The organism is Candidatus Tisiphia endosymbiont of Micropterix aruncella (genome assembly GCF_965178575.1).
Taxonomy (GTDB): Bacteria; Pseudomonadota; Alphaproteobacteria; order Rickettsiales; family Rickettsiaceae; genus Tisiphia.
This window is the reverse complement of record NZ_OZ238268.1, coordinates 57,672-115,342: the sequence shown is the minus strand read 5'-3', so window position 1 is coordinate 115,342 and position 57,671 is coordinate 57,672. Positions and strand designations below refer to the sequence as shown.

The following is a 57,671-nucleotide window of genomic DNA, read 5'->3' as shown; positions in this document are numbered from 1 at the left end:
TTTATGATCTTGCAATGCACCAGCTACGATTTCTGCAGCTGAAGCAGATCCAACATTAATAAGAGCAACAATCGGGACAGATGGTGCTTTTTCTACAAATTTATTGCTAGTCAATACCGAGTTACTATTTTTGCTTCTGCCTTTGGTAGTAACGATTACCCCAGAATCAATAAAATATTCGCTAACCGCAACAGCCTGATCTAACAGACCACCACCATTATTACGTAGGTCTAAGATAATGCCTTTTAGGCCATTTTTACTTTCATTTTTTAGAGTTTTTATAGATTTTTTTAATTCTGCAATGGTATGTTCATTAAAACTCCCTATTCTTACGTAAGCGATATTATTTCTTTCTAAATGGGCTTTTACTGGTGTAATTGTGACTATTTCTCTAGTAAGTTCAATTTCCTTTGGCTTGCTTTCACCTTCCGTGATCACCAATAATTTTACCTTTGCCCCTGGTTCTCCACGCATCTCTCTGACCGCTTTATTAAATCCCAAATTTGATACAAACTCATCATTAACCCCCACAATATAGTCTCCAGCTTTTATACCTGCCTTATAAGCTGGTAGATCATCAATAGGGGAAATGACTTTGATAGCACCATTGTCATACTGCACTTCAACACCAATACCTCCAAATTCTCCTTTAGTGTGGTCAAGAAAATATTCTAGATCCTCATCAGTAATGTAGTTAGAATGAGGATCTAGCGAAGTTAACATGCCATCTATAGCTGCATCAGTCATTTTTTGTTTTTCAGGTTCTTGGACATAGTCTCTATTAACACGTTCAAATATCTCTTGGAATTGTTTTAAATAAGCTGAATCTGGTAATTCTTTCTTCTTTACTTCTTCAGCAAATGTTATATTAGAAAAAATGATAGAACTTGATAATAATATTGTAATTAAACGTAAGAACATAGTACTCCTGTAATTTAAAGTAGTTGGTATACTCAAATCATTTGAGTATAGATGATACAATTTTAAATATCTAGATTGTTTATAATAGTATCCATTTTAATTAAAGCTTGATCATAAATAAACTGGAAACGTTTTTCTGGTTTCTTGCCCATAAGATTGTCTACCATCTTAGCAATATTATCAAAATCATCTATAGTAACTTTTAAAAGTGACCTATTTTTTGGATTCATTGTTGTTTCTTTTAACTGAGCTGGCATCATTTCCCCCAGTCCCTTAAACCTACCAATGTCTATTTTAGCTTTACTATTTTTTAATAATTTAGCAGTTAAATCAGTTTTTTGTTGATCATTTACTGCATAGTAAGTTTTATTAGACTGTGTTAGTCGATAAAGTGGTGGTTTGGCAATATATAAATGACCCGATGATACTAGCTTTGGCATACGAAGGTAAAAAAATGTCATTAACAGTGAGGCGATGTGAGCTCCGTCAACATCAGCATCTGTCATAATTATTATTTTTTCATAACGTAAATTTTCTTCTCGGTAATTTTTAAGGCTGCCGCATGCTAGTGCCACTTCTAGATCTTGAATTTCTTGATTATTAGTAATCTTTTCTAGAGTCGCATTGGCAACATTTAGGATTTTGCCCCGAAGAGGCAAAATAGCTTGTGTTTCTCGATCTCTTGCCTGCTTAGCTGATCCTCCAGCTGAATCTCCCTCAACCAAAAATAACTCCGTTCCATTAGGAGACGTTCTTGTACAATCGGCTAATTTACCTGGTAGTCGCAATTTTTGTGTAGCAGTTTTACGTAAGGTATTTTTTTCATTACGCTTATTTATTCGGAATTCAGCAATATTGACTATATGGTCAAGTAGTTGGTTTGCCGCTACTTTATTACTGCTCAACCAATGATCAAAATGGTCCTTAATAATGTTTTCTACTATCTTATTAACCCCTAGTGAAACCAATTTTTCTTTTGTTTGTCCTTGAAATATTGGATCTTGGATAAATATAGAGAGAACAATAGAAGAAGTTTCAAGAATATCTTCAATAATAAGTAGAGTTGTTTTTTTATTGCCTATCATTTCTCCGTATATTTTCAAGCCGCGAAGTAATGCATTACGCAAACCTTGTTCATGAGTGCCACCAAGGGGGGTGGGAATAGTGTTACAATATGATTGTATGAAGGGTTGGTATTCATTTTTATGCCAAGCAATTGCCCATTCCACTTTTACGTGATCTTGGTCCCAGTCAATATTACCACAAAAAATCTCTCCACTAACTAAATCGTCATGATTTATTTTTGATATTAAATAATCCTTCAAACCATCTGGAAAATGGATCAGGGCTGTTGTCGGTACATCACTTTTAGTCTCAATCTCACATTGCCACTCTATCGTTACTCCCCTGTACAAATAGGCTTTTGATTTAGCTAATTCATATATTTTTTTAGGAGAAAAACATGATTTTTCACCAAAAATTTCTGGGTCAGGATGAAAATTTATAGATGTTCCCTTTAATTTTTTTACAACATCTTCACTTTCTAAATCATTCAATTTATGCCCTCTAGAATAAGATTGCTTGAATAATTTACCCTGCTTGTACACTTTAACTTCTAAATAGTCTGATAAAGCATTAACAACAGAAATACCAACTCCGTGTAATCCGCCTGCTGTTTGGTATACATTATTCGAAAATTTACCTCCCGAGTGGAGCTGAGTTAGAATCACCTCCAAAGCAGATTTTTCAGGGAATTTGGGGTGATTATCGACAGGAATTCCTCTACCATTATCAGAAATAGTGATACTGTTATTCACATGCATTTTTATGGTTATAATGTTAGCAAAACCAGCAACAGCTTCATCCATAGCATTATCCAGTACTTCCGAAACAAGATGATGCATAGCATTTTCGTCTGTTCCGCCAATATACATACCAGGACGTTTGCGTACAGGTTCAAGCCCTTCTAATACTTCAATATCTTTTGCAGTATATGAATTATTAATTTTAGGCTTTTTATCATTAAAACTAAATAGATCAGACATATTATGGTATTAACTTACAAGTTTTTCCAAGTTTTTGGGTAAAAAAATAATTTCCTATTTCAAGAGTTGTAAAAACAACTCTTGAAATAGGAGAAGTATACTAACCTCAACTATTGATGTAAGACATCGGTTTAATAGCCTAGGATGTCACCCCTGCGTAGGCAGGGGTCTAAAAAATAGCATAGAAGGTATGTTATATAGTTTTAGATCCCAGCTTTCGCTGGGATGACATAATGGCGGTGACATCACCCCTAATGGCGATGATTACTTGAGCCTACTATTAATTTATTACATCAATATTTGAGGTTATACTATTTTGAAAGATAGAGAAAAGCAAGCAAACATACAGCAACTGCCTGAAATATAACCCGCAGCGACATTAATTTTGAGCTAAATTTTTTATCAAATTTCCCACCAATAGCCATAGAGACAATCCCTATCACTAAGACTAATGTAGTCAAGCTTAAAGCAATTAATGTATATATCATTAAAATTCCTCGAAAGAGTTATTATAACCTATTAACAAATAATATAAAATCCGAAAATTAATTATCTTTTGTTCAAGAGATTTATTGCATCTATACAGGCAAATGTGGCAATTTTTGTTATCTCACTTGCCGATGCTCCCATTTGTACTATTTGTACTGGATATTCAAAACCATTAATTATTGGTCCTATAAAAACACCTCCAGCTAATTCTTGCAATAGTTGCGTTGAGATTGAGGCCGAATGTAGACCGGGCATAATTAATACATTAGCAGGGCTTGATAGCCTGCAAAACTTATATGAATTACGATTAGGGTTCAGAGCAACATTAGCTGACATTTCGCCATCATATTCAAAATCTAAACTCATACTATCTAAAATTCTAACAGCTTCCCGTACTCTATTTGCCTTTTCTCTCATTGGATTACCAAAAGTCGAGAAGGAAAGCAGTGCAACCTTTGGGATCATTCCCATATTTTTTGCTATATTAGCAGTCTGCAAGGTTATTTCTACAAGATCTTGCTCATTTGGCAGTTCAGCCAGACTATTATCAGCAATAATTATATTATGCTCCTTGGCAATCAGAATGGAATAGCCTAAAATTCTGTTATTTTCTTTGGCTTCCATTACCTTCATAATATCCTCTAAGCTACTATAATAGCTCTTTGTTACACCAGTAACCATACAATCAGCATCGCCACAAGCTACCATGATAGCTGAGAATATATTTCTATCACTTTTAACTAATCTAGCACAGTCACGGTATAAGTAACCTTTACGCTGTAACCGGCTATAAAGAGTATCTATATATTTATCAAGATTTTGGTTAATAGCAGCATTCATTATGGTAATACCATTTAAATCATAATTCATACCTATTCTATTTAAAACAGCAGATATTTTATCAGATCTACCAACTAGGATAGGATGAGCATGTGAAGCATCCCGCATGCTCATAGCAGCTATAATTACCTCTTCCTCCTCACCTTCGGCAAAAACTATCCTTTGAGGTGTTGACTGTTGAATTCTCTCAAATAATAGATTCATGTAATGAGAGGTAGGATTTAACCTACTTTCCAGCTCCTTTGCATAATTCTTAACATCAAATTCGGTAATTTTAGCAACCCCACTATCTATGGCAGCTTTAGCTACCGCTACCGGAACAGTGGTAATTAATCTTGGATCAAATGGTACAGGAATTATGTAATCTGGACCAAAAACCATTTTTTTACCAGGATATGCTTTATAAACTTCATTCGGGACAGCTTGTCTTGCTAATTCAGCTAAAGAAGTTGCTGCAGCTATTTTCATTTCCTGATTAATAGTAGTAGCTCTAACATCTAAAGCTCCACGGAAAATATACGGAAATCCCATAACATTATTAATCTGATTATTATAATCAGAGCGTCCGGTAGCAATAATCGCATCGCTTCTAACTAGCTGTATATCCTCTGGAGTAATCTCTGGGTCTGGATTAGCCATGGCAAAAATGATAGGATTTGCAGCCATGCTAGCTACCATGTCTTTCGATACTGTTCCTTTTACAGATAAACCAAGGAATACATCGGCTGACTTCATAGCATCACTCAGAGTCCTGAGATCGGTCTCGACTGCATATAATTCTTTCCATTTATTCATGCCTTCTTGCCGACCTTGGTAAACTACCCCCATTTTATCACATAGTATAACATTTTTTTTGTCTACACTAAGCGCAATTAGTAATTCAATGCAAGCAATTGCCGCTGCCCCTGCGCCACTTACGACAATTTTTAGACTATCAAATGAACGATTGGTAAGATAAGCTGCATTAATTAAACCTGCAGCAGCAATAATAGCCGTACCATGCTGATCATCATGAAAAACCGGTATCTGCATACAGCTTTTTAATTTTTCTTCAATTATAAAACATTCAGGAGATTTAATATCTTCTAAATTAATACCTCCAAAACTGTAATTAAGATATTTTACTGCATTAACAAACTCATCAGGGTCAGTCGTATCTATTTCAAGATCAATAGAATCAATATCAGCAAAGTTCTTGAATAAAACGGCTTTTCCTTCCATTACGGGTTTCGACGCAGCTGCACCTATACTACCAAGACCAAGAACTGCCGTACCGTTAGTTATTACAGCAACTAAGTTACCTCTAGCAGTATATTTATAAATATCATCTATATTTTTCGCAATTTCAAGACACGGAGCTGCTACCCCTGGCGAATAAGCCAAAGCCAAATCATGTGCAGTGTCCAAAGGCTTAGTTGCCACAATAGCAATTTTACCTGGCTTACCTTTTCGATGATATTCTAAGGCTTTGAGATAATTTATTTTATTCATTTCACCCATGATGTTATTCCTTCTTAATTACTTCAAGTGTTTATTAGTTATATCATCCACATAAGAACTGACAATGATACTATTGAAAAAAGTGTTGTGAAAGTAATAATTGATGCCATAGATTCTGGATCACCACCAAGCTGACGTGATAAAACATAAGCCGTGCTAGCACACGGCAGACAGCTGTACAGAACACCAACTGATTTAGCAGTACCAGTTATTGACATTAGTGATAATACAATTATTGTGACAATAGGAAAAGCCACTAACTTAACAAAACTAGTAAGCAACACATTTTGTAAAATAGCACCACGCATAGAAAATTTGAGACCTGCCCCAACATTTAGCATACCTATAGCTAAAGCAGAGTTGGACAGGCTAGACAAGGTTTTTTTTATACCAAGATGTAATTCTAAACCAGAATAATTAAAAATAAATCCAATTATACTAGCTATAATCAAGGGATTTTGTACTATCAATTTAAGTATCAATATAAAGCTAGCTTTAGGCGACTTAGCTACTGAACTATCAGGAATATAACGTGCAAAAATCATTACTGATATGATGTTAGTAAAAATGATCATATAGGATGAAATCACAGATACTATAGCAAGTCCCTCCTGACCCAAAAGAGGACTACTAACACCAAAAAAGATATAACTATTAAAACGTATTGCACCTTGAAAAGTTGAAGTAAACTGAACCTTGTCAAAATTGGTTTTCTTCTGATAAATAATTAAAGCCAAAGAAATAATAGAGGTGGAGATGATTAATGCAAATACCAGTTTTATTATAGACGATACATTTAAATCGGCTGCAGATATATTATTAAAAAGCATAGTAGGGAAAAGAAAAAAATATGATAATTTCTCTAATCCTCGCCAAAATTCTTCAGAAGTCAACCATTTCCTTCTGATAATACTACCAAACAAGGGAATCAGCAAAACAGGTAATGTACTAGAGAAGATTTCGTTCATCAGTTTACAATTATCCCAATTACCAATTGCTAGACAATTAGCAATTGGCTGTAAATAACCTCAAATATCGATGTAAGACATCGGTACTTGAGGTTAAATATGTGTTACGATTAAAATTTTACCTCGCATAATATCAGAGTTTGATTGCAAATCAAGACGTATACTCAAATGACCCTGATTTGAGTATAAATCAAATTTCTTGATTATTTTGCTTAAATCTTATAGAACTCATAGGGTATGTCTAATGAATATCCTAAGATTAGGGAGTTATTTTTATTTTATGTACCTAAATTAACCTCAAGTATTGATGTAAGATATCGGTTTAATAGCCTAGGGTGTCCCTGCCTCTCCTTTTATGTCACCCCTGCGTAGGCAGGGGTCTAAAAAAATAGCATAGAAGGTATGTTATATTTAGATCCCAGCTTTCGCTGGGATGACATAATGGCGGTAACATCACCCCTAATGGCGATGATTACTTGAGCCTACTATTAATTTATTACATCAATAGTTGAGGTTAAATTAATTATATATAAAAGACTTAGTGGAATCAAATATTCTGATATATTCTAGTAAACTTAAATTATTTTTAGACCGTGATGAATCATAACATAGTTAACTTGGTAGCTGCCATTGTCTTGTCCCTTGGTATTATTTTTGGATGGCAATATTTTTACGATAAACCAAGATTACAAAAATTAGAACAGCAAAATAAAATATATAATAAGCAAGTTCAAGAGTTAAAGAAAAAGAATGTTCAAGTAGAAGCCTCTAAAGAAGCTGAATCCTTTATTGCTACCAAGAGAATTCAGATAAACTCAGAATTACTTTCCGGATCGATTGCTTTAAAAGGATTAAGGTTTGATGATTTGGTTTTATTGAAGTATAAGCAAGATCTATCAAAAGACAGTAAGCCTGTTGTATTATTTGCTCATTCTCAGTCAGAAGAAGCCTATTTTGCAGAAATAGGTTGGTTTGATAAAACTGGTAGTAATATTCTTCCTGACAGTGAAACTCTTTGGCAAGCTGATAGTGATGAGCTTACTCCTACAAAACCTGTGAATTTATCATGGATCAACAAAGATGGGGTTAAATTCTTGGTTACTATCAGCATGGATAGTAATTACTTGTTCACCATAGATCAAACTACGGTGAATGATAGTAAGCAGCCAATATCAGTTCAGTATTATGGACTAATTAACCGTAAATATACTGGCAAAGAGAAAGTTGCTAATATCCTGCATCAAGGACCAATTGGTGCTATTGATGGTAGGCTTAAAGAACATTCCTTTGATGACTTAAAAGATAAAAAGATCGAAAAGTTTCCGCAAGGCGTTGTTGATTGGATTGGCATAACAGATAAATATTGGCTAGCTTCCTTAATTCCTGATAAAATTAGTAAGTATAGTTCTAATTTCAATTGTGTAATAAAAAACGGTATTGAAAAATATCAGGTTGACTTCATCTCACCAACTCAAACTATAGAAGTAGGAAACAAATTTACTATATCACAAAGATTATTTGCTGGAGCAAAGAAAGTTGATTTATTGGATAAATACGAAAAACAATATAACATTAAGTTATTTGATCGGGCAATTGATTTTGGTTGGTTTTATATAATCACTAAACCACTCTTTAATGTTATGAACTTTTTTTATCACTATGTTGGTAACTTCGGTATTAGTATCTTGATTGTAACTGTTATCATAAAACTGCTAATGTTTACTCTAGCTAATAAATCATATCGCTCGATGAAAAAGACAAAAAAGCTTCAGCCTGAAGTCGAGAGAATCAGGGCTTTATATGCTGATGATAAAATGAGGCTTAACCAAGAAGTTATGGCGTTGTACAAAAGAGAAAAGGTTAATCCCCTAGCTGGTTGTCTCCCCCTTATTGTACAAATCCCAGTATTTTTCTCGATTTATAAAGTGTTAAATGTAACTATTGAGATGCGTCAAGCACCATTTTTTGGTTGGATAAAAGATTTATCTACTCCCGATCCAACAACAATTTTCAACTTGTTTGGATTACTGCCATTTGCTTGCCCAAGTTTTCTGATGATTGGTGTATGGCCTATTCTCATGGCTCTGACTATGTTCTTACTGCAAAGGATGGGTTCAGAGCCAGCTGATCCAATTCAAGCTCAAGTAATGAAGTTTATGCCACTGGTTTTTTTAGTAATGTGTAGTAGTTTTCCAGCTGGAGTAGTGATTTATTGGTCCTGGAGTAATATTTTATCAATAATTCAGCAATATTACATCAATAAGTTAGACAATAATGTCGGTTGATAAGGTTACAAAACTTTTCCGTCAAGAAGCAAAATTCATCGCTGGTGTGGCAAAAATAAGTCAGTTTCCTAGCATATTTTTACCAGAAATTGCATTTGTCGGCAAATCAAATGTTGGCAAGTCAAGTTTGATTAATAGTATATGCAATAATTCAAGTCTTGCTAGGGTGTCTAATACTCCTGGTCGTACTAGGCAAATAAATTTTTTCTCCCTTGCCGATAAACTTATGTTAGTTGATCTTCCTGGATATGGCTTTGCAGAAGTACCAATATATATAAAGCAGCAGTGGGAAACCTTAATAGCATATTATCTCAGAACGAGTTTAAACCTCAAATTAGTAAATTTATTGATTGATGCTAGAAGAGGAATAAAGCAAAATGACATAGAGATTGCTAAATTATTACTTTCTTGTAATAAAGATTTTCAAATTGTTTTTACAAAGTCGGATAAGGTAACACATAGAGAAAACCTAACGACGGTAACACAGAATTTTCTTGCAACTTTAGGCTACTCCTGTAATGTAATTTATACAAGTAGCAGGAGTAAAGAAGGTGCAAAAGAATTGCAGTTTAATTTGGCAAAATGCATTAAATTATAAAGAAAAGGAAGGTAAAGGTTTTGCCCATGTCAAAGATACTAGCCTAATTAAAGACATAATAAGACGTAGTAGTGAAGTTAGAGATCAAGTCATGGTATTTAAGCTACCGTCATTAATTATTGATGATGACAAATTGCTAACGAATTTTGCAGAGGTAATACAGTTACTTGACAGTTGTGGCATTAAAATCTTTATAGTTCATGATCATACTAATTTGGTAAATGATACGCTAAAATTGTTTGGCTGTGATGAGAAATTTATCAATAATATTAAGGTAGCCGATTATAAAAGCTCGCAGATTATGGAAATGGTTCTGTCTGGCTATATTAATAAGCGTATAGTTTCAAAGCTCTGTAGTTTAGGTTGTTATGCTATTGGTATTTCCTGCAAAGATGCTAATCTTATTCAAGCTAAGAAATCAAAATTATCACATAGGAGAGACAGTAATCAAGCTGTAATAGATATTGGGTTTGTCAGTGAACCAGTTATAATAAACCCTGAGATTTTAATAAATTTTGAAGATAGCAATATTATTCCTGTTATAACACCAGTAGCTAGCGATGAAAAAGGTAATACTCATCTACTGGATGTAAATCTGACGGCCTCGATAATTGCTTCCTCATTAGATGCAGATCATTTAGTATTATTATGTGATGGGCTAGAATTTGCCGGAGAGAAGTATATACGAATACAAGATGTTAATGTATTGAAAGAGATGTTGAATAATACTGTTGATCCTGAGAAAGTTGGCTTGCTTGAAGCAGCTTTAAGTGCTATTCAAAACAGTACCAATTATGTACATTTTCTTAATTCGGCTTTCCCTGATTCAATATTGTTAAGTATGTTTATAAGTAAAGAATATGAGTGAGTTATAGATTTAATTTTTGGTAAAAAAGCAAAAGAGGGCTAATTTATGTCAGGCAGTTTAGTATCAGACCCGTTATTTGTCGGTTTAACAAGACCCGCAATGATATTTGGTGTGAGTATAAAATTTGCAGCACTTAATATGATTATATCTATGTCATTATTTATTCAAAGTAATAGTATTATGAATTTGCTTGTTGCTTTTGTGATTCATATGATAGGGTATGTAATATGTTTTAAAGAACCAAGATTTATAGAGTTGCTTTTAAATAAATCTTCTAGATGTAGTCAGTGTCCTAATAAATCATTCTATGGAGCGAATTCATACGGTATTTAGTACTACAGTTGTAGTTACTCACAATATTGTCACCCCTGCTTTCGTAGGGGGACATCGTTTTTACTACTGATAATCTAGTGATACTACAACTGTAGTATTAGAACAAAGTATAAAATGACAAAATGATAAAATTATCTGTAACAAAAACAGCCAAAGAGTCGAGATCTAGGAAAGAAAAACCTACTTCTCATTTTATTCCTTATAAATGCCATTGGGATAGTAATACTATTTTAACTAAAAATAATGAATTATTACAAGTAGTAAAAATAGGTGGTTTTTCCTTTGAAACAGCTGATGATGAAGATTTAGATATTAAAAAAAATATCAGAAATGCGTTACTTAAAAATATGTCATCAGGCAATATTGTGATGTATTTCCACACGATCAGGAGACGCAAACCAGTGGTTTTTGATGGGCTTGAATATACCTCTGACCCTACCATAAAAATACCTAATGATTTCACAACTTATTTATCAAATGAATGGCGTAAGAAACATGCAGGTTCTAGGTCGTTTTTTAATGAATTATATGTGAGTATTCTTTATAGACCAGATAAAGCTGGGGTTGCTATAATCGAATATTTCATTAAAAAGCTGATGCAAAAGTCTGATAAATCAGCTTGGGAAAATGACATGCGAGATATGCAGGATAGTTTGCGAGAAATGTCCTCAAGAGTAGTTAATACATTCCATAGTTATTCGGCGAGGTTACTTGGCGTACGCAAATCGAATAGTGGCTATTGTTGTGATATTATGGAATTCTTAGGTACTTTGGTGAATTGTGGATCTTCAATGCAAATGGCCGTTCCAAGAAATTCAATAGACCAATATCTTCCAACCCATAGATTGTTTTTTGGTTCTAGATCTATAGAAGCACGTGGTCCAAAGGGTAGAAGATATGCCGGTATATTAAGTATTTTAGAGTATGGACCATCTACGTCAGCTGGAATCTTTGACGGATTTTTACAAATGCCTTTTGAGTTTGTAATGACCCAAAGTTTTGTTTTTGCTAATAGGACAGTGGCGATTAGCAAAATGCAACTACAACAAAATAGAATGATTCAAGCAGAGGATAAAGCTGTATCACAAGTTGCTGAAATTTCTCGAGCACTTGATATGGCTACCAGTGGTGATATTGGTTTTGGAGAACATCATTTTTCGCTTCTATGCTCTGATAGTAATTTAAAATCCCTTGAGGATACCTTATCTATGGCTTCTGTTGAACTCTCCAATTCTGGAATTCAACCTGTTAGAGAAAGAATTAATATGGAGCCAAGTTATTGGGGGCAGCTTCCTGGAAATATGGATTATATAGTAAGGGGTTCGACTATAAATACTTTAAACATGGCTAGTTTTGCATCTATGCATAATTATCCATTAGGTAAGGTTTTTAATAATCACTGGGGAGAATATGTAACTGTACTCGATACTACCTCGGGAACTCCTTTTTATTTCAGTTTTCATGTTAGAGATGTTGGACATACTCTGATCATTGGTCCAACTGGTGCTGGTAAAACAGTATTAATGAATTTTTTATGTGCACAAGCACAAAAATTTAAACCTAGAATGTTTTTCTTTGATAAAGATCACGGTGCTGAAATATTTATTAGATCACTTAATGGGATTTATACCACAATTGATCCAGGAGGAGAATGTAACTTTAATCCTTTGCAACTTGATGATACTGGGGAGAATAGAACATTTATATTAGAATGGCTTAAAGTATTGGTTACTTCTAATGGAGAGTTGTTATCATCAGAAGATAATAAGATTTTATCACAAGCAGTAAGTGGTAATTTTAAACTAGAGAAAAAAGATAGAAGATTAAAAAATGTTGTAGCATTTTTGGGCATAGATGGTCCTAATAGCTTAGCAGGCAGGATTGCTATGTGGGTTGGTAAAGGCTCTCATGCTAGAATATTTGATAATGAGGCAGATAATATTGATTTGCAGCAAGCTCGAGTATTTGGCTTTGATATGACTGAACTGTTAAAAGATCCAGTTAGTCTTGCTCCTGTGCTACTATATATTTTCCATAGAATTAGTATTTCTTTAGATGGTCAAAGAACTATGATAGTGCTTGATGAGGCGTGGGCTTTGATTGATAATCCAGTATTTGCTCCCAAAATTAAGGACTGGCTAAAGGTTTTACGTAAGTTAAATACTTTTGTAATTTTTGCTACCCAAAGTGTTGAAGATGCAGCTAAAAGCAGGATTAGTGATACCTTGATCCAACAAACTGCGACACAAATATTCTTACCAAACCTTAAGGCAACTGATATTTATCGTAGTGCTTTTATGCTTAGTCAACGTGAATATATTTTGATAAAAACTACAGATCCAACATCGCGTTATTTCTTAATAAAACAGGGGGTAGATGCAGTTGTTGCAAAAATAAGTTTAGATGGTATGACTGATATTATCAATGTTCTTTCTGGTAGGGTTGAAACAGTGTTATTGTTAGATCGGATTAGAAAGAAACATGGTGATGATCCTGAAAAATGGTTACCGGTATTTTATGAGGAAGTAAAATCACTTTAGTTAATTTATGCATTATAATTTTATAAAAAATTTACTTAGTGGAGCAAAAATATTTGCTAGAATAGTAGTGCTATGCAGTCTACTAAATTTTACTGTTGTCCATAATAGTTATGCAGAAGAACCAAAACCAAAAGGTACTTTAGATACTATAATTGATATTCTTTCAGGTTTGACCTGTGAAACTCAAGGTATCGGTGATTTATTACGTACGGAATTTTCTCACACTTGTATACCGGCATCATTTTTCACCTTTGCTGTTGCTAATATAATCTCGCCAGGATTATATGCAAATACCATGCTACGTCTTAAAATAAATGACCATGAATTATTTGATGGAGATTACCCTGGAGGACAATGTGCAAGAAATAATAAAATTGATCCAAATGACCCTAAATTAACCTTTGCATTGTGTAATAATGTTAATCTAGTAGGTGTTAGAGCGAAGGCGATAGCCCTTTCTGCTATTGCTATTGCTAAGGCCGTATTAACCGGTTCTGATCCGTGGAAAGATATTCTAAAAGCATGGAAGAGCAATAAAGCATCATTTCATACTATTTATAAGGACACAAAAGATGGTTATTCTAGTGTAATGTTGGACGTACCTATACCAGTTGTTTTTAAAGTAGTAAAAATAAAAGATACCATGTGTGTGGCTGCTCCTACTATATTAGCAGATTGGGTATCAGTTGGTTGTAAGTATATTAGAGAACCTTACCCTGAATCGATTTATGCGACTTTTATGAGCCTTGATGATGCGACTGCAAAAGGTCCTAATACCGCTACTGACCCAATGGCAATAGTTGATTGTGGTTTATCATCTTCTAGTTGTTACCAAAGAGCTTATAATAATTCTAAGGCAGCCATCGTTATCTCTTCACCATTAATAGAATGTATTAAAGAAATGACGGCAAGATTACTGATTAGTAAAGATGTTTGTACATTTGATGATATTAATGAAGTAATTAATTCAAGTAAAAGAGAAAGTAGCATATTATTTCAATTTCAACGTAATATGCACCGAACTGTTACCGCTTTATTGACTATATATGTAATTTTCTTTGGTTTTAAAATCATACTTTCTGGTGACGTTCCTCCTAAAAATGAAATAATTAATTTTGTATTAAAGATGTTGTTTGTGACCTATTTTTCTGTAGGTATAAACATTACTCCTGGTAGTAATTCTGACTATAATCGACTAGATGGTATGGTGCAATGGGCTTTTCCTTTATTATTAGGAGGAATAGATACACTTGCTGGTTGGGTTATGAATGCTTCACCATCAGAGTTGTGTAAATTTGATGGAGAAGTTTACGATAAAAATCTTTCTTATATGGCATTATGGGATTCATTAGACTGTCATGTAAGCCATTATTTAGGATTAGATATGCTATCAACCTTACTGGTAGAAAATCAATATAAAAATCATGATTTCAAGAATTTTGACTTTTTTAGTTTCTCAGCCCCACCTTATGTATATTTACTGATTCCTGCTATTATTTCAGGTAATATGACTCTAGTATCTTTGGCACTGTCCTATCCTTTATTAGTGATTTCTGTTGGAGCGTTTATGGTGAATGCTACAGTGATGTGCATGATATCTATAGTAATATTAGGTGTGTTAGCTCCTCTTTTTGTGCCAATGTTTTTATTTGAATATACTCGTGGTTACTTTGAATCGTGGGTAAAGTTATTAATATCATTTTTACTACAACCTATGGTAGTGGTAACCTTTATGATTATGATGTTTTCAGTTTATGATTTTGGTTTTTATGGTCACTGTAAATATAAAAGTAACCTTATACAAAGTAGTATAGAAAGTGGGGGAGATGGAAAAAGAAAGGTAAAAATATTTTATGTTGATAATAATTGGGATGGATATATTGATCAAAACGATGTTAAAAGCTGTAAAAATAGCCTAGGTTATATGCTTAATAATCCAATAGAAACAGTTTTTGATTTTGCTAAAGATAACCTCAATGAGATTGTCAAAAAAAAACCAGGTAGTGGTAGTACAAGCGATCATTTATCTAAATACCCGTTTTTGCAGGGTATTATTATGGGACCCGGTATGTTCTTTGTATCACCCAAATTAGTTTTTGAGAAAATTAAGGATATTGCTCTAGCTTTAATTACTGCCTGCTTTACTTTGTATTTAATGTATCACTTTAGTAGCCAATTAGCAGAGTTTGCAGCTGATATGACTGAAGGTGTACCTCTTAGTGGTGTTGCCATACATCCACAAGCAATATACAAAGCCGGTATGGCTGCTCTTGGAGCTGCTGGTAAAATGCAGGCGGCTGATAAAGTAGCTAGAGGTGCTAGTACTAAGGATCTAGGTGGTGGAGGTGGATCAGCTGGAGATACTAAAGCTACTGGTGGTGAATCAGCAGGAGATACCTTAGACACCAGCGGTTCATCTGGAGATACTGTATCAACAGCAGGAGGAGGTGGTGGTAAGTCTCTAGGTGGTGGTGGACTTCCTCTTTCTCCAGCCCGTCATATAGCAGAATCTACTGCAGCTGGTGTATCTGAATCGAGTTCTTCAAATGCAGGAGGTTCTTCAAAGGAATCAAGGGTTAATTTGCAGACTATTGACGAACTTATTCTACCTCCAACTAGTAAAATAGTAGAAACAGAGGATTTTGTTAATAGATCACCACAGATAGCTACAAATACGCAAGAATTAGGAAGGACAGTAGAGAAAGCAAGTCCTGCTAAGGAATTACCAAAAGAGCAAAAGACCCATGAGTTACTTTCTAAAACTTTGGGAGGACTTGAGGATTCTACTATACAAGCTGGAAAGGCTGGTGACATTAAACAAGAAATAAAAAATCGTGAGGAAAAAGCTAGGAAGGAGAGCTATCTTAAAACTAGACCAGCTAAGAAAACTACAACTGCTAGAACTAATGTAAAAAAAGATGGCTCTAATGAAAATTCATAAAGTCACCAAATGTACAAGTTTAAGTAGGTATAATAGTCCTCATTCCCACGTAGGTGGGAGTGACATTAAGGGAAACAGGAATGGAACGATGTCATTCGAGCTGTGGCGGGAATCTAAAGAAATAGACAAGAAAGGTGCTTTAGATATTCTAGATCCCTGCCTTCGCAGGGATGACATAAAGGGAAGCAGGGATGACATTAAAGGAAGCGGGAATGGAACGATGTCATTCGAGCTGCGGCGGGAATCTAAAGAAATAGACAGGAAGGGTGCTTTAGATATTCTAGATCCCTGCCTTCGCAGGGATGACATAAAGGGAAGCGGGAATGACACCTTAGGGCTGTTATACCTACTTAAAACTTGCCCACTTGGTAAAGTCATAAGAATTTTTATACAATGTTGTTTGGTACTTTTTTCAAGCAAAGTTTTTGCTGGTTTTGGAGATCCGTGTCCATCAGTTTCATTTGCAGTAGATGCTTATTTAAGACAAAACACAGCTTACGGGCATCTTCTATATAGTATTGATATGACCGGTACTCCTAATGGGTGTGATGCAACTGACCCACAATTTAAATTCTGTCTAAAAAATAAAGATGGTAGTCCTCTAGAGTGTAAAGTTATTACTCTTAATTTAAATGATTCTAAGCGTCTTAGTGAGTTAAGCACTGATAATAATCCTGATTTAGGTGGAAATACTTTATTAAAAGATATTATTTTAACAGTAAAAATTGTCGATACAAGATTGTGCCTAGTCATGTCTACCTCAAAAGGACAACTTCCACTAGCTTGTAAAAGTACTACCACACCAGCTCCGATACCACCACCAAACGAACAATGCCGGAATATAGGTAAAACTTGTTATATGGGTACTACAAGGAGTCAGTCATTACTTAATTTTTCTGGCTTAGCTGTAGATTGCGTAAAGGAAACTCTTGATAAAGTTTTTTTTCGTTATAGTAGCTGTGATCCAAAAAATGATAAGATTAGTTTGACTGCCCTTAATCCTTTCTCAACCTTCCAAGAATCTTTGAAAATATCTATTAGGGCGGCGTTAATATTATATGTTATGTTTTTTGCTGTTAATATGATTTTAAGCAAAGAATATGGTAATTTAGATAAAATAGCATCTTTTGTTATGAAGCTAATAGTTGTCACTTATTTTGCTACAGGTCTTGGACCAGCGTATTTTAAGGATGGAAAGGAAACTACTGAAAATGGTATGCTTCAGTATGGTTTACCATTACTCACGCAGCTTACTCCACAATTTGCCCAAATAGTTTTTAATGCTGGTGGCTCTCGAGGATTATGTGAGTACGATACTAGTAAGTATAAAGATGGTTATAAGTTTTATGCACTTTGGGATGCTGTTGATTGTAGGATAGGTTATTATTTGGGTATGGGGCTATATTATAATACAGAATCCGTTTTAAACGGTATTCCTAGTGACGTGCCGGGTGAAATTAAAGGTATTGCTGTAGACTTTAAAAAACCTGGAGAGGAAGCACCAAAGGCATTGAGTAAGGTTGGCGGATTCAGATTTTTTACTGTGATGTTTGGTTTATTATTATCTGGACAAATAATAATAGTAGCATCTGGAATAATATTTTCTGTAATATTTGTTTCAATAATTTTATATTTTATAACACACTATTTAGTATGTCTAGTTACCATATATGTCATGACCTATATTTCTCCTATATTTATTCCTATGGTTTTATTTACTAGAACCAAAGCATATTTTGATGCATGGCTAAAAATTTGTATATCTTGTGCAGTGCAGCCTGCAGTGGTAGCTGGTTTTATTGCCTTGTTACTTACTATGTATGATTCGGCAATATACAAGAATTGTGAGTTTATGAGGCATGACTATACGTATAGCAGTGATGTTCAGTTTAGTACTTTTGAGCTTAGATTACCAAAAGATAATACTGAGGATTGTAAAAATAGTGCTGGATATAAATTATTGCGGTATTATTCAGGGGAAGGTTGGGAGAAGCATCTTTTAATTCTTTTTCCAATTAAATCAATTGTTATAGATGTCGTATCACTGTTAGTAGAGTTACTTTATGTATTAATTTTTTCAATTATTTTTTATTATTTTTCAAAATCAATTAGTCAGTTTGCTGCCGAGCTTACTGGTGGTCCTATCATGGATTCTGTAACAGCTAGTCCTACTAAGATAGTTGATATGGTTAAGAAAGGGGCAGAGTTTATTGCCGATGCTTCAAAAAGCTCCGGTGGAAAACCACCGCAGAAAAATCCTTTAGAAAAACCAAGGAAAGGAGGAGAAGAAGCAAAAGATTCAGGTGGTGGTGATGGTGGTGGCAAAGCTGATGAAGGTACGGCGGGTTCTAGTGGTGGTGGTAGCGGCGGTGGTATGGGTTCTGGAGGCGGTGGTGGTATGAGTGGTGGTGGCGGTGGTACAGGGTAACAAAAAACGATGTCATTCCCGCTTCGGTGAGGAATCTATAACTCGATAATCAAGTTTTTGAGTTATATAATTCATGGCAGTTTAAAAGTCATGAAAAGAAGTCGAGAAGATGTCATTCCCGCGTAGGCGGGAATCTAAAAATACAAAAACACCTTAGACGTAAAGGTTTTTGAGATCCCAGCCTACGCTGGGATGACATACTAGTGATTCACGCGGGCAATGCCTATGCTGGGATGACATCGTTTTGACTATATATGACAGGAAGCGGGAATCACATTGAAGCTGCTTAAGTGGCAGTAATTAACTTGGATATTATTGTATAAAAATTGTATGAAAGGAAATTTATCAAAACTTATAATAGTATTAGGCATAGCGGCTCTAGTGGTTAGCGTTGTTATGGTATTACTTGCGATGATAGGGTCAGTAAAAATTACCAACGGTTGCCTCCTTAGATATGATCAAGACGCAAAGGGAGGTAGTACTGATCGTATTACTAATACAATCATGCTTAACGCAACAGCAAACTATACTGTTATTACCAAAACAAAATCAGATGATTCAATTGAGACTGAGTATGATCCTGATCACTATGGAGAATGGTTAAATACTAATTTAGCTGTTACAGATAAAGATAAGCAGGATATTAAGTTTAAAATAGAGGGTAACATAAGTCTTTGTAGGGCTTATATCCCCAAAAATAATATTCAACAATCTTTAGATCTAGATACCAATAATAACATGGTTGCCATCCCTAGGATTGAAGAAACTAATGCAGAACCACTATCTTTAATTTTTGATGCTAAAACTGATGAATGGCGAAATATAGCTGAATTGTTTATTAACGATAAGATCATAGTATCAATTTTACCGGATCACAAAAAATTGCCGGCTTTGCCTAATAATGTGGCTAGTGTAAAAAATGTCTTTAAGCTTGTTAAGCAAGATGGTGAATTTAAAAATTTTATAGAGACAGCAGATTGTTCAGAAGGACAAAAAACATATAGTCCATTATGTGGTAGATATTCAATATATTCTGGGCAGTATGTTGATAATTGTAAGTGGCAGGATAATTATTATAATAAACAAACCAAATTTTGTCCCCGAGCATGTATTTCGTCACTGTGGGGATGCGATGCGGCAAGTTGCTTTTTTGATAGTGGTTGTTGTCCAAAAGAATGTTCTAAAGTGGGTGCATATGTTAGCACATATAAAACTGCTCCGGAAGTTTATAAAGAAGATAATAGTTATAGTTTTCCTTGGTCGGATGACTTCAATAAGTTATATTTTAATACAGGGTTACGTTGTACTTATACGGATGATGTTCCAACAGGTGACTGTCCTGACCCAGGTAATTATAATACCAAAGATGCCGCTATAATAATTAGTGATACCTACCAAAAAAGTCAAAAACGTTTTTGGTATTCTGCTGATCAAGCAACAGGTCTGTTATATAGAATGGATAACAGTGAGACTCCAACTAATGCCAAATCTTTAGGAGGAAACTATAAATTTGCCAAAGTAATTGAGGGAGACAAAACGTATGATCCAATAAATAATAGTAGAGCTGCTAAAATCATTTATAATGGGACTCTAGCCGGTACAGCAAAAACATATTTACAATATCGTTTATGGTCAAAAGATAACAAATATACCAATAATACTGGTGGCTATGTCTTAAATATTAAGCAGACCAAATGTCGAAGAACTAATGGCGAGAGTTTTGATGATGTTGAGGCTAATCGTGGTAAAGTACAATATTTAGTAGTACCATATGACAAAAATCCTAACACATCTAGTAAACCTTATACCGCTAATAATATTAATATGGATGATGCAGAAGGTAATGCGAAGATTACTACAAGTGGCAATGGGTATCTATGGATGAGAATTTGCAATAAAAAAGAGGATTATAAAGAAAGTTATGGTAGGTATAAAGTACAATTCTTTACCTCAGAAAAAGTTGGTAGTTTTACTTTAAATATTTTAACCCCTTTATTTGAGTCATTAAAAGGAAAAATTAAAGGTATAGCTATAATGATTTTCGAGAATATGACCTGCTATGGTGGGGGAGTTACTACTTGTACTAACTTTTTTAACTATATAAAAGCTGTATTAATTCTCTACGTTATGTCATACGGAGCAATGTTTTTATTAGGTATGGTCAAAATCAACCAACAGGATTTGGTAATTAGGATAGCAAAAATTGCTATAGTTAGTGGGTTAATGAATGAAAGTACTTTTGGATTTTTCAATAATTATATATTTGCTTTTGTAACTAACTTTTCAGATGGAATCATCTCGAATATGAGTGGCTATAGCATGTTTTCATCGACGAATAAGATAACAAATCCTTTCATGTTCCTAGATGCATTAATGAGTAAAATATTGTTCAGTAAAACTTTTGCTGGTCAAGTGCTTTCTTTAATCTCTATGGGTCTTAGTGGATTGATTTATTTTGTTATAGTATTTATTGCTACAATGATAGTAATCATCACCGCTCTTCGAGCCGTGGCAGTTTATATTATGGCATTTATGGCAATCGCTATATTAATTGGTATAGCTCCATTGTTTCTTACGTTTATGCTATTTGATTTCACTAGATATTTATTTGATAATTGGGTGAGGTTTACTTTTAGATATATGATAGAGCCAGTAATTTTAATGGCAGGAATTATTATACTTACTCAGTTATTTACAATTTACTTGGATTTTGCAACTGGTTATAGTGTGTGTTGGAAATGTGCTTTACCTATAAAAGTTCCATTTCCCGCTATCCCAGGTCTTCCTGCGATTTTCTCTAATTTAGAGATTTTTTGTATCAATTGGTTTGTACCTTGGGGAATGGATTCTCGTTCTGGTATGATGGGTTTGAATATGCAACATTATATTGCATTAATTATGATTGCTTATGGAATGTATGGTTATGTTGAATTTTCTGGAAAAATGGTGGCAAAATTGACTAGTACCGCTGGACCTTCTGCTACATCTATGGGGCATGCAATGTCATCGGCAATGGAACAAGGAGCTTTAAAAAAGGTTGGTTTAGATAAGACATCTAGAGATACAATTAAGAAAGAAGCTGCTGGTAGATTAAAAAATAGGAATAAAGCAATTGATAAAGGGAATAAAGCTAGGTCAAAAGGTGATACCAAGGATAGTGATGGTAACAATAAGGATCATAATCCAAGAAGTGGTGTTGAGAGTGGTAGTGGTAATGAAAGTGGTTCTAATGCGAATCCAAAGTAATAACTGAAAATGAAGTGAATAATAGGATGAGAAATTTCAGGCATCTAATTTTGTTGGTAGATTTTCTACTTAAGGGGCAAGTTTTTATTGCCTTAGTAGTTCTGTTAGCCTGTCATCCTGCCAAAGCTAATGATGATGACAGTAAACTTGATTGGATGAATTCAAGTTTAGATGGGCTTAAAACCTTATTTGCATCATGTCTAGAAGTACCAAAATTCAATAGTTTTCAAGAAGGTAGCATTTCTTTAGACCTTGTAAAACCAAATGAATGGAATTCTACTGGTAACTATGTCAAAAAAGATAAAGCAATTAAGTTTGACTGGAGTACTAGGGGAGCTGTAAGTAGTCCAAGAAGATACCGAGTGATGTACCGTATAGATCCAAGATTCAATAGACCACAAATATTTATTAAAACTTTTAATCATTTAACTAAAAAGTATGAAGCTACTAATTTTCCTAAATTTAAGGCAACTGATCCTACTAAAGATTATACAAGTTTGGCATTTAGCAAAATGCAGAATTATGTAGACTATTTTAATTTTGCTAACAATAGACAGAAAATTCGAGTAGAAAAAGGTGATGTCATAAATATAACTCTCGCAGGAGCAGGAGATTTTTTTAGTGTAGCTACTGACGAAGATTTTTTAAAGTCAGAGCTTGACAATAATATGTTAGGAGTTCCGTCACTTTATACAAATAGCAACCTTGATAATAAAATACTATATTCAACTGCAGAAAAATTATGTGATTCTATTGATCCTTCAAGGGATAAAGTGTGCCAGGGTACTGGAGCAAATACAAAATACAAGGTGTTAGATAAATTAGCATTAGTTGGCAAACCGTTGAATCCGGCGATTATACAAGATATGAACCGTTTAGCTATTACGACTTGTCCTAATTTTGCTAATGATAAAAATAACTCTCCCGTATGCTTCTATGATCAAGGGAGAGGAATGAGGATATTGGTAAATAATCAGATTATAAAGAGAGAAGCAGAGAACTTTGTATATTCTAAATTTTTAAAAAAGAGTTTCTTATATTATAAATCTGATATTGCTGGAGATTTAGATTTTTTAACTGATTGGTCAATCCAAGGAATGTTTACTTCCCTAGATAAACCTTTAATGAGTGATTGGACTACATTTTCTGATCTTGATAAACTTAATTTTTATATTAATAGTCCTGCTGTAGATTTAAGTAGCAGTTTTCTACATTTTGGACGCTACATTATGATGGTAGAAGTAGGTAATGGTGATAAGACTGTTAGTGATGCACAGCAGAAAGACATAGAAGTTGAATATATAATAATGAAAGATGGTTGGACACCACTTGCATCGCTAGTGGGTACACAAATCAACCAAGATTTTTCAACTGATGCTGACAAAGATGGTTATTTATGGATTAGGGTAAAGAATCCTAATAAAGAGGTAATGGGATTAATTAAGGTAAATTATGCTAATTACACTGGAAGTACTTGGTTTTCAGATATTGTATATAAAGGGGCAGTTAAACCTATTACCGATGAGTTTCATAAATTTACTATGAATTTTTATACTAAACTAACTAAAAATGTAACATTACACCGAATCATAAAAGCCGCATTGATTCTTTACGTAATAATATATGCTTTAACCTTTTTAGCGGGTGCTATTCAAATAACTGCCAAAGACTTATTAACAAGAATTATAAAAATCACTTTGATAGTAATACTGATAGGAGATGATAGTTGGCACTTTTTCAATAATTACTTATTTAACGCCTTTATTAAGGGTACTGACTATCTAATGACCAATGTAGTAGGGCTTACTAGTTCTAAAGCTAACATTTTTGGTTTTATTGATCCAATATTTGATAAATATACCAATGGCAGATTTTGGGGGCTTTTATTTATACAATTACTCCAAATTCATAATGGTCTTGCTCTTGTTGCTATCATGACTATTTATTCTCTGACGCTTTATTTTAGAGCCATTTTGGAAGTTATCATAGGTTACGTTATAGCCTATATTGGTCTTGCGATTATGATATCTTTAGCACCATTATTCATAATTTTGGTACTATTTGAGAAGACAAAAAGCATTTTCGATAACTGGTTATCTACTTTATTTAGTTACATGATGCAACCAACCATATTATTAATATTTTTTCTATTAATAGATCAGGTGATGTCTGAACAACTTTTAAAAATTGTGGTAAGAGCATGCTGGAACTCTGAATTTATCCCAATAGCTATAGGATTAGATCTAACGCATATGGACATACCGATTAATTTTTCTTTCAAAATACCATTTTTACCTGGGATACCTTTCTTTACGCCGTATGTTACGGAAATTAATGATGCAAAGGATTTATTAAATTCTACCGGGACATTCTTGGTAATATTTACCAGTAGCTTATTATTCTATGCTTATTGCCTAATGTGTTATGGACTTGTCGATTATGTGACTATAGTAGTTGCTCAATTGACCAACGTAACACCTGCAAGACAAGAGGGTGATTTCCAAAGGCCTTCTAATCCTACGCAATCTATTATACAGGATATGGAATCTGTGGCAAAACCAGTCAAGGATTTAGCTTTTGCTCCAGCTAGGATATTTAAGGATAAGGTGATAGATCAAAATTATAAAGCTAGGAAAAGTGATCCTGACGGCAAGAAAGAATATACTGGCAAAATATTTGCCTCGAGAAATGATTCAGACACTGGTGGTGAAGCGGGTGGTGGATCTAATAAAAAGGAATAATTACTATTTAAGCCTAGGTTTTTATAAATGAAGAATATTTTTGTTATTTTATTAATTTCTATGTTGTGCCTTTCAGGGTGTACTGGTGATAGGTGCATTGATGCAGATGATTTTGGCTTTATAAAATTTGTAATTTCTTCAAGATATAAAAAAGAAAAGTTAAGCGGGCAACAACAAGATAATCAAACAGCTCCTTGGATCGATACTGGATATAATGTAAATGGTCAACCACTTACTATGTTGGTAAAAACTTGGGATTATTCTAAAGGAGATAAAAACAACTCTACAGAATTATCAGCTTGGAGTGCGTGGTATGGTCAGGAAAATAATACCAATACTTTATCTGAATTTTGTAAGAGACTACAAGTATGCCAATTTATAGATGGCGTCATGTGTACTAAAAGTAAGGATGCTAAAATTAGTAATGCACCATGTTTATTTAAAAATGGTGTAGGGCTATACATGTTAATTGCTGAGCGTGATACAAATCCTAATCTCTCTTTGGATACACAACGTACACCAAAAGGCATTACCGCCCACCTTGGTACACCTCTTGTTGGTTATGCACTTTATGATCTTAATAAAAGAGGGGAATTAGTAAAAGCTGGAGGAATAAGTTATCAATATGCAGATGAGGATAAAGTTAAATACGTTCAATGCCCATTATATTTTAAGATTTTAGATAAATTTTACGATGATAATAATGGTCAGTACCGTGTAGTTATTAAATCTGGGGTCACTGACACTAGACCTGACCCTATTGAATTTTTAACGAATTTAATAAAAGCTGAGTTATTTGGTGATGGCAAGAATAAAGGACTAGTTAGGTCAATTTATGAGGGTATTATTAAAACACCGGGGTATCGTGTATCTGTTTCGGCTCTGTTAACTTTGTATATTATATTTACAGGATTTTCTTTCCTGATTGGTAATGTTAATCTCACACATACTGAATTAATAATTAGAGTAGTAAAAGTTAGTATAGTATCTACGTTACTTAGTTCAACTAGTAGCTGGCAATTTTTCCATGATTACTTATTCGTGTTTTTTATGGAAGGGGTAGCAGAAATATTACAAATAATTAAAGAAACAGCAGCTACCGGACCTGGATCTTGGAGTATTATAGGTTTAATGATAGCCCCGCAAACTATGGCAAAATTATTTTCATTACTATTTGTCGATCCGTTAGGATTTATATATATAATTTTATTCTTGATAGCCCTTTATTTTATCTTCATGATGGTATTTAAGGCTACTATTATATATCTTACAGTACTGATAACCGTTGGGATGATTATCATAATGGCTCCAATATTCATTTGCTTTATGTTATTTGGTATCACGCGTTCATTGTTTGAAAACTGGTTAAGACAGCTGATTTCCTATGCACTGCAACCAATTATATTATTTACTGGTATTGCTTTTATTTCAATGATTATCAGAACAGAAATATATTCTTCACTTGGTTTTGGGGTATGTAAGTATGACTTCCCAAATTTAGGACCGATAAATGACCTATTTGGTAGTATGAATGAAGATCTAGACACTAGTCTTGGAGACTCAATATTTTATTGGTGGTTTCCATCTCCAATGAAAGCTGGCAAATTTTCTAAAACAAAGGCTAATATATTAGTGCCTGTCGATCATCGCAGCTATGATGGATCAGAAGATGGCAAACTATGTTTAGCTTATCAATGTATTGAGGAAAGATATGTTGAATTACCATTTTTAGATCCAGTCCAAGATTCAACAAGAATTGATAAATTTTTCAGTGGTAAGTTTGTTCAGCTGGATGGATTATTGTTAATTTTTGTATGTGTTTATTTACTAAGTAAATTTAATGATATAGCTGTTTCAAGTGCTAAATTCTTATCTAGCACCTCAGGTAATCTAACAAATTTACAAGCGATTGGACAAGCTGCTTATGCCCCTATTCAACAGCAAATAGAGAGACCTGCAAATTATGTTCTAAAGGCTGCTAAACAAAGGGCAAATCAAGCAATCGAAATAGCAACCATGCCCATTGCCAATGCCTATGAGAACATGATGATTGAGGGCAAGTGGTTGATAGAAGGGGTAAGAAAAGAAGCTCTGAATCCAAGGACAGTAAAATCTAGTGTTTTAGATGAAGTAAAAAGAACTTATGGTATAGATTATGAAGATGTTAATGTTCATGCTCAAGCTGATTACCAAAAGGGTATTAGTGAGGTTATTAAAGCAATTAAACCGGAGGGAACGGATAAAGAATTTGAGGGTAATAGTTACTCCGAACTTCGTGATTATTTAGCGGGTCTTAAATTTGGAGAAGGTAAAAAACTTGACAAAGATCAGCAGAAAGAGCTTGATGATTTAATGAAAACTAAAGATGGTAAAACTTTACGAGAATTAGCGAGTGATGCAAAGTTTACCAAAGATTTCCAGCAAGCTTACGTAGATGCATATCAAGCAATGTCAGCAAGGGGAATAGGGTTATTTGGTAAAAATATAGCACCACTCAAAAGTTGGCAAGAGATGAATAGGCGTATTGATGAAAAGAGAGAGCTACGTGATAAGAAGCGTAAAAATATAGGAGAGAGAATATATGCTGGTTATGAAGGATTAAAACGAGAGGCACTTACTGCTATTGTTGGTAAAGATTTACGGGATGCTTTTGAGGGTAACTTAACTGGAGCAGAATGGGAAGATTTTAATTATAATGATCCAAGACTTAGAACCCATAGTGAATCACTTAAGGATCAGCAACGATCTTTGGAACATCAAGAACTTTTAACTAAAATCAATAAAGAAACCATTGCTGTTCAAGGAGATATTTCATCTCCTGAATATCTAGCCAAGCTTGAATTACAGGATAGAACAGCAGATAGTGCATATTATGCAGAACTATCTAACAAAAAACTTGCCTTTGAGATATATGATGCTTTAGCTAAAGGTGAAGGTGATGAGGGAGAGAATCCCGTGTTGATGGGCGAGCGATTCATGCGAGAAAAAGCAACGGATACTCAAACTCGTAATATGATTGACAGTGCTTATAAGATTGAGCAGAAAATAATAGATGACGATAGATATGCACGCAGACAAGAACATTATGAAATTATGCGTGAGAAAGCTGAAGCTAATGCGGACAATCAATCTTTAGAGTATAGTAAAGCAGTACTAAAGAAAATAGAAGAAAGAAAAGAACTTATTAAAAAAGAAGTTAGATCTCACATTGATGGAATTAATCAATATCGCTTAGATGCTAGAATGCCTAAATATGAAAAAAAAGATTAGCTTTTTCAAAGCAAAAGATATATCGAACTGAGGTTAGTATTAACTTGTTACATCGAATTAAGGTTAATATTAAACCTTAACTGGCATAATCACAAAAACATCTTTAGGATTCTGAAGGGTTTTCAATAACATTGGTGATGATGCATTTAAAAAGTATAGCTCAACTTGGTTTGCTTTAGTAGCACTTAACACAGCACTTAGTGCGTCAGTAAGATATTTAGGATTAAAACCTATAGACAGATTATCTTCATAATCAAAAATGCATAAATTACTTTCATCTAGAGAACATGGTATGCATTCTTTAGCCACGCCTCTTGCTTCTCCAGAAGCGGTAATTTCAAGCAAGTCTTTTGATAAAATCAATTTTATTGCTTGAAATTTGTCTATAGTTATTGTCGCTACTCTATCTATAGCATCAGCTAGCAACTTGGTATTAATAGTAAGTTTATAGTTGTTCTCTACTGGGATAAAAGCTTGATAATCCGGAAAAGTTCCATCAATTAGTTTTGATACCATCATAATATCATTGCAAACAAATTTAATCCTATTAACACTTAGAAAAATTTCAATTTCCAGTTGAATATTCTTGGGGTCTTTCAGTATCTTAACAATTTCCTCGAGAGTCTTTTTAGGTAAAATAACTCCAAACTCGCTAGCATTATTGGCTATTTTTACTACTGACACTGATAATCTATGCCCATCGGTGCTAGCCATACAACATTCTTCATCTTTTACGTAGAAATAAACACCATTAAGATTATAACGAGTTTCATCAACGGATACCGAAAACAAAGTACCGTCGATCATTTTAACAAAATCACTACAAGATATTTTTAAAGTAGTTTCAACATTAATATCATCTAACGCAGGGAACTGGTTAGCATGTAGGGTTAGTAGGTTAAAAGCACAATTCTTTCCTAAAATTTCAAGCTGATCTGTTTCATTTGAGACACTGAGCGTTACATCATTATCAGATATCTTTCTTATTATGTCATTTAATGTTTTAGTAGATACCATTATTTCGCCTTCACTTATTACTTGAGCTGCTACTTTTTGGCTTAAATATATTTCCATGTTAGTAGTTATTAGCTCTAGCTTACCATCCTTAGATGATAATTTAACATGACTAAGCTCAGCAATTACGTTACGTTTTTCTACTACAGAATTGGCAAAAGCCAAAGCCTGAGTTAATGTTTTTGTTTCAACTATTATTTTTAAGTTATTATTATTCATATTATTTAGTATTTATAATAGCTGCAAGATACATAAAACCACCATTAGTTCTAATGTAAGTTATATTGTCACTCTATACCTCATTGACATTAGGTACATAGATCGTTTTCGTTTTTCCTGATTTGATCCAGTATTGATCAAGCAAGTAACTATGAATTTTATGCTGATTATCCTTCACAGAAACAGCTTTCTTCTTATGCAGATAAATAGCTTCTATGCCCATTATCTCCATATATTTGTGTATTCTATCCCTACCTAACATTAGACTTCTTTCGAAACTAGATATGAGATAAGGGTTTTTAGAAAAAATTAATCGAAAAACCGTAAGCAGTACGACAAACGTACGTGAGGATTTTGAGATTAATTCTGACGACAAAACCACCTCTCAGATGAAGTCTCGAAAGAAGTCTATTAAAACCATTTTCTAATAATTGCCTATGTATACAACAATATCCAAATTCAGGATTATCGGTATATATTTCGTCTATCCTAAAATATTCAAGTTGTATGGCTACTAACAAACTGCTTCTAATAGTTTGTTTATGTTTTTACATAATGTATAGCATTTTGTTTGGTGCTACTTTGTTTCTTTGCCATTCGTTTATCCTAAGTATAATTTTTATTATATCTTATTACAAAACAAAACTACCTGCTTTTTTGTCTAAATTTTTCAGTCCATTATACTATCATTTCGCGTACTTTTTGTAAACTAGTCTTAATAGGAATTGTCGATAACAAGGTGTATGACCGTATTTGGTAACAAGGTAATTGTCCGTAAATAGAGTATAAGTCTCTCTCAATAACAATAGAAGAGAGAGGTTATGCCAAGTAAGACAAAAATATTACAAGAGGTTATAAAAATGCGATTTGAAGAAATATACGACAGATACGATAGAGGAGAAATTAGCAACGAAGTTGCAGCAGATTTATTAGGATGTAGAGAGAGAACATTTAGACGAAAGAAAGTGAGGTATGAAGAAAGTGGATTTTTTGGTCTGTTAGATAGAAGGATAGGTCATATGCCACCTAACAAAGTAGCAGTAGATGAAGTAGAGCAAATGCTAAAATTATACGAAGAAACATACTATGATTTTACATCTAAGCATTTTCATGAACAGCTAGTAAAGAAACATAAATTTAAGCATAGTTATAATTTTGTTAGGATATCGCTGCAAGGATGTGGATTAGTAAGTAAACTTATTAATAAGAAGCCTCACCATCGTCTTAAAAGAGCTAGGAAGTCCATGGTTGGCATGATGCTGCATCAGGATGGTTCTACCCATGAGTGGATTTATGGACTAGGGTATCATCCGGACTTGATAGTGACAATGGACGATGCTAGCAATGAAATATATTCAGCATTTTTAATAGAGGAAGAAGGAACAGCAAGTTGTTTTATAGCCCTGACAGAAGTCATAGAAGCTAAAGGGTTATTTAGTTCTCTGTATGTGGATAGAGGTAGCCATTATGCTTACACGGCAATAGCCGGTGGTAAGGTAGATAAGAATAACCCGACACAAGTAACGTCAATTCGGGATAAGGGATAAGAAAGAATAGTGTAGATATAAGAGTTGCAAGGAGTTAATGCCTGTGATAAATGTTTTTGTGGAAAAAGAAATAAACACAGGCATGAAAAAAGATATCACAGAATTATATAGTTTTATAGACGATTTTTGTAAAATTTACTATGAATACGAAAAAAAGAAATTATTACCAACAGAAAAACAAAGGAATCGCCGTTGTGATATGAGTTTAAGCGAGATTATGACAATTATGGTAATGTATCATACTTCTTATGCTAAAAACTTTAAATATTTTTATAAGACTTGTATAGAATATATCCACAAAGGTGATTTCCCAAAAGCATTGAGCTATAACCGTTTTGTCGAGTTAATGCCTAGATTGTTTGTCCCACTTAATATTCTTATGCATTTGTTATTTGGCGAGGAAACAGGTAGTTATTTTATTGATGCAACGACAATCAAGGCTTGCCATAATAAAAGGCGATATAGTAATAAAATATTTAAGGGGCTAGCAAAACATAGCAAATCATCAATGGGTTATTTTTATGGGTTCAAGTTACACTTAATTATTAATGAAAAAGGACAATTTATAGCATTAAAAATGACTAAAGGAAACGTTGATGATAGGATTCCAGTACCTGAGTTAACAGATGGTTTAACTGGAGTTATGTATGCAGATAAAGGATATATTAAGCAAAACTTATTCGTCAGTTTATATGAAAGAGGATTAAAAATGGTGCATGGGATTAAGAAAAATATGCCAAATAAATTAATGGATTTAAAGGAGAAGATTATGCTAAGAAAACGTAATTTAATTGAAACAGTTTTTGATTATTTAAAGAACAAAATGAACCTTGAGCATACTAGACACAGATCACCTATAAATGCTTTTGTTCATATACTTTCTACACTAGTTGCCTATTCTCTTAAGAAAAATAAACCTATCCATAAATTGCAATTTCAACTTCCCTCTAAATTACGTCAATTCGGGATAAGGATATTGAGAACATGTAGATTAAAATCAAATTTTGTTGAAGGTTTATTTTTCTTTAATGAATAAGCAACAAGAGTAGATAATATATGGACAAAGGCATTTATTGGTGATCTATGTCTAGTATGTTCAAGGTTCATTTTATTTTTTAGATAATCAAAAACTGTTTCAATTAAGTTACGCTTTCGAAGTAAGATTTTTTCTTTCAAATCCATTAATTTATTTTCCATATTCTTCTTAATTCCATGAATCATTTTTAAGCCTCTTTCATATAAATTTAAGAACAAATTTTGCTTAATATAACCTTTATCAGCTGCTATAATTCCAGTTAATCTTTTTGTTAACTCCGGTACTGGAACCCTATCATCTACATTGCCTTTGGTCACTTTTAATGCCATAAACTCCCCTTTATTATTGATTATTACATGTAATTTAAAACCATAAAAATACCCCATAGAGGATTTACTATGTTTGGCTAATCCTTTAAAAACTTTATTGCTATAACGCCTTTTATTGTGACAAGCTTTAATCGTTGTAGAGTCAATAAAATAAATACCTGTTTCTTCACCAAACAACAAATGAATCAACATATTTAGCGGTATGAATAATCGTGCCATTAATTCAACAAATCTATTATAACTCAAGGCTTTAGGGAAATCATCCTTATGCATGCACTCTATATAACTTTTATAGAAAAATTTAAAATTCTTAGCATAGGATGTATGAAACATAATTATTATTGTTAACATTTCACTTAAACTCATGCTACAACAGCGATTTCTCTGCTTATTTGATGGTAATAACTTTCTCTGTTCATACTCCAAATAAATTTTACAAAAATCATCTATAAAACTATATAATTCTGTGATATCTTTTTTCATGCCTGTAGTTTGTTTTTTTGTTTAAAAATATAAATACTGCAGGCACTCCTTTTTGACAATCCTTTTATCTATTACTATTTCATCTATATCTTATCCCGAACTGACGTATATTATAACATCTGAAATATTAACAATAATGATAATTAATCGAAATGCAAAAGCCAAAAGTAGCGACCTTAAGTGCTGAAGAACGAGAAGAACTAATACAACATATTAAGGCAAATTCATTAACAGGAAATGATCAGCAAGCGATAATAGAACTTGTGAAATTTTGTAACGAACTAATAGACAAGCTAGCATCATCAAATATCAGTATAAATAAGCTTAAGGAAATGCTGATTGGTTTTAAGGCAGATAACAAAAAAAAGATAGTTCAGATTCATTAAAAGAACCGCCAAGTGAATCTGATAACGGGAATGGTGGTAATGAAGAAGAGTGCGATAAGCCCAAAAAGATAGATCGTAGTAATTGGCAAGGTAAATATGGGTTTGATGATTATAAGGATGCGAATACCAGCTATTTAGCTCCTGAGAATTTTTGTAGTGGTGATAGCTGTCCTCACTGCTATAATGGCAAACTATATAATAGTGAAGCTAGAAAATTGCTACAATTCACAGGTAACGCTCCAATTACAGTCAACAGATATGTAAAGAAAACGCTACGCTGTAATGCTTGCGACTATAAAGTTATGAACAATAAAAATATCAACAAATGGACAAATAGTAGCAGAAGTGCAATAGTGTTACAAAAGACCTATGGTACTCCTTTCTACCGTTTATCTAGGTTGCAAAGTTTAAGTGGGTTTCCTGTAGCATATAGTTCGTTGTGGCAACAATATTTAGATGTTTGGCAAGAAGGTGGTGGAGCTGAGATTTACGGGGTATTATTGGAAATGGCTGCCGAATGTAATTCACTGAATCTTGATGATACTAGAGCCAGGATTTTAGAAATTACTATAGCCAATAAAAAATTACGTACTCAAAATAAGAAAGGACGCAGCTGTTATACTACTACTATATGTGCTAAGACTACAAATAATGAGGTGATAGTTTTATATTTTACAGGTAATAAGCATGGCGGGGAGAATATTGGTAACGTACTAAAGAATCGTAAGAATAGAACAGATTCTATCCAATTAATGACTGACGCAAGTAACAATAATAACCCGGTATTATCAGAAGCAGATAAAGAATTACTAGCAATAATAGTGATGATCAATTGTTTGTCACATGGTCAGAGAAAATTTACAGAGAATGAACTATATTACCCTGAAGAATGCGGATATTTTCTCAAACAAACACGTGGTATTTACCACAATGAACATCAATGTAAAGAGATGAGCCCTGAAGAAAAACTGGGGTATCATCAGGAACATAGCAGTAAATATATAGAAAACATATATAACAAAATAGACGAATTATTTAACGACAAGAAAGTTGAGCCTAATAGTAGGCTTGGACAAGTTATGAGATATTGGTTAAATAATAAAGAAGGTTTGACCCAATTTTTAAAAATTCCAGTTAGCAGTCTTGATAATAATTGGGCTGAGAGATCACTGCGTACCATTATTTTACAAAGGAAGAATTCATTATTCTTTAAAACAATCAATAGTGCTGAGATACATAGTGGTCTATATAGTATAGTAAAGACTTGTAGTGAGAACGAGATCAATGCCTTTAAATATTTAAATTGGCTACAAGAGCAGAGTAGCAAAGCAAAGAAGCATCCTGCGAATTATAGCCCTTTTGCCTATGCAAGATATATGAATAATACGGAATTAATCAAGACAGCAGCTTAAATGACAGAACGCCAATCATTAGAGAGTTTGGCAGAACTAGGATCGCCATTATGAATAAGAATGTATAAGGTTCTATGGCAAATCTGATAAGATAAATTATCAGAAGGGAAGAGTTTTGCCGTAAATTTACCTTTGGATAGGCGTTTAGAGCATAGCCAAAAGCCTTGACCGTCAAAGGACAAAATTTTAATGGCAGTTCTGTTTTTATTATAGAATAAAAACAAGGAACCATTAAGAGGGTCAGAAGAAAGTTTTTGTCTACAAACAGCGATTAAGCCATCTATACCCTTGCGAAAATCGATGGCAATAGTGGCAACAAAAATAACTGACGCCGGGGTTAGTTGCAGCATAGAAATGTCTGAATTATGGTTTTTGGCTCTAGTGTTTGGATAATAAGCTTGGTACCATTTGGTTTAATAATGTGACAAGTATAGTGATTTTGTTTGGGGTTCGCTACAGGATCAGTAGCTATAGAATTTACTAGTTGAAATGGGACAAAATTAATATTTTGTTGTAGAGCTTGATTTGAAGCTGAGACAGGAGAAGTTTTGAGGGTAGGTTCATGGGCTTTTTTAATTGAACTAATTGTTGCTTTATTAATATTAATATTAAGATGTTTAGCTATCTCTTGGTAAGAATAATGATGGAGTAATTGGTGAACTAATTCCTTTAGATGGTTTGGTATGGGATCAAACTTGTTAGTTTTAGTTTGACGCCAAGCTTTAAATTGCTGAGCTACTTGCTCAATAGTAATTGATGGTATTTGCATAGTAGGAACCCAAATGTATAAAAAATTCATACTAGCAAAAAAATTAGATAAAGTTATGCAGTTTTGCTGCAAGTATACGAAGTAGCAAGGATTAAGTGCTTAAACATTTTTAGATCCCTGCCTTCGCAGGGACATCGAGCGTGCAGAGAATAATAATTATTCTTACATCGATACTCGAGGTTAATTATTAAAATCACATATTGAATGATGAAAAAAGTTAAAATGCACTCGCGTCAGCCACTTCAAGAGTGTATTTTTCCTTATAACAAAGCCAATTCGATGTAAGACATTGGTTTAATAGCCTAGGGTGTCATCAACTATGATTTTTAAAAAATTAAAAAAAAGTTTAAAATAAAAAAATCAAGTTGGTTAGAGAGTTAACAAATAAATCTCTAGGCTTAACATTCGCAATAAAGCACGACTTGATAAAAATTTAAATAAATATAGGTTTAAATTTTTATCAAGTCTTTGCCGATTTTAAATAATAATCTCTAACCCTTGCATTAGCAATGACAATAATTTTACGCATTAAAGCAGTAATGGCAACTATAGGCTTTTTACCTCTAGCAATTAGGTCTCTATAATATTCACCTAACTTGCTCTTTGATTTAGCTGCTGCCATTGCTGCAGTAAATAATTTGCTTCGTACATTTTGTCTACCACCACTAACTGAACGATACCCTTTATATTGTCCACTATCCTTAGGATGTGGGGCTACTCCGACTAAACTAGCTATTTGCCTCCGATCAACCTTACCAATCTCTGGTAAAAATGCTAATAAAACTTTACTAACAACCTTACCAATACCGGGTACTGTCTCCAATACCTCAAGCTGTTCTACAGTCTTTTCATCGGTTGTTAACTCGGCTATCTCTTCTTCTAATTTCTTTATAGCTTTGGATAAACATAACAATAAATCTTCTATACTATCTTTATCATCTCATTATTAGGTCCTGCCATCCTATTTTTCTCTTGAGTCTGCAATTTTACTAAATCATCACGACGAGATAAAAATATTTTTAGCTTGCTCATTTTTTGATCAGGTTTTTGTTGTAAAGATAATTCCTTATGCCTTTCTTGTCCATATTTTACTAAAGCTTGAGCATCTACAGAATCAGTTTTAGCACGAGTACCAAGTGATCTTATAAAGTACTTTATTTTTTGGGCATGTGCTCTATGAACAGCACATTTTTTGCTTAATAAAAAATTTACTAATTACGTCAATTCGGGATAAGGATTAGTAAAAATGCTTTAGCTATAACTAATACAAGATTTTGGATATGTATAAATTGCATTTCTGTGAATTCATACATTAATTGCTCTTCGTAGTGTATATATGTCTGCTATTTTTACTAATCCTTATCCCGAATTAACGTGTTTTACGTCCAATATTATCCCCAATCCAGCCAAAAATCAAAGCACCTATGGGACGTAAGACAAATGTCGAACAAACGGCAGTAGCTGCAAGAAGATTTGTCGTATGAGGATCAGTTTTTGGAAAAAACAACTCATTCATCAATATTGCCATATGTACATAAAGCATCAAGTCAAAATATTCAAAGAAACTACCGATTGATAGTAGTCCTACAGCTTCTTTCTGTTCTTTTGTTAAGCTTATTTGTTCTTTATAATTTACGTCAGTTCGGGATAAGATATAGATGAAATAGTAATAGATAAAAGGATTGTCAAAAAGGAGTGCCTGCAGTATTTATATTTTTAAACAAAAAAACAAACTACAGGCATGAAAAAAGATATCACAGAATTATATAGTTTTATAGATGATTTTTGTAAAATTTATTTGGAGTATGAACAGAGAAAGTTATTACCATCAAATAAGCAGAGAAATCGCTGTTGTAGCATGAGTTTAAGTGAAATGTTAACAATAATAATTATGTTTCATACATCCTATGCTAAGAATTTTAAATTTTTCTATAAAAGTTATATAGAGTGCATGCATAAGGATGATTTCCCTAAAGCCTTGAGTTATAATAGATTTGTTGAATTAATGGCACGATTATTCATACCGCTAAATATGTTGATTCATTTGTTGTTTGGTGAAGAAACAGGTATTTATTTTATTGACTCTACAACGATTAAAGCTTGTCACAATAAAAGGCGTTATAGCAATAAAGTTTTTAAAGGATTAGCCAAACATAGTAAATCCTCTATGGGGTATTTTTATGGTTTTAAATTACATGTAATAATCAATAATAAAGGGGAGTTTATGGCATTAAAAGTGACCAAAGGCAATGTAGATGATAGGGTTCCAGTACCGGAGTTAACAAAAAGATTAACTGGAATTATAGCAGCTGATAAAGGTTATATTAAGCAAAATTTGTTCTTAAATTTATATGAAAGAGGCTTAAAAATGATTCATGGAATTAAGAAGAATATGGAAAATAAATTAATGGATTTGAAAGAAAAAATCTTACTTCAAAAGCGTAACTTAATTGAAACAGTTTTTGATTATCTAAAAAATAAAATGAACCTTGAACATACTAGACATAGATCACCAATAAATGCCTTTGTCCATATATTATCTACTCTTGTTGCTTATTCATTAAAGAAAAATAAACCTTCAACAAAATTTGATTTTAATCTACATGTTCTCAATATCCTTATCCCGAATTGACGTAATTTCCTAGCATTTATCACCTTATATATTTATTAGTTTATAGATACTGATGATTTGGTTGAACGATAGCAAGATAAAATAATACAGAAAATTGAAATAATAAATCTTGGTTGTAACAATATCACGGTTCTATAAACAAATTAAAAGGGGAAACAGAGATATTTGGTAAAAATATAGGCTTAAGATCAAAGAGATGTTGACTATCAAAACTGCATCGCATCCTAATAAATTATTAAAAATAATCTTTGCAGAGAAAATAGTTAAAAAATAATAATATTTATAATTAAAAAATACTTGACTATTATTTTAGAATTGATTCTAATTAAAATTATGGCAACGTAAATCAACCTATTAGCATGGCAAAATATAAAATGGCTGATGATTTTGATGACGGGGATAAAGGTAAGGGGAAGGAAAAAGACAAGGTAAGTCTTGATCTGTTTAAGAGTGTAATTGAGTATATGATTAGTGATATCAGCTCGCAACTTTACTCTACTAACCCGGCTGAATTAGCAAGAATCAATAATATCATCAATAGCTTGTTAAGTAGCGATCTTCCACCGGAGATACAAACAAGACTGAAAAAATTACAAGAGCTTGTTGTTGAAAAAGAGGAGAATGCTGAGCAAGTTCGTAATTCAGGAATATTGGAAAGAAATAGAGAAGAAGCAACTAAATGGGAAGAACATGTAGCTATTTTAGAAAAGGAGGCTGAGAGGTTAGAAGCTGAGCGGTTATTAGCACAGTTTCATCAAGAAGGCTCTATGTTAACAAAACAACATGAAAAATTTAAAGTAGATATAGTTGAGCGTATAAAGGAAACTAAGGAAGAAACTATAAAACACAATGAGTTGTTTGATTATCTTAGTGATGAAAATCTGAAAGGTAAAGATATTGATGAAAGTAAATTAAGACCTTTCATCAAAAATAAAGAACAAATAGAGAGAGAATTATATAGGCATCAGAAAGCAGCACATAAACATTACGATGAATTATGTGCTTATGATGCAAAATTAAAAGCAGAGAAAGAAGAATTAAAAGAGGCTGTTAAAAAACAGCCAAAACCGAAAGAGCTGCAATCGTCAATTTTGCTTGAAACAGCAAATTATATAGACTCAGAAAAAAAGTTATTGAAGACAGCTAATAATTTGTATGATTATGCTGTAATCCAAATTGGTAAAACGGAGATTGTACAAGAGAAGTATGGGTTACCAAGAGCTGCAGAATTTTATAAAACGATAAGTAGTGATCTACACGAGGCTTTGTTATTTGGCAAGGCAGAGGCTGCTGCTGCTCTTGCTTATTTTCATCGTGATGGGTTGGGATAGAAAAGAATGAATATAAGTATAAATTATTAGTAGCTGTAGGGGCTAAGCTAGGTAATCCTACTTGTTTAAACATATTTAAGACGGATGCTACACGAGTCTATACCGATGTTTTTTCAGAGGCAGGGCAATGGGTTAATGCTATTAAGACAATCACCGCAAAATATCCTAATAAGGATGCAGAAATTGTTGTGTCTGCTTCAGTTTGGGCTGATAAACAATTAGAATCGCATTGTCAACAATTTCACTCACATCAGGGAGCATCTTCTTCTCAGCTTAATGATTCGTACGAAACTCCTGATACGTCGTTTGACTCGGAAAAAGATACCTCACTAATTGGAAGTACTAAGCTTCATGTCTGTTGTGAAATTATGTAGTATCAATTCCATAAATCGTCATCCCCTATGCCAATTGGTATAGGGGGTTTTAGTTGTAAGGTAAGTTAGCTAAACAATAAGTAATATATGGTAAAACGAGTGAAATAATAAGTCATCAACTATTTCCCCTAACCATATACCTAACATACCAAAGCTACGTCTAAAGTTTGTAGTATTATGACACCAAACTTACAATCCATAATCATAAGGAGAAAATATGGAAGGTTCTGAAAGATTGACTCAATTATACCAAGAAGGTTTGAGATTAGAAAAACAATATGCAGAGTTTAAGAAAGAAAGTGCTAAGTATTTAGCAGCAAGACAACAAGAGTACCTTCAGTTACAGGAATTGCTTCAAGCTATTAAAAATAACTGAAGCCTATTCTAACTCTGAGGAATCTGAAATTATGTAATCTCAACAAATCGTTCCCCATTATGTCAAATTGGTATAGGGTTTTTTTAATACAATTCTAGATAATATAACTTAAGGGTTTAAATACTAATATGAGCAAATTTGTACGAGCAGACGGCAGAGTTATCTATCCCCAAACCAGTCTCACTAGAGAACAAAAACAAGCTGTTGGGTTGCTGTCGATCGGGACATTCTTAGAGTATTTTGATCTGATGTTATATGTACATATGGCAGTATTGCTTAATAAACTATTTTTTGAATCTGCTGATCCTCACACAGCCTCTTTAATGACGGCTTTTGCCTTTTGTTCAACCTATGTTTTTCGACCTATTGGGGCATTAATATTTGGTTGGTTAGGTGATAATATAGGGCGTAAATCTACCGTTATTATTACAACTTTTATGATGGCTGTATCATGTCTTGTCATGGCTAATCTTCCTACCTATGCCCAGATAGGGGTTACAGCGGCTTGGATAGTAACCATCTGCCGTGTTATGCAAGGCATGTCTTCTATGGGCGAAATAGTAGCTGCTGAACTTTATATAACGGAAACGATTAACCCACCAGCCCAATATGCAATTGTCGGATCATTAGGAGTTTTTGCTTCCCTAGGAGCCTTAGGTGCTTTAGCGATTGCCTCACTTGTTACTATTCATGGTTTTAACTGGCGTGCAGCATTTTGGATAGGTGCAGTAATTGCACTGATTGGTTTTGTTGCAAGAACGAGGCTACGAGAAACACCAGAATTTGCTGATGCCAAACGTCAACTAAAAAAAGTTTTTGCAGAAACTAATACAGATAGCAGTACTTTAGTAAACAATCCTATTTGGACAGAAAAAGTTAATAAAAAAACAATATTAGCTCTTTTTTTCTTACAATGTGCTTTACCTGTAGGTTTTTATTTTATTTATATATATTGTAGTAATATTTTACAAACTAACTTTGGTTATACAATTGCTGAGGTTATTCATCATAATTTTATTATATGTCTAATACAGCTTTTGGTCGTATCAATATTATCTTATTTAAGTTACAAAATATATCCACTATTAACCATAAAAATTATACTCATAATATTTTCTATTTTTATCATATTTTGTCCATATTTTTTGAATAATCTTCATTCTCCGTTTGAGTTATTTTTAATTCAACTCTTTATCATTTTATTTAACGAATGTTTAGGCCCTGCTATACCAATTTTTTATAGGAATTTTCCTGTATTTAAACGTTTCACCTGTGCTAGCATTATATTCGCTATATCACGTGCTTTCGTATCTGTTATTACTGCTTTTGGCTTCACTTATCTTGTTAACCATTTTGGCTATTGGGGATTATGGGTTATTATGATTCCTACAATTGTGGGGTTCGCATACGGGCTATTACATTTTGAAAAGTTGGAGAAGAAGAGAGAAAATTATTTTCAATCAAACATTGATTTGGCAACAAAGGCTAGGTAATAATAGGTAAATATTGATAACATAAAGTAAGGGTTTAAACACTAATATGAGCAAATTTGTACGAGAAGATGGCAGAGTTATTTACACTCAGACCAACCTAACTAGAGAACAAAAAGAAGCTGTCGGGTTGCTGTCGATCGGGACATTCTTAGAGTATTTTGATCTGATGTTATATGTACATATGGCAGTTTTACTCAATAGTCTGTTTTTTCCCCAAAATGATCCGGATTCTGCCTTTTTTTTTACTGCAATTGCATATAGTATCACTTTTGTTTTTAGACCATTTGGAGCATTGCTGTTTGGTTGGATAGGAGACACTATTGGTCGGAAAATAACTATCATTGTTACAACCTTTATGATGGCAGCCTCGTGTTTTGTTATGGCTACCTTACCAACTTATGAACAAATTGGAATTACGGCTTCATGGATTATTAGTATATGTCGTGCAGTACAAGGTATATCTTCCTTAGGTGAGAGGGTGGGAGCAGAGTTATATTTAATGGAAATAACAAAACCACCAATACAATATCCAGTTGTAACGTTGATTACGGTTTGTGCCTCCTTGGGGTCAATGGTTGCATTAGGTTTTGGTTTTTTAATTACTAACTATGGATTTAATTGGCGTTATCTTTTTTGGTTTGGAATGATAATTGCCACTATAGGTACAGTTGCTAGAACTAACTTAAGAGAAGCACAAGAATTTGCTAGTGCAAAATTGCGATTAAAAACATTTTTTGATAACCACTTTATTGATAAAAAAATATTAAAAGGTGATCCGATTTTACAAGAGAAAGTCCAGAAAAAAACAGTATTCTATTATTTTTTAATTCAATGTGCTGGTCCAGTACCAACATATTTTGTGTATTTTTATTGTGGTAATATACTCAGGAATTCTTTTGGTTATGGCATTGGAGATATTATTTATCATAACTTTCTTATTTCAATAATACAGCTATTCACTACGCTAGTATTAGCGTATTTAAGTTATAGAATATACCCTTTAAAGATTATTAAAGTCAGGTGGATAATTTTCTCTACTTTTATAATATTTTGCCCTTATTTTCTTTATAGGGTCAGCACTCCTATACATTTATTTATAATACAACTATTGATCGTGTTATTTGCACCTGACTCAGCTCCAGCTAGTGCAATTTTTTATAAATATTTCCCTATTTTTAAACGTTTTACTTATAGTAGTATTGTATACGCCTTAGCACATGCCACAATTTCTATTGTTACATCTTTTGGTTTCATATATTGTACAAAATATATGGGGCAGATAGGAATATTATGTATTATGTTGCCTATAGTAATAAGTTATGGATTTGGGATATTTTACTTTGCAAAGCTGGAGAATATAACTGTGACTAATAGTTATTAGTTTTATAATAAGTATGTATTACTTTAGAACATAATTCTGCAAAATTTTGCTCAATTGTTGGTGTATTAAAACACATACTAAGGCTCATAAACCTACTAAGGGTTTCTATTATAATTTTTTTTGCTTTCTCCGGTGATTTAGTTTCTAGAGTTTGTATATTATGAGTCCGATCAAATAATTTAATCAAAGCCACATCATATTTTTCTTGTTGAAGTAATATATCTAATGTTTCCGCCGAGCTAATCTTGCCGTGGGGTTTGTTCCTACTTAAAGCTTCTACTTGACTAGCAACCTGCTCTCCAAAGATATAGGCAATCATCTTTTCGCTAAGTTTTGTATCCTCAATGGTGTCATGCAGTATACTGGTAACAATAATGTCAGTGCGATAAAGATAATCAGAAATCATATATGCTACCTCTATTGGATGAGAGTAATAAGGCTCTCCTGACTGCCGCATTTGGCTGCCATGATATTTCTTAGCATAATATATGCCTTTCCTTACTTCTTCCAAATCTATAGGTCGATTCACTTCCTGATTCATTTGATAAAGTTTATTCATCAACCTGTCAGAATATTCGCAAGATTGATACTTTGACTGCCAACAATTTATATCTTCCATAAAAAACTATAATATTTTAAATCGCTATACAAGTTAAACTAAAAATTAGAATATTACTAGGAATTTATTATATTTTTTGAAAAAGATGAATATTTTTGCATTTTATTGTTGTATAAATAGACAGCTACTCCCTTTATATTCATATAGTTCATAATAAACTATTAAACTAAAATGTCACTACTAATCTATAGCTATAATATTTACATTAATATATTTTTAAAAACTGAACAAAATGTTTAGAGAGGTGTTGACTTAAGGTCATAGAAAAATCTAGCAATTACACTATTGTAGGGGCTAAGCTAGGTGATAGTACTTGTTTAATGGTGTTTCAGGAGTATATTATACAAATCTATAACGATGTTTTATCAAGGAAAATAGAATGGCAAGAAAAAACCAATACATAAAGCAAGTTGATCAACTTATTGGAGAAAAAATTTATTCTTTGAGATTGGCAAAAGGTTACGCACGGCAACAACTTGCTGATTTAATTGAAGTAACCCATCAACAATTACAAAAATATGAAAAAGGCATTAATAGAATATCCACAGGTAGATTAATGCTTATCGCCAAGGCATTAGATAAAAATATTGATTATTTTCTTGAAGGGTTGGGAAATACAGGTAGTGCTGAACCAGTACTTACCCAACACCAACTTATATGTATTGAAGTATCAAGAAATTTTATGAAAATTCGAGTCAATAATTTTTTTTGTGTGTGCGTCAAGATAAGGTGCATTAATCTTACGGGTGAGAGTCGCGTTATGGAAGGAGTAGCTAGCTCCACCATATAGCGAGTCTTGTGCTGCTGAAGGTAACGACAGTAGTAAAGCGTAGACAGCGAAACATCCGAGCCGAAACCAAATGGTAAACGTGATAGCCCCGAAATAAAATTGGTAGTGAGAGCTGATACTTTACACATGGTAGCAAGCAACAGAATACTGGAGGTTATAACTAGCAAATCCGAAAGTATTTAATCACCAGGGGTCTCAGGCGTCAGCGAGTTTGTAGAGATTAATGATGCAACTTGAGAAGTCCTTATAACTCTTACTGAGCTAAGTAAGTATTCAAAGTACAAGTGCCGAAACATAAGGCTTTGGAGATGGTGTAAGGATGGCTGAGTCAGTTGTAGTAGTGATGAAGCTTCGTAATGGAAGTGGAGCGAAGGGCTGGCAGAAAGGTAAGAACGTAAGAGGGAAACAATGACCGTACACAGCATAGACGGAAATACATGGTCAACAAAACTTGAGCGTATAAAGTTGCTATCATCGCAAAATCAAGACATAAAGTTTAATAATCTTGGACATATTATTGATTTAGAGATGTTAGAAGAACAATATAAGGAACTCGATAGCAAGAAAGCTGTAGGAATAGATGGTATAACCAAAGCGATTTATGGTAAGAAGTTGGGAGCAAATTTGCTCTCGCTCCTTACTAGAATTCGCAAGGGGCAATATCAAGCTAAACCTGCACGAATAACGCTAATTCCGAAAGAAGATGGAGGCAAAAGACCTTTGGTAATATCATGTTTCGAAGATAAGATAATCGAGTCTGCAGTAAGCAAGATACTAAACTCTGTGTTTGAGCCAATATTCTTAAAGTGTTCCTATGGATTCCGACCTAAATTAAACGCCCATGATGCACTTAAGGAGTTGAATAGACTTACGTATAACTTCAATAAAGGAGCTGTAGTTGAAATTGATATAACTAAGTGTTTCAATTCAATCAAACATTCCGAGTTGATGGGATTCCTAAGAAAGAGAATATCTGACAAAAGATTCCTAAGACTAGTTATGAAACTGATGGAAACACCAATTATAGAAAACGGCATTACAGTTACTAACAAGGAAGGATGCCGCCAAGGGTCTAAAACATCACCAATTTTGGCAAATGTCTTCCTACATTATGTTATTGACTGTTGGTTTGCTAAAATCAGCAAGGAAAACATAAGAGGGCAAACTGGAATGGTGAGGTATTGTGACGATATGGTGTTCGTCTTTGAGAATGAAGAAGACGCGAGGAAGTTTTATGAGGTTTTTCCCAAAAGATTAAACAAGTATGGCTTGAACATCAATGAAGCTAAATCGCAGATGATTCAGTCCGGTAGATACCATGCTGAGGACTTAGCTAAGCAAGGTAAGAAGATCAAGAGTTATAATTTTCTTGGCTTTACTTGCTATTGGGGTAAATCAAGGTTTGGTAACATATGGAGATTAAAATATACCACAAGGAAAGATCGATTTACCGAGAAGCTTAAAGGGCTAAGAGAATATCTACGAAGTCACCTTAATGAGAGGGGCAAAGAACAGATATTATTGCAAGTCATTAGAGCTACAAAGGGGTGGATCAATTATCATGGTATACGTCAATTCGGGATAAGGTTATAATTTAGAGGGAAGTTGAAATTGCAATTTATGGAAGGTTTATTTTTCTTAAGAGAATAGGCAACTAGTGTAGAAAGTATATGAACAAAAGCATTTATAGGTGATCTGTGTCTAGTATGCTCAAGGTTCATTTTGTTCTTTAAATAATCAAAAACTGTTTCAATTAAATTACGTTTTCTTAGCATAATCTTCTCCTTTAAATCCATTAATTTATTTGGCATATTTTTCTTAATCCCATGCACCATTTTTAATCCTCTTTCATATAAACTGACGAATAAGTTTTGCTTAATATATCCTTTATCTGCATACATAACTCCAGTTAAACCATCTGTTAACTCAGGTACTGGAATCCTATCATCAACGTTTCCTTTAGTCATTTTTAATGCTATAAATTGTCCTTTTTCATTAATAATTAAGTGTAACTTGAACCCATAAAAATAACCCATTGATGATTTGCTATGTTTTGCTAGCCCCTTAAATATTTTATTACTATATCGCCTTTTATTATGGCAAGCCTTGATTGTCGTTGCATCAATAAAATAACTACCTGTTTCCTCGCCAAATAACAAATGCATAAGAATATTAAGTGGGACAAACAATCTAGGCATTAACTCGACAAAACGGTTATAGCTCAATGCTTTTGGGAAATCACCTTTGTGGATATATTCTATACAAGTCTTATAAAAATATTTAAAGTTTTTAGCATAAGAAGTATGATACATTACCATAATTGTCATAATCTCGCTTAAACTCATATCACAACGGCGATTCCTTTGTTTTTCTGTTGGTAATAATTTCTTTTTTTCGTATTCATAGTAAATTTTACAAAAATCGTCTATAAAACTATATAATTCTGTGATATCTTTTTTCATGCCTGTGTTTATTTCTTTTTCCACAAAAACATTTATCACAGGCATTAACTCCTTGCAACTCTTATATCTACACTATTCTTTCTTATCCCTTATCCCGAATTGACGTGTCTTATGACGTTCCTTCAACTTTTCTCTTTGTTCTTCTGTCAATACATTCTTTCTCATAATGTCCTAAACTTTATAATATCTTTCCTATCTTTGCAACTCTTCATTTATGAGTAGTATATTAGTTATAGCTAAAGCATTTTTACTAATCCTTATCCCGAATTGACGTAAGTTATAGTCGAATAATTCAGTTATGGCCTAAACTAATATTGCCATTAGCATTATTAATGCAATTATTAAGAGGAGAAGATACAGGGATATATTTCATTGACTCTACTAAATTAGCAATTTGCCATGATAAACGGACAAAAAGTAATAAAGTATTTGGTAGAATTGCTAGGATTGGTATGAGTAGCTATGGATGGTTTATGGGATTTAAATTACATTTAATTATTAACAGTAAAGGAGAGATAATGGCAGTTAAAATTACTAAAGGAAACCGAAGTGATATCTCTACTGTTTTATCTATGACTCAAGGATTAGAAGGCAAATTATTTGGTGACAAGGCTTATATATCAAAGGAGCTATTTAACAAATTTTTAACAAAAAGCTTACGTTTATTTACTAGTATTCGCAAAGATATGAAGAAACATTTACTTGAAATAGAAGATAAAGAACTGTTAAAAAAGAGAGTTCTAATTGAATCAGTATTCAATGTACTAAAAAATAACATGTGTCTAGAGCATTCAAGGAATAGATCGCCTGTTAATTTTTTAGTCCATATTTTGGCTTGTGTTGTAGGATATGCTATTAAAAAACTTAGATTAAAATCAGTTATTTCTGTTAATCAGCATTCGCTCTTATCCTAAACTCGCATTCCTAGTATATTTTATGAGTTATATACGCTTAGTAGCAAAGGAATTTTTACAATGGCTGGTTACAATCTGCAACTAATTATGTAATCATTATGATAATAATTTTGGTCAAGTTTATCCTCATCAATGCATAATTACCACTAAATTTAATATTCCTACGAATTCTTTATAAAAATACTTTACATACAGAAATATATCTTATACTATATAAAGTGTATTTGCTTTAATAATAAAGGTTTTTAATTTTATCATAGGTACGCCACGAAGTGTAAATAAGCTAGCTGTTGAAAGAGCAGCCATAGAAGTGTTGACCTAGCACACTATGTATCGAGTCTTGAACTGATTTTGGTAACAAAGTCAGTTAAGCGTAGACAGAAATATTATAGGCCGTAAGCCGAAAGGTTGAAGTGATGGAGCTCCGTTAAAGTTACATGAAGAGTGGTCGATAGTTTTTCTCTACTAGAAGACAAAACTATACTTAGCGTTAAATGGGAAGTTAAGTGTAGCACTCTCGGAGTCATAGAGCATGGCATGTTATTAAAGTTTATGAATGAACTTGGGATATCTCTATCACCCTCATAAAAAAAATGAGTATCGACCGACAAGTATAAAAGCAAGGGAGTTGAAACGGTGATAAAGAAGTCAGATCTAGCATAGTACTGATGAGGTCGGGTAATGCCGATGGAGGGAAGGCTAGGGGGTAAGATCAACCTTAAAAAGGGAAACGTTATGAGTACAACTGAAACTCAATCAATAACGGATACTAAACTGGAAAGGATAGCTTTTCTATCCCAAAATGATTCAACTAAAGAATTCAGGTGCTTGATGCACCACTTCAACGAAGAATCATTAAAAACCTGCTTTTACCAATTAGATGGCAATAAAGCAGTAGGGATAGACAGAGTAGATAAGAAGAGCTATGGTCATAATCTAGACGATAACTTGAAAAAGCTAATTTCTAATATGAAACAAATGAGCTACCGACCGGCAGCGATACGGCAAGTATCAATTCCTAAGGAAGGTAAGTCAGGTGCATTTCGTAGTCTAGGAATTAGTAATTTTGAGGATAAACTAGTGCAAAAGATGATGCAACGAATTCTAGAAAGCATATATGAACCTTTATTCTTGGACTGTTCCTACGGGTTCAGACAAGGTAGAAGCTGCCATGATGCAATTAAGAAGTTAAGGCATTACCTATATACTAGATCAGTTCAAACAGTCATTGACGTAGATTTGGAGAATTTTTTCGGAACTTTGGATCACCAAGAACTGGTTAAAATATTACAGATGAAGATCAAAGACAATCGTCTTATTAGATACATCATCAGAATGCTAAAATCAGGTGTCATGGCAAATGGAGAAATGACTATTAGTGAAGAAGGGGCGGTGCAAGGGTCGATTTGCAGTCCGATCTTAGCAAATATCCTAGCTCATTATGCTATAGACCAATGGTTTGAAGAAGTAGTTAAAACACATTGCAAAGGTAAAGTAAAGTTATTTCGCTACTGTGATGATCTCTGTATCTGCTGTGAATATGAAAGTGACGCATTAAGGGTCAAGACAGCTTTGGCCAAACGTCTTACTAAATTCACGTTAAAAATGAACGAGGAAAAGACAAAGCTAGTAACCTTTGACCGTAAGAGTGAATATAAGACTTCATTTAACTTCCTAGGTTTTACATTCTACTTTGGTAAATCTCAAACGGGGATTAAAATACCAAAATTAAAGACTGAAGGAAAAAGAATGAGGTCAAAACTTAAGAAGGTTAACCAGTGGGCAAAAGAGGTTCGAAATCAATATAAGCTCAAAACAATATGGCAGAAATTCTGTATCAAACTAGAGGGTCATATTCAATATTATGGTGTGAGCTTTAATATAAAAAGAATAGAGACTTTCTTGTACCGTACAGTGCAGATCATGTTTAAATGGCTAAACCGAAGAAGCCAAAAGAAGTCCTTTACTTGGGAAAAATTTCAGCTATTTCTATTAGCTAACCCGCTTCCGAGAGTGAGAGTATGCCATAAACTTTTCTGATACTACTGAAGTGAACGAATTTATCTTGAACCCATTGCGGGAAAACCGCACGATGATGGTTCTAACGAGGGGCGTACTGGGTGACTGGTGCGTCTACTCTCTTAGCCTAGTTTATAATTAGGTGAATGAATTTATCCTGAGCCTATTGCCTTAATAGGGTACGATGGTTCTAAATGGGGGGCGATTTGGGTGACCAGTCGCTCTACCAGCTAATTTAAGACTCGTATGAACAAGATTTGTTTCCATAAAGGGGGGAGCATAAAACTTTTAAAAATGGTGGCAGAGTACCATAAAGGTGAAGAAAAATTAGAAGATTATGATAATCAATTTAAGAACTGACTTGGACTATGAGATAAAAGACTAGATTAATATCAGCTATACAGAGATGGAATAATAGTACTTCATTCGTAACTATTATTAAGTATTGATTACTTTTGACCTATAATATAGAGAGAGGAAAAATGAACTTAGAAGAAATTATACGACAAATAACAACTAACTCTATTACTACTCTTGACCTTAGTAATAACCAGATAGGAGATACTGAAGTAAAGGAACTAGCAGAAGCATTAAAGGATAATAAATCTATTACTACTCTTGACCTTAGTAATAATCATATAGGAGATACTGGAGCAAAATATTTACTAGAATCCTTAAAGATTAATAAATTTATTACTGTTATTAACCTTGTAGGTAATGAGATAGGAGAAGCTGAAGCGAAGAATATAGCAGAAACCTTAAAGATTAATAGAGACCATACTGAAGAAGTTAAACAGGAAGGCGAAGAACTAAAACAACAACAAGAAGCAGCAACAACTGAAGAAGTTAAACAGGAAGGCGAAGAACTAAAACAACAACAAGAAGCAGCAACAACTGAAGAAGTTAAACAGGAAGGCGAAGAACTAAAACAACAACAAGAAACAGTAACAACTGAAGAAGTTAAACAGGAAGGCGAAGAACTAAAACAACAACAAGAAGCAGCAACAACTGAAGAAGTTAAACAGGAAGGCGAAGAACTAAAACAACAACAAGAAACAGTAACAACTGAAGAAGTTAAACAGGAAGGCGAAGAACTAAAACAACAACAAGAAGCAGCAACAACTGAAGAAGTTAAACAGGAAGGCGAAGAACTAAAACAACAACAAGAAGCAGCAACAACTGAAGAAGTTAAACAGGAAGGCGAAGAACTAAAACAACAACAAGAAGCAGCAACAACTGAAGAAGTCAAACAAGAGGTGCTAGCACAACAAATAGCTGAGCAAGTAGGGCAACAAGAGTCTGAGGAACTTGAGCAGCAGGCAAAACTTAAAGAACAAGAGGAGGATACGGCAGTCAAAGAAGCGGCTAGATTAAAAGCTATAGAGGAAGCAAAAGAATATACCCCAAATATACTAGTTGTGAAATCATTTGAGGTAGCAGACGGGAATAAGAAACCTGATAATGATGACAAGACTACTAGACCAGTATCAAGTCTAATCCGAGAATGGAACAAAATAGGAGATGCTGGTGTAAAGGTTCTAGCAGAACCTTCACAGATTAATAAAGACTTTGCTGAAAAAGGAAAACAAGAGGCTAAAAAACTAAAACAGCAACAAGAAGTAGTGGCAGCTGAAAAAGCTAGGCAAGATACCATAACCCAACAAATAACTAAGCAGGCAAGACAACAAGAGTCTGAGAAACTTAAGAAACAAGCAAATTTTAGAGACCAAGAGAAAACTGAGAAAGAAACAACTAAATTAAAATATATAAAGGAGGCAAAAGTGAGCAAATATATACAAAATATGTTTAAGACAGCAGACAGGGATAATCATAAGGCAGCAAAGAAGAATAATCAGTTTGATAGGGATGATCATACTACTATCAAGCAAGTATCAGAACTAATCCGAGATGGTAATGACTGTCTGCAGGAACGTACCACAGTAGGAATTCTGCTGGTTGGTAATACTGGGGCTGGTAAGAGTACACTCGCCCACTTGCTTGGTGGCAAAGACCTGAAAGCAATCAGGGATATAAACGGTGGCAAGTTACTTATTGATGCGGTGCATCCATCTAAGGATATTATCATTGGTCATAAACTGGCTTCCGAAACTAAGATTCCTAATAAATGTCTTGATCTCACTAAAGGCATAACCATTTGGGACTGCCCTGGCTTTAATGATACCGATCCTGTACAGGAAATTGCTAACAGCTTTTATATTAAAAGGCTCTTTGAAACCACAGAACAACTAAAACTTGTGTTAGTGATACCTGCATCAGTTTTTGATAGCTGTAATAAAAGAGGCAACGATTTCCTTGAAACACTACATAATTTTGTAAAAAGTTTTAGGAATATTGAAGATATATATGACAGCATATCTTTAGTATTTACCCATGTAGACAACGGCATAAATATTCAGAATATCCAATACTATATGAGTGCAGCATTCCAAAATAATAACACATTACAAGAGTTTCCAAGAGCAAAAAAGCAGTGTAAGGATCTGATTGATAAGCTTAAAAAGGCTGGCTCAATACATCTGTTCCATAAACCAGTTGACGAAGGTGAAGTAGTAACCCATAATTTACTTAAGGCAATAGATTCATTCTCCAGATATTCTGAAGTTAAAGGTGATATGGTCAATATTACTATTTCGAAGAAAGCTATGGAGTGTTCAGCTCATCTATTCGCTACTGCGAGTAGTAATTTTAGTAATCTATTAGAAGTAATAGTTAACGCTATCGCTGATGCCACTAACTGCTTAAATATCAATCCACACAACCTATTTTCCGAAAAGTATCATCTTGTTAAAGATTGGGTTCCATCATCAATTCATTATAATAACAGACTGACAAAACATAACAAAGATGAATATTTTTCAGAGCTAGACTTACTATCAAAATTGCAAAAAGCACTTGACTGTGCTCAAATAGTAAGCATACCAAAGGCCATAGAAATATTGCAGGGGGCAGTGGAGGTTTTTGCTGAATATGCTGAACCTGGTAATGTTCAGCTTCAGCATCATATACAAGAGTATGGTTATTGCTTGCAACAGCAATATGAATATATGAAATTTTTTGCTAAGGTCTGTGACAAAGAATTACCTGATCATGTAAATATTGCAGAGTCAATAACAACTTGCTATGCTACAGTAACAGAAAATCTTGAGAAGCAAGTTAGTAATTTGAAGATTGATGAGGATAAACTTGACCAAAATTATTATCATAAAGCTGTAAAGTATCTAGAGAATTATCAGGACTCTCCTGCCTGCAAGAATCTTAAGGCTATAGCTTATAGTCGCTTAGCTAGTATCGCTGAAAAGAATGGCGAAAATCTGGCATTGTGTTACTATGTAAAAGCTATAGAGACCAATAGTAATCTACATCCAGAAATATATAACAAAATGGGTCAGCTATTTTTTAACAAAGGTGAATATGGTAAGGCGATTGAGTGCTATAAAGTAGCTAATAGTGCATATAAGATACAGGTATGTTTTAAAGAATGGCTAAAACAAGATCAAGAAAATCCCGATATAATGATAAAATATGCTGAGTATCTCGACTCTATATGTTTACCTGATCACGCCTACAAATATTATTTCCGTGCATTCAGCCTAAGTGAGGATAACAATTTTAAGAATGGGGCTTTAGAGAAAAGTAAGACTGATGCTACTACTCAAAGACAAGAGTTTATCACCAAAGTACAGCAGCAGCCTAATCATTGCAATTATGACTTGGTAAATGAAGAATTTACCAACAATTTACTTGGTGTAGCAGAGTCAACAAGTGATTCTTGCTGCTAAAGATTGCGAAATAGTTTTATAGCTTGTTATCTTAGCTATAGTGAAGTAGTTGGGATTTAATCTTACATTTGATAAAATAAACAGATTATTAAATGGAGGTAAAAATGAATTTGAATCAAAAGATAATAAAACCAAAACTAGGAGTCTGTCGGACTTTGTTAAAAAAGTGCATTTCTAGTAACCAATAGATGATAATATATTTCAATAATACATATATAAATAGCAAGAATTAGTAAATTTTTAGAAAAACCATACTATATATTATACTTAAAATTGTGATTTTTCCTCTCATTTGAGTAAAGTCCGACAGACTCCTAGGAAACAAGGTATTTAAGGAGAGAAGGTAATAGTAAAGATCAGATGCAATGAATAGTTGTAAAAGATAAACAATTATGTAAAATGCTCCGTCAAAAGATTTTCAACTACAAATAACGGAGCATTTATGACTGTAACAAACTTTTTATCAGAAGTCAAAGATCCAAGAAACATGCGTGGGAAAAGGTATAATTTAGCAGCGATATTGCGGTTAATTGTTGCAGGTTTGTTGTGTAATTGTAATAGCATAGCGTCTATAGCAAGATTTAAGAAATTTTTAAGTAAAAAACTGTTACAGAATTTAGGTTTTTATGATGGCATTACGCCATGTTATAGTACGTTAACTATAATGTTACGTAAGATGAATCCAAAGGATTTACATGATGCGATTGTAAAAGTAATTAGCGGAATAAAGGAAACTATGGAGTTTCAGGAAGTGCATATAGATGGTAAAACTCTGAGAGGTAGTAATGATTTAGAGAATAGAGCAATACAAGTTTTAACTGGTTTTAATAATAAAACTAAGTGCGTAATTAGTTTTGAAGAAATATTGAATAAAGACGAAAATAAAGCAATGTTAGAAATACTACAAAAATTTGACATACAAAGGGCAACTATCACTCTGACACAGCCTTTGACCACTCAGATATATGCGAAGAAATAATTCAACAAGGTGCTGATTTTGCTATATGTTTAAAGGGCAATGAAGCAAATTTGTTGCGAGCAACAGAGCAAGCTTTTAGCAATAGCAAGCAGGAAAATGTACGAACTTTTGAGAAAGATGTTGAATATAATCATGGTCGTATTGAACAACGAAAAATAGAAGTAATAGATATGCCTTGGGAATATCTAAATGGTCACAGACATATAAAGCAATTATGTAGAATTACTAGAAGGCGTGAGCAAAAAAACAAGGAAAATTATACTGAAGAAATGGCTTACATGATTACAAGCTTAAGTAGCAGTGCTTCTGCTGAAATGTTATTGGATTTAAATAGAAAACACTGGAGTTGTGAGAATAATTTAAATTGGGTAAAAGACAGGGTATTTATGGAAGATAAATCAACAATTCGGAAAGATAATGCACCTATCGTTTTATCATTATTACGGAGTTTTGTTATATCAATAATAGCTACTATTTCTGCTAAAATTACTGAAACTAGGGAATATTATAGTCATTACAAACAATCTGTTTATACTTTATTCTGCAACCTCAGAGAGTCAATAATTTTTTTTGTGTGTGTGCCAAGAAAAGGTGCATTAATCTTATGGGTGAAAGTCCTGTTATGGAAGGAGTAGCTAGCTCCACCATATAGCGAGTCTTGTGCTGCTGAAGGTAACGACAGTAGTAAAGCGTAGACAGCGAAACAATCGAGCCGAAACCAAAAGGTGAACGTGATAGCCCCGAAATAGTCGGTAGTAGTGAGAGCTGATACTTTATACAGGGTAGTAAGCAATAGAATACTGGAGGTTATAACTAGCAAATCCGAAAGTATTTAATCACCGGGGTCGCAGGCGTCAGCGAGTTTGTAGAGATTAATGACACAACTTGAGAAGTCCTTATAACTCTTACTTAATTAAGTAAGTATTCAAAGTACAAGTGCCGAAACATGAGGCTTTGGAGATGGTGTAAGGATGGCTGAGTTAGCCATAGTAGTGATGAAACTCCGTAATGGGAGTGGAGCGAAGGGCTAGCAGAAAAGTAAGAATGTGAGAGGGAAACAATGACCGTACACAGCGTAGACGGAAATACATGGTTAACGAAACTTGAGCGTATAAAGTTGCTATAGTAAAATACATTGAATTAGGTGACAAAGAACATAGAAATAGCTTCGAATAATTTACTAGTTTCTGTTATCTTATTTTTAATCCATTTTTTCATATTAGCCCAAAATTTTTCTATTGGATTTAAGTCTGGTGAATATGGGGGTAAAAAAATAACCTTACAACCTACTGATTCTATTAATTCTTTCGTCTTCTTTGATTTATGGAAACTAGCATTATCTAGTACTATACTCAATTAACCTGAAGAGTTGCAAAAATGGTTAACGGTAATAGTCTGGAAATTATCGTTTATTAAGGTACGTAACCTATCTTTATAATCGCCGATGTTGCTAAAAAATTTGTTTATTGCTTCCGAAAATTGTTCAAAATTATGATAAAATTTATTATTAGTTGTAATACTGTGCATAAACTTCCATAATCTCTCAATTGGGTTAAGATTTGGGCTATATGGTGGCAAAAATACTAGCTCTATTTTAGTATTTACTAGGTATTCCGTATACTTGCAGCAAAACTGCATAACACTATTAAATTTTTTTGCTAGTATAAATTTATTTTATAAATTTGGGTTTCTACTATGCAAATATCACCGATTAATAAAAAAACTAGTTGAAAAAGTACCAGTCATATTATAACATCTGAAATATTAACAATAATGATAATTAATCGAAATGCAAAAGCCAAAAGTAGCGACCTTAAGTGCTGAAGAACGAGAAGAACTAATACAACATATTAAGGCAAATTCATTAACAGGAAATGATCAGCAAGCGATAATAGAACTTGTGAAATTTTGTAACGAACTAATAGACAAGCTAGCATCATCAAATATCAGTATAAATAAGCTTAAGGAAATGCTGATTGGTTTTAAGGCAGATAACAAAAAAAAGATAGTTCAGATTCATTAAAAGAACCGCCAAGTGAATCTGATAACGGGAATGGTGGTAATGAAGAAGAGTGCGATAAGCCCAAAAAGATAGATCGTAGTAATTGGCAAGGTAAATATGGGTTTGATGATTATAAGGATGCGAATACCAGCTATTTAGCTCCTGAGAATTTTTGTAGTGGTGATAGCTGTCCTCACTGCTATAATGGCAAACTATATAATAGTGAAGCTAGAAAATTGCTACAATTCACAGGTAACGCTCCAATTACAGTCAACAGATATGTAAAGAAAACGCTACGCTGTAATGCTTGCGACTATAAAGTTATGAACAATAAAAATATCAACAAATGGACAAATAGTAGCAGAAGTGCAATAGTGTTACAAAAGACCTATGGTACTCCTTTCTACCGTTTATCTAGGTTGCAAAGTTTAAGTGGGTTTCCTGTAGCATATAGTTCGTTGTGGCAACAATATTTAGATGTTTGGCAAGAAGGTGGTGGAGCTGAGATTTACGGGGTATTATTGGAAATGGCTGCCGAATGTAATTCACTGAATCTTGATGATACTAGAGCCAGGATTTTAGAAATTACTATAGCCAATAAAAAATTACGTACTCAAAATAAGAAAGGACGCAGCTGTTATACTACTACTATATGTGCTAAGACTACAAATAATGAGGTGATAGTTTTATATTTTACAGGTAATAAGCATGGCGGGGAGAATATTGGTAACGTACTAAAGAATCGTAAGAATAGAACAGATTCTATCCAATTAATGACTGACGCAAGTAACAATAATAACCCGGTATTATCAGAAGCAGATAAAGAATTACTAGCAATAATAGTGATGATCAATTGTTTGTCACATGGTCAGAGAAAATTTACAGAGAATGAACTATATTACCCTGAAGAATGCGGATATTTTCTCAAACAAACATGTGGTATTTACCACAATGAACATCAATGTAAAGAGATGAGCCCTGAAGAAAAACTGGGGTATCATCAGGAACATAGCAGTAAATATATAGAAAACATATATAACAAAATAGACGAATTATTTAACGACAAGAAAGTTGAGCCTAATAGTAGGCTTGGACAAGTTATGAGATATTGGTTAAATAATAAAGAAGGTTTGACCCAATTTTTAAAAATTCCAGTTAGCAGTCTTGATAATAATTGGGCTGAGAGATCACTGCGTACCATTATTTTACAAAGGAAGAATTCATTATTCTTTAAAACAATCAATAGTGCTGAGATACATAGTGGTCTATATAGTATAGTAAAGACTTGTAG

At 33.5% G+C, this 57,671-nt stretch carries 42 protein-coding genes and 3 pseudogenes (2 of these 45 cut by a window edge); 28 read left to right on the top strand and 17 right to left on the bottom strand.

Annotation, left to right across the window (positions count from 1 at the left end; translation table 11 throughout):
* The 5 genes from ACN1AG_RS00550 to ACN1AG_RS00530 all read right to left on the bottom strand — a co-directional run.
* Positions 1 to 921: the 5' portion of a S41 family peptidase gene (locus tag ACN1AG_RS00550; RefSeq protein WP_417905090.1), read on the bottom strand. Its footprint begins 459 nt before the window's first position; the window shows 921 of its 1,380 coding nt (coding positions 1–921); its start codon is at positions 919 to 921; the stop codon falls past the left edge of the window.
* Between the two features lie 62 nt (positions 922 to 983).
* Positions 984 to 2,966 (bottom strand): DNA topoisomerase IV subunit B, encoded by a 1,983-nt coding sequence (parE, locus tag ACN1AG_RS00545; RefSeq protein ID WP_417905089.1) that lies wholly within the window; start codon positions 2,964 to 2,966, stop codon positions 984 to 986.
* A gap of 311 nt (positions 2,967 to 3,277) precedes the next feature.
* The gene (locus ACN1AG_RS00540) at positions 3,278 to 3,454 is read right to left on the bottom strand and encodes a twin transmembrane helix small protein (RefSeq protein ID WP_341747906.1); all 177 of its coding nucleotides are present in this window, start codon (positions 3,452 to 3,454) and stop codon (positions 3,278 to 3,280) included.
* A 61-nt stretch (positions 3,455 to 3,515) separates the two neighbouring features.
* Positions 3,516 to 5,795 carry an NADP-dependent malic enzyme gene (locus tag ACN1AG_RS00535; protein WP_417905088.1) on the bottom strand — a complete coding sequence of 760 codons (2,280 nt, stop codon included), beginning with the start codon at positions 5,793 to 5,795 and terminating at the stop codon, positions 3,516 to 3,518.
* Between the two features lie 38 nt (positions 5,796 to 5,833).
* Complete coding sequence (locus tag ACN1AG_RS00530) at positions 5,834 to 6,763, bottom strand: AEC family transporter (protein ID WP_417905087.1); 930 nt, start codon at positions 6,761 to 6,763, stop codon at positions 5,834 to 5,836.
* Positions 6,764 to 7,359: 596 nt separating this feature from the next.
* Here ACN1AG_RS00530 and yidC point away from each other — a divergent pair.
* From yidC to ACN1AG_RS00480, 10 genes are all read left to right on the top strand, one after another.
* The gene (gene yidC, locus ACN1AG_RS00525) at positions 7,360 to 9,048 is read left to right on the top strand and encodes a membrane protein insertase YidC (RefSeq protein ID WP_417905086.1); all 1,689 of its coding nucleotides are present in this window, start codon (positions 7,360 to 7,362) and stop codon (positions 9,046 to 9,048) included.
* Positions 9,038 to 9,646: a ribosome biogenesis GTP-binding protein YihA/YsxC gene (yihA, locus tag ACN1AG_RS00520; RefSeq protein ID WP_341758616.1), complete on the top strand. Its 609-nt coding sequence runs from the start codon at positions 9,038 to 9,040 to the stop codon at positions 9,644 to 9,646. The genes yidC and yihA overlap by 11 nt, the downstream gene beginning before the upstream one ends.
* On the top strand, positions 9,600 to 10,514 hold the full coding sequence (locus tag ACN1AG_RS00515) for an acetylglutamate kinase (protein ID WP_417905085.1): 915 nt from the start codon (positions 9,600 to 9,602) through the stop codon (positions 10,512 to 10,514). Before yihA ends, ACN1AG_RS00515 begins: the two co-directional genes overlap by 47 nt.
* A 45-nt stretch (positions 10,515 to 10,559) precedes the next feature.
* Complete coding sequence (locus ACN1AG_RS00510; RefSeq protein WP_341753466.1) at positions 10,560 to 10,847, top strand: VirB3 family type IV secretion system protein; 288 nt, start codon at positions 10,560 to 10,562, stop codon at positions 10,845 to 10,847.
* Positions 10,848 to 10,972: 125 nt separating this feature from the next.
* Positions 10,973 to 13,387: a VirB4 family type IV secretion/conjugal transfer ATPase gene (locus ACN1AG_RS00505; RefSeq protein ID WP_417905622.1), complete on the top strand. Its 2,415-nt coding sequence runs from the start codon at positions 10,973 to 10,975 to the stop codon at positions 13,385 to 13,387.
* 7 nt (positions 13,388 to 13,394) lie between these two features.
* Positions 13,395 to 16,328, top strand: a complete 2,934-nt coding sequence (locus ACN1AG_RS00500; protein WP_417905084.1) for a type IV secretion system protein — start codon at positions 13,395 to 13,397, stop codon at positions 16,326 to 16,328.
* Positions 16,329 to 16,416: 88 nt separating this feature from the next.
* Entirely contained in the window at positions 16,417 to 18,756 is a 2,340-nt protein-coding gene (locus ACN1AG_RS00495) for a type IV secretion system protein (RefSeq protein ID WP_417905083.1), read from the top strand.
* A gap of 330 nt (positions 18,757 to 19,086) precedes the next feature.
* Entirely contained in the window at positions 19,087 to 22,002 is a 2,916-nt protein-coding gene (locus ACN1AG_RS00490) for a type IV secretion system protein (protein ID WP_417905082.1), read from the top strand.
* A 26-nt stretch (positions 22,003 to 22,028) separates the two neighbouring features.
* The gene (locus tag ACN1AG_RS00485) at positions 22,029 to 24,743 is read left to right on the top strand and encodes a type IV secretion system protein (protein ID WP_417905081.1); all 2,715 of its coding nucleotides are present in this window, start codon (positions 22,029 to 22,031) and stop codon (positions 24,741 to 24,743) included.
* Between the two features lie 27 nt (positions 24,744 to 24,770).
* Positions 24,771 to 28,013 carry a type IV secretion system protein gene (locus tag ACN1AG_RS00480; RefSeq protein ID WP_417905080.1) on the top strand — a complete coding sequence of 1,081 codons (3,243 nt, stop codon included), beginning with the start codon at positions 24,771 to 24,773 and terminating at the stop codon, positions 28,011 to 28,013.
* Between the two features lie 69 nt (positions 28,014 to 28,082).
* Here the strand turns inward: ACN1AG_RS00480 and dnaN are convergent, their stop codons facing one another.
* Both dnaN and ACN1AG_RS00470 read right to left on the bottom strand, forming a co-directional pair.
* Positions 28,083 to 29,246: a DNA polymerase III subunit beta gene (dnaN, locus tag ACN1AG_RS00475; RefSeq protein WP_367364720.1), complete on the bottom strand. Its 1,164-nt coding sequence runs from the start codon at positions 29,244 to 29,246 to the stop codon at positions 28,083 to 28,085.
* Positions 29,247 to 29,319: 73 nt separating this feature from the next.
* A complete protein-coding gene (locus tag ACN1AG_RS00470) occupies positions 29,320 to 29,508 on the bottom strand; it encodes a hypothetical protein (protein WP_417905079.1) in 189 nt (62 codons plus the stop codon).
* Positions 29,509 to 30,067: 559 nt separating this feature from the next.
* Between ACN1AG_RS00470 and ACN1AG_RS00465 the strand changes: the two genes are divergently transcribed.
* Positions 30,068 to 30,793 (top strand): hypothetical protein, encoded by a 726-nt coding sequence (locus ACN1AG_RS00465; protein WP_417905078.1) that lies wholly within the window; start codon positions 30,068 to 30,070, stop codon positions 30,791 to 30,793.
* Between the two features lie 82 nt (positions 30,794 to 30,875).
* Positions 30,876 to 31,736: pseudogene (locus tag ACN1AG_RS00460) on the top strand (IS982 family transposase); the annotation flags it as partial.
* 14 nt (positions 31,737 to 31,750) lie between these two features.
* Here the strand turns inward: ACN1AG_RS00460 and ACN1AG_RS00455 are convergent.
* Entirely contained in the window at positions 31,751 to 32,641 is an 891-nt protein-coding gene (locus ACN1AG_RS00455) for an IS982 family transposase (RefSeq protein WP_367363772.1), read from the bottom strand.
* 152 nt (positions 32,642 to 32,793) lie between these two features.
* Here ACN1AG_RS00455 and ACN1AG_RS00450 point away from each other — a divergent pair, with 152 nt between their 5' ends.
* Together ACN1AG_RS00450 and ACN1AG_RS00445 are read left to right on the top strand one after the other, a co-directional pair.
* On the top strand, positions 32,794 to 33,027 hold the full coding sequence (locus tag ACN1AG_RS00450) for a hypothetical protein (protein ID WP_417904495.1): 234 nt from the start codon (positions 32,794 to 32,796) through the stop codon (positions 33,025 to 33,027).
* A gap of 302 nt (positions 33,028 to 33,329) precedes the next feature.
* Positions 33,330 to 34,439, top strand: a complete 1,110-nt coding sequence (locus tag ACN1AG_RS00445; protein WP_417904515.1) for an IS66 family transposase — start codon at positions 33,330 to 33,332, stop codon at positions 34,437 to 34,439.
* On the opposite strand, the gene tnpB is transcribed toward ACN1AG_RS00445, so the two are convergent.
* From tnpB to ACN1AG_RS00420, 5 genes are all read right to left on the bottom strand, one after another.
* Complete coding sequence (gene tnpB, locus ACN1AG_RS00440) at positions 34,436 to 34,789, bottom strand: IS66 family insertion sequence element accessory protein TnpB (protein WP_341757307.1); 354 nt, start codon at positions 34,787 to 34,789, stop codon at positions 34,436 to 34,438. The two genes, ACN1AG_RS00445 and tnpB, sit on opposite strands and share 4 nt — an antisense overlap.
* A complete protein-coding gene (locus ACN1AG_RS00435) occupies positions 34,777 to 35,208 on the bottom strand; it encodes a hypothetical protein (protein WP_417904493.1) in 432 nt (143 codons plus the stop codon). Before ACN1AG_RS00435 ends, tnpB begins: the two co-directional genes overlap by 13 nt.
* Positions 35,209 to 35,668: 460 nt before the next feature.
* Entirely contained in the window at positions 35,669 to 36,121 is a 453-nt protein-coding gene (locus ACN1AG_RS00430) for a transposase (protein WP_417905077.1), read from the bottom strand.
* 8 nt (positions 36,122 to 36,129) lie between these two features.
* Entirely contained in the window at positions 36,130 to 36,366 is a 237-nt protein-coding gene (locus ACN1AG_RS00425; protein ID WP_417905621.1) for an IS110 family transposase, read from the bottom strand.
* Between the two features lie 211 nt (positions 36,367 to 36,577).
* Positions 36,578 to 36,751, bottom strand: a complete 174-nt coding sequence (locus tag ACN1AG_RS00420; RefSeq protein WP_417905076.1) for a hypothetical protein — start codon at positions 36,749 to 36,751, stop codon at positions 36,578 to 36,580.
* 198 nt (positions 36,752 to 36,949) lie between these two features.
* Here ACN1AG_RS00420 and ACN1AG_RS00415 point away from each other — a divergent pair, with 198 nt between their 5' ends.
* From ACN1AG_RS00415 to ACN1AG_RS00395, 5 genes are all read left to right on the top strand, one after another.
* Positions 36,950 to 37,840, top strand: a complete 891-nt coding sequence (locus ACN1AG_RS00415; RefSeq protein ID WP_417905075.1) for an IS982 family transposase — start codon at positions 36,950 to 36,952, stop codon at positions 37,838 to 37,840.
* Positions 37,841 to 38,199: 359 nt separating this feature from the next.
* Entirely contained in the window at positions 38,200 to 39,171 is a 972-nt protein-coding gene (locus ACN1AG_RS00410; RefSeq protein ID WP_417904469.1) for a hypothetical protein, read from the top strand.
* A 591-nt stretch (positions 39,172 to 39,762) separates the two neighbouring features.
* Complete coding sequence (locus tag ACN1AG_RS00405) at positions 39,763 to 39,921, top strand: hypothetical protein (protein ID WP_417905074.1); 159 nt, start codon at positions 39,763 to 39,765, stop codon at positions 39,919 to 39,921.
* Positions 39,922 to 40,049: 128 nt separating this feature from the next.
* Positions 40,050 to 41,414, top strand: a complete 1,365-nt coding sequence (locus ACN1AG_RS00400) for an MFS transporter (RefSeq protein WP_417905073.1) — start codon at positions 40,050 to 40,052, stop codon at positions 41,412 to 41,414.
* 46 nt (positions 41,415 to 41,460) lie between these two features.
* Positions 41,461 to 42,795 carry an MFS transporter gene (locus ACN1AG_RS00395; RefSeq protein ID WP_417905072.1) on the top strand — a complete coding sequence of 445 codons (1,335 nt, stop codon included), beginning with the start codon at positions 41,461 to 41,463 and terminating at the stop codon, positions 42,793 to 42,795.
* On the opposite strand, the gene ACN1AG_RS00390 is transcribed toward ACN1AG_RS00395, so the two are convergent.
* On the bottom strand, positions 42,782 to 43,414 hold the full coding sequence (locus tag ACN1AG_RS00390; protein ID WP_417905071.1) for an HD domain-containing protein: 633 nt from the start codon (positions 43,412 to 43,414) through the stop codon (positions 42,782 to 42,784). The genes ACN1AG_RS00395 and ACN1AG_RS00390 overlap by 14 nt on opposite strands.
* A gap of 379 nt (positions 43,415 to 43,793) precedes the next feature.
* On the opposite strand from ACN1AG_RS00390, the gene ACN1AG_RS00385 reads away from it, so the two are divergent.
* Both ACN1AG_RS00385 and ACN1AG_RS00380 read left to right on the top strand, forming a co-directional pair.
* The gene (locus ACN1AG_RS00385; RefSeq protein ID WP_417905070.1) at positions 43,794 to 44,204 is read left to right on the top strand and encodes a helix-turn-helix domain-containing protein; all 411 of its coding nucleotides are present in this window, start codon (positions 43,794 to 43,796) and stop codon (positions 44,202 to 44,204) included.
* A gap of 408 nt (positions 44,205 to 44,612) precedes the next feature.
* The gene (locus tag ACN1AG_RS00380) at positions 44,613 to 45,797 is read left to right on the top strand and encodes a reverse transcriptase domain-containing protein (protein WP_417905069.1); all 1,185 of its coding nucleotides are present in this window, start codon (positions 44,613 to 44,615) and stop codon (positions 45,795 to 45,797) included.
* On the opposite strand, the gene ACN1AG_RS00375 is transcribed toward ACN1AG_RS00380, so the two are convergent.
* Positions 45,776 to 46,666, bottom strand: a complete 891-nt coding sequence (locus ACN1AG_RS00375) for an IS982 family transposase (protein ID WP_417905587.1) — start codon at positions 46,664 to 46,666, stop codon at positions 45,776 to 45,778. The genes ACN1AG_RS00380 and ACN1AG_RS00375 overlap by 22 nt on opposite strands.
* A gap of 275 nt (positions 46,667 to 46,941) precedes the next feature.
* On the opposite strand from ACN1AG_RS00375, the pseudogene ACN1AG_RS00370 reads away from it, so the two are divergent.
* The 5 genes and pseudogenes from ACN1AG_RS00370 to ACN1AG_RS00350 all read left to right on the top strand — a co-directional run.
* Positions 46,942 to 47,580 (top strand): annotated as a pseudogene (locus tag ACN1AG_RS00370) (IS982 family transposase); the annotation flags it as partial.
* A gap of 735 nt (positions 47,581 to 48,315) precedes the next feature.
* Positions 48,316 to 49,620 carry a group II intron reverse transcriptase/maturase gene (gene ltrA / locus ACN1AG_RS00365; RefSeq protein ID WP_417905068.1) on the top strand — a complete coding sequence of 435 codons (1,305 nt, stop codon included), beginning with the start codon at positions 48,316 to 48,318 and terminating at the stop codon, positions 49,618 to 49,620.
* A 461-nt stretch (positions 49,621 to 50,081) separates the two neighbouring features.
* Positions 50,082 to 53,399 (top strand): hypothetical protein, encoded by a 3,318-nt coding sequence (locus ACN1AG_RS00360; RefSeq protein WP_417905067.1) that lies wholly within the window; start codon positions 50,082 to 50,084, stop codon positions 53,397 to 53,399.
* A gap of 442 nt (positions 53,400 to 53,841) precedes the next feature.
* Positions 53,842 to 54,378, top strand: a complete 537-nt coding sequence (locus tag ACN1AG_RS00355; protein WP_417905066.1) for a transposase family protein — start codon at positions 53,842 to 53,844, stop codon at positions 54,376 to 54,378.
* Positions 54,363 to 55,013: an ISAs1 family transposase gene (locus ACN1AG_RS00350; RefSeq protein WP_417905620.1), complete on the top strand. Its 651-nt coding sequence runs from the start codon at positions 54,363 to 54,365 to the stop codon at positions 55,011 to 55,013. The genes ACN1AG_RS00355 and ACN1AG_RS00350 overlap by 16 nt, the downstream gene beginning before the upstream one ends.
* Positions 55,014 to 55,518: 505 nt before the next feature.
* Here the strand turns inward: ACN1AG_RS00350 and ACN1AG_RS00345 are convergent.
* Positions 55,519 to 55,728 (bottom strand): annotated as a pseudogene (locus ACN1AG_RS00345) (transposase); the annotation flags it as partial.
* A 6-nt stretch (positions 55,729 to 55,734) separates the two neighbouring features.
* Positions 55,735 to 56,016, bottom strand: coding sequence for a transposase (locus tag ACN1AG_RS00340; protein ID WP_417905065.1), 282 nt, complete (start codon positions 56,014 to 56,016; stop codon positions 55,735 to 55,737).
* A gap of 151 nt (positions 56,017 to 56,167) precedes the next feature.
* Between ACN1AG_RS00340 and ACN1AG_RS00335 the strand changes: the two genes are divergently transcribed.
* Positions 56,168 to 56,401 carry a hypothetical protein gene (locus ACN1AG_RS00335; RefSeq protein ID WP_417904495.1) on the top strand — a complete coding sequence of 78 codons (234 nt, stop codon included), beginning with the start codon at positions 56,168 to 56,170 and terminating at the stop codon, positions 56,399 to 56,401.
* Positions 56,402 to 56,703: 302 nt separating this feature from the next.
* Positions 56,704 to 57,671: the 5' portion of an IS66 family transposase gene (locus ACN1AG_RS00330; RefSeq protein WP_417904494.1), read on the top strand. The gene runs 142 nt beyond the window's last position; the window shows 968 of its 1,110 coding nt (coding positions 1–968); it begins with the start codon at positions 56,704 to 56,706; the stop codon falls past the right edge of the window.

Bases quoted from the DNA above. Each gene is read 5' to 3' on its own strand.
- parE (WP_417905089.1), bottom strand. From the start codon at position 2,966: ATGTCTGATCTATTTAGTTTTAATGATAAAAAGCCTAAAATTAATAAT.
- ACN1AG_RS00540 (WP_341747906.1), bottom strand. From the start codon at position 3,454: ATGATATATACATTAATTGCTTTAAGCTTGACTACATTAGTCTTAGTG.
- ACN1AG_RS00535 (WP_417905088.1), bottom strand. From the start codon at position 5,795: ATGGGTGAAATGAATAAAATAAATTATCTCAAAGCCTTAGAATATCAT.
- ACN1AG_RS00530 (WP_417905087.1), bottom strand. From the start codon at position 6,763: ATGAACGAAATCTTCTCTAGTACATTACCTGTTTTGCTGATTCCCTTG.
- yidC (WP_417905086.1), top strand. From the start codon at position 7,360: ATGAATCATAACATAGTTAACTTGGTAGCTGCCATTGTCTTGTCCCTT.
- yihA (WP_341758616.1), top strand. From the start codon at position 9,038: ATGTCGGTTGATAAGGTTACAAAACTTTTCCGTCAAGAAGCAAAATTC.
- ACN1AG_RS00510 (WP_341753466.1), top strand. From the start codon at position 10,560: ATGTCAGGCAGTTTAGTATCAGACCCGTTATTTGTCGGTTTAACAAGA.
- ACN1AG_RS00500 (WP_417905084.1), top strand. From the start codon at position 13,395: ATGCATTATAATTTTATAAAAAATTTACTTAGTGGAGCAAAAATATTT.
- ACN1AG_RS00495 (WP_417905083.1), top strand. From the start codon at position 16,417: ATGTCATTCGAGCTGTGGCGGGAATCTAAAGAAATAGACAAGAAAGGT.
- ACN1AG_RS00490 (WP_417905082.1), top strand. From the start codon at position 19,087: ATGAAAGGAAATTTATCAAAACTTATAATAGTATTAGGCATAGCGGCT.
- ACN1AG_RS00485 (WP_417905081.1), top strand. From the start codon at position 22,029: ATGAGAAATTTCAGGCATCTAATTTTGTTGGTAGATTTTCTACTTAAG.
- ACN1AG_RS00480 (WP_417905080.1), top strand. From the start codon at position 24,771: ATGAAGAATATTTTTGTTATTTTATTAATTTCTATGTTGTGCCTTTCA.
- dnaN (WP_367364720.1), bottom strand. From the start codon at position 29,246: ATGAATAATAATAACTTAAAAATAATAGTTGAAACAAAAACATTAACT.
- ACN1AG_RS00470 (WP_417905079.1), bottom strand. From the start codon at position 29,508: ATGTTAGGTAGGGATAGAATACACAAATATATGGAGATAATGGGCATA.
- ACN1AG_RS00465 (WP_417905078.1), top strand. From the start codon at position 30,068: ATGCCAAGTAAGACAAAAATATTACAAGAGGTTATAAAAATGCGATTT.
- ACN1AG_RS00455 (WP_367363772.1), bottom strand. From the start codon at position 32,641: ATGAAAAAAGATATCACAGAATTATATAGTTTTATAGATGATTTTTGT.
- ACN1AG_RS00450 (WP_417904495.1), top strand. From the start codon at position 32,794: ATGCAAAAGCCAAAAGTAGCGACCTTAAGTGCTGAAGAACGAGAAGAA.
- ACN1AG_RS00445 (WP_417904515.1), top strand. From the start codon at position 33,330: ATGAACAATAAAAATATCAACAAATGGACAAATAGTAGCAGAAGTGCA.
- tnpB (WP_341757307.1), bottom strand. From the start codon at position 34,789: ATGCTGCAACTAACCCCGGCGTCAGTTATTTTTGTTGCCACTATTGCC.
- ACN1AG_RS00435 (WP_417904493.1), bottom strand. From the start codon at position 35,208: ATGCAAATACCATCAATTACTATTGAGCAAGTAGCTCAGCAATTTAAA.
- ACN1AG_RS00420 (WP_417905076.1), bottom strand. From the start codon at position 36,751: ATGCTTTATGTACATATGGCAATATTGATGAATGAGTTGTTTTTTCCA.
- ACN1AG_RS00415 (WP_417905075.1), top strand. From the start codon at position 36,950: ATGAAAAAAGATATCACAGAATTATATAGTTTTATAGATGATTTTTGT.
- ACN1AG_RS00410 (WP_417904469.1), top strand. From the start codon at position 38,200: ATGGCAAAATATAAAATGGCTGATGATTTTGATGACGGGGATAAAGGT.
- ACN1AG_RS00405 (WP_417905074.1), top strand. From the start codon at position 39,763: ATGGAAGGTTCTGAAAGATTGACTCAATTATACCAAGAAGGTTTGAGA.
- ACN1AG_RS00400 (WP_417905073.1), top strand. From the start codon at position 40,050: ATGAGCAAATTTGTACGAGCAGACGGCAGAGTTATCTATCCCCAAACC.
- ACN1AG_RS00395 (WP_417905072.1), top strand. From the start codon at position 41,461: ATGAGCAAATTTGTACGAGAAGATGGCAGAGTTATTTACACTCAGACC.
- ACN1AG_RS00390 (WP_417905071.1), bottom strand. From the start codon at position 43,414: ATGGAAGATATAAATTGTTGGCAGTCAAAGTATCAATCTTGCGAATAT.
- ACN1AG_RS00385 (WP_417905070.1), top strand. From the start codon at position 43,794: ATGGCAAGAAAAAACCAATACATAAAGCAAGTTGATCAACTTATTGGA.
- ACN1AG_RS00380 (WP_417905069.1), top strand. From the start codon at position 44,613: ATGACCGTACACAGCATAGACGGAAATACATGGTCAACAAAACTTGAG.
- ACN1AG_RS00375 (WP_417905587.1), bottom strand. From the start codon at position 46,666: ATGAAAAAAGATATCACAGAATTATATAGTTTTATAGACGATTTTTGT.
- ltrA (WP_417905068.1), top strand. From the start codon at position 48,316: ATGAGTACAACTGAAACTCAATCAATAACGGATACTAAACTGGAAAGG.
- ACN1AG_RS00360 (WP_417905067.1), top strand. From the start codon at position 50,082: ATGAACTTAGAAGAAATTATACGACAAATAACAACTAACTCTATTACT.
- ACN1AG_RS00355 (WP_417905066.1), top strand. From the start codon at position 53,842: ATGACTGTAACAAACTTTTTATCAGAAGTCAAAGATCCAAGAAACATG.
- ACN1AG_RS00340 (WP_417905065.1), bottom strand. From the start codon at position 56,016: ATGCAGTTTTGCTGCAAGTATACGGAATACCTAGTAAATACTAAAATA.
- ACN1AG_RS00335 (WP_417904495.1), top strand. From the start codon at position 56,168: ATGCAAAAGCCAAAAGTAGCGACCTTAAGTGCTGAAGAACGAGAAGAA.